Raw genomic sequence first — 57671 nt, forward strand, 5'->3', positions numbered from 1 at the left:
AAGCTACTTTGCTGTACGTTAGACCGACGTACGCGGACTTTTTACCGACAATCCAAGGTCATTCACCTAAAAACTATCGCAAACATCTGCCTCATCTACTAGTTTTGAATAAAGAATTAAGAACATTAAATAGAAGATATCATGTCATTAAAAGAAACATTTAGCATCAACGGAGAGCAGCTTTTGAAAAAGATCAAGGATCTTATTGCAGAAGGTAACGTGCGCAAAATCACGATTTCGGACAAAAACAACAAAGAAATTGTCAGTTTTCCGGTTACTATCGGTGTCGTTGGAATTGTTTTAGCTCCAATTTTTGCTGCTGTAGGAACGCTGGCAGCGATTTTAACCGAATGTAAGATTACGGTAGAACGTAATGAAACACCTGAAGAAACGCCGACAACTCCGACTGATTCGGAAATCCCGGCTCCATACAATCCGGAGGAACCAAAGCTGTAAGAAATTGACAGCAATCAGAGAAAAGCTCGCATCAGATAATGTGAGCTTTTCTTATTTTCGTATTTGCTAGATGGAAACGACGCTTTACATAAAAAATATGGTTTGCAACCGCTGTATTATGGCGGTAGAAGATCAGATGCGCCGATGGGAATTACCTGTCACGCACATCGTGTTGGGAGAAGTTTCCACGAATGCTCCGATCGATGATCGATTACGCGAAACGATAAAAGCGGATTTAGACAAACTTGGATTTGAGTTGATTGACGATAAGCGAAAACAAGTTGTTGAACGGGTCAAAACGGCCATTATTGAATTGATCTATCAGCAAGATTTTGATCAGCGTGAAAATCTTTCGACTTGGCTCCAAGAGAAAGTAAAACAGGATTATCATCAGCTATCGATATGGTTTTCGGAACTCGAATCAACCACCATTGAGAAGTATTTCATTGCCCAGAAGATAGAACGTGTTAAAGAGCTTTTGCACTACGAAGAATTGACGTTGACGGAAATTGCAGACCAATTGCATTATTCCAGCGTTGCTTACCTAAGCAATCAATTTAAAAAAGTGACCGGATATACGCCGTCGGCCTATAAATCGTCCGCGGATAAGCGACGCCAACCTTTGGATAAGGTGAAATCTTACAAGAAATAATCCGAATAGTGTAAGACGTTCATCGACAATACTGCCGACCTTTGATCTATCAAATCAAATCCGGCAAAAACGATGGCACAAGCAACTACTTCTTCCGATACAACCGTTCATTTAGAAAACTGGCAATCCAGTTCTAATGCGGAGCAAGCTTTTCGAAAAGCGTTGCAGGAAGCGCAATTGCCAACAACCTTTCAAATCTCGACGTCAAATTTGATAATTAATGGCGTGGACAAGGAAGAGCTGCGCAAAATCATTCAGCTGACGAAAGATTTAGGATACGCACCGCGCGTTAAAAAACGTGAAATTCCAGTGCTAGAAATGAGCTGTGCATCCTGCGCCGGCAGCGTGCAAAGCATGCTTTCTGTTCAAAATGGTGTATTGCATGCATCCGTTAATTTCGCCAACACCACCGCGCAAATTGAATACCTTCCTGATACGGTGCGAGAAGATGCATTGCGTTCGGCAGTTCAATCTATTGGTTTCGATCTAGCCATCGAACCGGAAGAATCCTCCGAAGAAAATAAGGCGATCCGACAGCAAGAACATTACCACAAGATAAAACGTAAAACTATTTTAGCACTCGCTCTAGCTGCTCCTGTATTTGTATTTGGTATGTTCTTCATGCATGCTCCGTATGCCAATTGGATTATGTTTGCCTTTACCACACCCATTGTATTTTGGGTCGGTAGCGATTTCTTTGTACACGCATGGAAGCAAGCGCAGCATCGTTCGGTCAACATGGACACATTGGTGGCATTAAGCACTGGAATTGCCTATTTGTTCAGCGTCTTTACCTTAATATTCCCACACGTTTGGACATCAAACGGCTTGGAAGCACATATATATTTCGAAGCATCAGCGGTTATCATTGCCTTTGTTTTGTTGGGAAAATTATTGGAGGAACGCGCGAAAAACCGCACCTCCGATGCAATCAACCAACTAATCGGCATGCAACCGAAAACGGTAATCCGCGTCGATCAAGAAGGTCAGCAAACGGAAATAGAAATTCACGATGTGTTGATTGGAGATTTGCTATTGGTGCGGCCCGGCGAAAAAATTGCGGTAGACGGTGCCGTCGTTCATGGTTCATCGTATGTTGACGAAAGCATGTTAAGCGGAGAATCCGTCCCCGTAAGCAAATCAAAAGACCACAAGGTATATGCTGGAACGGTAAATCAGAAAGGCAGTTTTCAATTTCGGGCAGAGAAGATTGGGAAAGAAACCATTCTTGCTCAAATAATTACTTTGGTGAAAGAAGCTCAAGGCAGTCGTGCTCCCGTTCAAAATTTGGTCGACAAGGTGGCCTCGATCTTCGTACCGATTGTACTGGCGATTGCGACAATCAGCATGATCATTTGGTGGTTCTTTGGAGGTGACAACTCATTGACGCAGGGCATTATGGCGTTCGTTACGGTGCTTGTGATCGCTTGTCCTTGCGCTTTAGGATTGGCGACACCAACGGCCATCATGGTGGGCGTTGGCCGCGGAGCACAAGCAGGAATTTTGATAAAAGATGCGGAAAGCATTGAGCGCACGAAGGATTTAGATGTTATTGTATTAGACAAAACGGGAACGCTAACTCAGGGAAATCCGCAAGTTACGGACAGCTGGTGGGCGAATGAAGACGCTACGTTGAACGACGAAAAGATGGAAACAAAACAAGCTGTTCTTTACGCGATGGAACGCTTGTCGGAACATCCACTGGCCTCTGCCGTTATGGAAGCTTGGCCACAGCAAAACACATTACATCTTACTAATTTCGAAAGTATTACTGGGAAAGGAATTGTAGCCACCTATCAGGAAAAAAGTTATGCTGTTGGAAACCAAAAATTAATGTTGGCACAAAATGCTGTCATTTCAGATGAAATGCAACAACGCGCAAATACCTTTACCGAGCAAGCCAAAACCGTCATTTGGTTTGCGGAGGACTACAATGTTTTGGCCATCATTGCAATTGCTGATCCGATCAAATCGACGACACCGGCCGCGATTGAACATTTACATAAAATGGGTATCAAAACGCTGATGTTGACGGGCGATAACGCGGCAACGGCTGCAGCTATTGCGAGACAAGCCGGCATTGATGATTTTGAATCTGAAATGTTGCCAGAAGACAAAACAAATTACATTAAACGATTGCAGGCAGAAGGCGAGGTGGTCGGTATGGTGGGCGACGGTATCAACGACAGCGCCGCGCTAGCGCAAGCAGATGTGAGCATGGCGATGGGTAAAGGAAGCGATATTGCGATGGATGTAGCCAAGATGACTATCATATCTTCTGATTTGATGAAGATTCCGGTGGCCATACGTTTATCGAAGGTAACTGTTCAAACAATTAAACAAAACTTGTTTTGGGCATTTATATACAATATTATTGGCATTCCGATTGCCGCAGGTATTCTGTATCCTTCGTTTGGCTTTCTTTTAAGCCCGATGATCGCGAGTGCAGCCATGGCGATGAGCAGCGTTTCGGTGGTGTCCAATAGCCTGCGATTAAAATGGAGAAAATTAGTTTAACAAAGCAAATTATATCATGGAAAATAACGTATTGAAATTCAAGACAAGCATTAATTGTGGTAACTGCATTAAAGCGGTAACGCCATTTTTGGATCAAGTAAATGGCATCCAATCTTGGGAAGTGGACACGAACAATCCCGATAAAATTTTATCGGTAACCAGCGAAGGCGCAACGCACGATGAAGTTATTGCAGCAGTAAAACAAGCTGGTTTTGATGTAGATCCCGTTTAAAAAGCGACTGCTATTTTACAACACGGCCGACGATTCTGCAGAATCGTCGGCCGTGTTTATGTTTAAAAAAATAGCGATTATTTTAGCAGTTGGATTAAATTGCTTACTCGAGTTTCAAATTCCAGTAGCTCTTTATTTTGAGATAGAATGAAACTATTGTCCGATAATTTTCCGACAACGGCTTCCATTTCTTCATCAGAATTATAAAGCATTTTACGGAATTCACTTTCGTAATCTTTCGCGCGAGTGCGCTCAATCTCATCGCGAATCCATCGTTTCGTATCTAATGCTTCATCCAACAATTCGCGGATAAAAGCATCATCCCACTCGGAAGTCGGTTTTCCGACCAATTCTTGTAAGGAAGCGATACTGTGAACAAATTTTTCATCTAAGTAAGCTCTGCTCAACTGATGATAGCGTTCATGCACATCAACCCAAGAATCTAAATTTGTCGCTTTCACATCTTCAATCAATTGCTGCAAATCTTCACCAGGAATCAGCTGACTACCAACGTTCACGAATTGCTTCCGAGAAAATATTTCTGTTTTCAAGCGATCACGTAACTGATCGATCGATTGCTCTTCGATGAATCCTAAAATTTGTGTCGTTGCGTAATAACGAATTAATCGCTTGAATAGCAGATAAACCTGCTTCGGCTTTTTCAAAACGACTTTTCTTCGAGAATTCTCCACATTCTGCAACAGAATATCATCCTGAAAATCAGATTCAACATTCCAAAATGCGATTTTAGCATCAGTTGCCAACAAATCGACGGCATGTTCAATTTCTTGGAATGTATTGAACATTTCGTTCACGGTATCCGGCGCAATCACATCATATTCGAAATACTGATTTTTCAGCTTTCGATTATCGCGTGCGGTAAACTTGCTGGTATTACGCATCAGCGCATACATATTATATAGAAACCAATATCCCGGAATAATTACCAAACGATCATTCTTGACATCATTGCTAATCAACGAAAAAGGGATGCGGATATCCAACTCGTGCAGGAAATCGCCTTTAACGATCAGGGAATAGGAGGCGAAACGAGAATTGTGTTTCAAACTAACGCACAAGCCCGGCCAAAAACCTCTTCCAGCCATTAATTCACCATCTGCTGCGCGGGAATTGTGATTAGAACCCACCGTCGCTCCCGCCGCCATGTTGCTTTGCCCCATAATCAACGAGGCACACAAAAACGAATTATTGTGGTGTTGCTCATGCGCAGGAAACAACAAGGAATTCAACACCTCACAACAAGAAATGGTAGAATTATCTCCTAAAAAGGAGTTGATCAAACGCGCACCATATTTCAACTGCGAGAAGGACGAAAGAATAAATCGTACCGCTTTGACACCATAAAAAATACGGCAACCATAACCGACAATTCCATTCACCAATTCGCAACCTTCACCAATCTGCGTATATGCGGAAGCGATGGAATTTACGGTGACATTTTTGATTTTATTGACACCCTTGATGTACGCGTCCGAACCGATTTGTACATTTTTTATGGTGTGACAATTTTTAATTACCGTTCGCTCCCCGATTACGCTGTAATAACCACGTTTCGACGAGAAATGCTGATCTGTAATTTCGTGCAAACGACGCTGAAGATCTGCATCATTGCGATAGCGCGTCCACAAATACACATCACCCGCCTGCATACCATTAAATGGCAACACAGAACGTCCGCCATTTTCGTTACATAGCTCCAGATAAATCCGACTTTCTGGATCATCCCCATCTTTCAGCACGCCATTTCCAAACTTCGCGTTGGAACTGGTTTCCATCTCGTTCACGTTGGACAAAATCACTTCGTTGCTGACAATATAATGTGCCATGTAGCGCACGTGATGAATGGCGCAGTAATCTCCGATATCCGAGCTGATAATTTGGGAATGATAAATACCGGAAGCCAAACGCAAATCGCGGTATTCCACATAAATTTCATCCATCTTCCCGATTCGCACCAATCCATGAAATTTGGAATGGCGAATCTGATCCGGGATAAATCCCGCTTTGCTGACATACACGTCCGACCAGTTGGTCGATTCATTTCCCAACGAAATCAACAGTTCAATTTCTTCCGCTGTCAGCGGTCGGAAATGATCTGATGTTACGGGATTCTGCTGAAAGCGTAAGTAATATTCATTTTCGCCTTCGGGCAAATATTCCGACGGCACGAAATCATATCCCAACGAGCGAAGTGGTCTTTTATTGATATATCCCATAAGCAGTTATTCGACGGTCACGGATTTGGCTAAGTTACGTGGTTGATCCACATCCAAACCGCGTTCTACGCCGATGTAATACGCTAAAAGTTGCAAAGGAATCGCTGCCAATAATGGTGCAATTACTTCATCACAACTTGGTACCACCATCAAATCGTCCGCTAAATCGCCAACACGTTGATCGCCTTCACTAACAATGGCAATGATCTTTCCTTTTCGAGCTTTAATTTCCTGAATGTTACTCACAATTTTTTCGTGATAACTATCTTTTGTCGCTACGAAAATAACCGGCAATGTTTCATCAACCAGCGCAATCGGGCCATGTTTCATTTCTGCAGCCGGATAGCCCTCTGCATGGATATATGAAATTTCCTTCAACTTCAACGCGCCCTCTAACGCCGTCGGAAAATTATATCCGCGACCTAAATAAAGTACATCGTTTGCATCCGCGTATTTCTTGGCAATTCGTTTAATTTCTTCCACTTGATTATCCAAAATCCACTGTACTTTCTCCGGAACCGCATCAAGCTGCTGAATGAAGTAAGTAAATTTTTGATCGTCGATCGTACCTTTGATCTTTGCAATTTTCAACGCGATCAATTGCAACACTGCCAATTGTGCTGTGTACGCTTTGGTACTCGCTACACCGATTTCTGGACCAGCATGTGTGTATGATCCTGCATCCGACAAACGAGCGATGGAAGAACCAACCACATTCACCAATCCATAGATCGTAGCGCCTTGTTGTTTTGCATTTTCCAATGCAACCAAGGTATCCGCTGTTTCTCCACTTTGTGAAACCGCAATAATGACGTCTTCATTGGAAATAATCGGATTGCGATAACGGAACTCCGACGCATATTCTACTTCTACATTGATGCGGCAAAGTTCTTCGATCACATATTCGGCCACCAAAGCAGCATGCCAACTTGTTCCACATGCCACGATGATAATCCGACGTGCAGATTGAATTTTATCAGCAATTGCATCAATTCCACTTAACGTAATTTGATTCTTTTGCGCATCCATACGTCCGCGCAGCGAATCAAAAATTGTTTGAGGTTGTTCGAAAATTTCCTTCAACATGAAATGATCGTAGCCGTTTTTTTCAATCGCAGCCAACTCCAAATCCAATTTCTGTACGAATGGTGTGATGACCTCGTTTCCAAGATTTTTCAAGATCAATTCGTCGGGTTTAACTATCGCTAATTCATAGTCGTTGATGTAAACCACTTCTTTTGTATGCGCCAACATAGGTGAAGCATCCGACCCAAGAAAATGTTCATTTTGACCAATTCCGATTACTAAAGGGCTACCTTTACGCGCTGCGATGATGGTATCTGGATGCGCTTGATCGATCAATAGAATAACGTAAGCTCCCGTTACGCGCTTCAACGCGATACGAATCGCTTCTTCCAGTGAACATTCATTTTTGATCTGGATATCTTCAATGAAATTTAGCAATACTTCCGAATCGGTATCACTTTTGAATTCATAGCCATCCTTCAACAATTCATTTTTTAGTTGCGCATAATTCTCGATAATTCCATTGTGAATCATCGCAATGCGACCCGATTTTGAAAGATGTGGATGCGCATTGCGATCCGAAGGCTCCCCGTGCGTTGCCCAACGCGTATGTCCAATACCGGTGTGCGAAGCAACATCGCTCACGCCGACATGCTCTTCTAGCTTCGCCACTTTTCCTTCTTTCTTAAAAACGGAAACACCTTTATTCTGAAGCAGAGCAACGCCAGCACTATCGTAACCGCGGTACTCTAATTTTTTTAAACCATCTATTAAGATTGGGTAAGCCTGCTTACCTCCAGTATAACCAACTATTCCACACATACGTTGTGATGTAAAATTTAATTTTTGTTTTCAAACAGTAGAAAAACCGTTCGAATATATCAATAATAATAGACTTTGAAAGTGGCAAGAAGTACATTTTTGCCTTACCAAAGAAATGCGAAAGTCCGCGTTAACGATAACGCGGACTTTCTAAAAATTTTAAAAATTCGACTAAAACGTATTAGTTTAATTCAAACTTATATCCTACGCCTTTTACCGTGGTTACATAGGTTTCTCCTATCTTTTCGCGTAGTTTACGGATGTGAACGTCGATTGTACGATTAGTAACAACCACGGAATCTTCCCAAATCGCTTTTAAGATCTGCTCTCTTGTAAATACTTTATTCGGCTTAGATGCTAACAGATAAAGTAATTCAAATTCCTTCTTCGCTAAAACAAATTTCTCTTCCCCACGAAACACCAAAAAAGAATCTCTGTCGATAACTAAATCCATAATTTCCAATTTGTCCGATTGTTCGTCGTGCGCATCGCTTGCATTTCTACGTAGGATGGCGTTAATACGACTCATCAGTGCTCGCGGTTTAATCGGTTTAGCGATGTAATCATCTGCCCCGACATGGAATCCTGCAATTTCGGAGTATTCTTCGCTACGCGCTGTTAAGAAGATCACAAATGTATTTTTGAATTCCGGCATGGAACGCATTAAGCGGCAAGCTTCGATGCCGTCCATTTCTGGCATCATAACATCCAATATGATTAAATCCGGATATACTTCTTTAGCTACACGAATTGCTTCCTTACCGTTGTTTGCATTGAATACTTGAAAACCTTCTTTGGTCAGGTTGTAGGAAATGATGTCAACTATATCTTGCTCATCATCTACGACTAATATTTTCGGCTTGGGGTTAATCATACTCGTTTTTTTATGCTAAAGTATGTACTTAATGGTAAGATAAAGTTACACAAATGTTATGATATTGTTAACCCGCGAAAGATATAATAATATCTTAGCAATATTAATTTAAGGTTTTCTTAAGAAAATCTTCAAGCGCTTGTCCGCGTAAGTTCTTCGCGATAATCTTTCCTTCCGGATTGATTATGTAAGATGTAGGGATAGCGCGAATGCGATAATCTATAATTAAATGCGAACTCCATGCTTTTAAATCCGAAATATTGGTCCAAGTCAAACCATCCGTTTCGATAGCGCGCATCCATGATCCCGGATTATCGTCTAAGGACACTCCTAGCACTTCAAACCCTTTATCCTTAAACGCTGCATACTGCTTTACAATATTTGGATTCTCTTCGCGACAAGGCATGCACCAAGAAGCCCAAAAATCGATCAGTGTATATTTCCCGTTGTAATCACTTAGTTTTACCAATTTATTGTTCGGCGTGTACGCTTCGAATTCCGGCGCAGGCTGACCAATCGCTAGCTTACGCAATTTGTCTACTTCCGCTTTAAACTCCGTAACGTAACGATTATCCGCAAACTGGTCTTTTATCTGATCGCCGTAACTAATTAGTTCTGCTTCGGCGGTTTCCGGTTCCAGCGTGCTCATCGCGTAAAATCCTGCCAAATTTGGATGCTTGCCCGCAAACGCTACCGCTTCCTGAATATAGTTTTTCATATACGGCTCAAACTGTTGCAACATTTCGCTTCGTAAGTTTTGGATTTCTTCCGAAGATTTATCTACTGTCGCTTTGCTAAACACTGATTGCAGCGAATCCTGCACAAATTCGATTTTGCGTTTCGCAGGCGCGAAACTTTTCAACGATTCTGAAAGTTCGGATCCATTTACCTCATATTGCTCAGGTTGCTGCAAATTCGTGGTAAACTTGACAGGCTGTCCTGGTTCTAAAATAATCGGATAACGATTTTTGCCGGCAGCTAGGGTTAGCAATCGAGGTTGGCTACTTCCGCGCTCAAAGCGGAAACGGTTGCCGTCCGCAATAAATACAGAATCCAATTTCCGTTCGCCTTCGTAGAAAGAGATCACCTTGATATTCCCCGGATTCTCAATGGTTCCGGAAATGGAGATTTGCTCTTTAGAATCACATGCTTGCAAAAAGATAAAACTAACAAGCAATGCCAACGGCACAAAAAAACTATAGTTTCTCATGTTATTTTACAAATTCACGAGCGCGTTCTAAAGCGCGCGTAATACCTTCCACATCTTTTCCTCCGGCAGTTGCAAAGAACGGCTGTCCACCGCCACCGCCTTTTACTTCTTTTGCTAATTCTCGAATGATCGCTCCGGCATTCCAACCTTTTGCTTTCGCAAGATTATCAGCGATCATCACCAACAAAAATGGCTTATCGTCGATCACCGTCGCCAAAACCAAGAAAAGATTATTGATTTCATCGCGAAGTGCGTAGGCCAATCCCTTCACCGCATCCGCATTAGGAATATCTACGCGAGCAGCTAAATATTGTGCTTCATCAATCGATTCAACTTGCGCTAGCAAGTCTTTTTTCAAAGCCAATGAACGCTCTGTGATGGCTTGCTGCACTTCTTTTTTCAAAGCGCCATTTTCATCGATCATCTTCGATAACGCACCAACGAAATCTTTCGGATTATGCAACAATTCTTTAAGGCTATTCACCATCTCGAATTGCGTATTAATCAATTCAGCAGAACGCGTTCCTGTAACCGCTTCAATACGTCGAACGCCCGCAGCAACGGCCGATTCGCTGGTTATTTTGAAGAATCCGATTTGCCCAGTAGCACGAACGTGCGTACCGCCGCAAAGCTCTTTTGAAAATACATCATCAAACGTAATGACGCGCACATGATCGCCGTATTTCTCTCCAAATAATGCCGTGACTCCAGAATCCAATGCCTTTTGATAAGGAACATCGCGTTCTTCTTTCAAAGGAATATTTTCACGGATTTTAGCATTTACGATATCTTCTACCTGACGAATTTCTTCTGCCGTCACTTTAGAAAAATGAGCAATATCGAAACGAAGTACATCCGGTGAAACCAAAGAGCCTTTTTGCTGTACGTGCGATCCTAAAACTTCGCGTAAGGCAGCATGTAGCAAATGCGTAGCAGAGTGATTTGCTTCCGAGTCCTTCCGTTTTTGCACATCTACTCTGGCAGAGAATATTCCCTCCAACGATGCAGGTAACTCATCCACAAAGTGAACAATTAGCGCATTTTCTTTTTTCGTGTTGACAATTTTGATTTCTTCTCCTGATTCCGAATGAATCAACAAGCCGCTATCCCCAACTTGACCACCACCTTCGGCGTAGAAAGGCGTAACATCCAAAATCAGTTGATATTGATCCTTGCCTTTTGCGGTCACTTTTCTGTATTTGGTAATTTGCGCTTCCGCGGACAGACGATCGTATCCAACAAATTCGGTTTGAACGTAATCTTGTAGAATTACCCAATCCGACATATCTAAGGTTGTCGCAGCGCGAGATCTTTCTTTCTGTTTGTTCAGCGCCGTTTGGAAACCATCCATATCTACGACCATTCCTTTTTCGCGTGCCAACAATTCTGTCAAATCGATTGGGAAACCGTATGTATCAAACAATTCGAATGCGAAATCGCCATCAATTTGTTTTCCATCAGCGGCGTAAGCTTCGAAACGTTGAATTCCTGTGGTAAGCGTTCTCAGAAACGACACTTCCTCTTCCAAAACCACCTTTTGCACAAATGCTTCCTGATCAATTAATACATCAAACACTCCTTTAAATTGTTGTGCCAACAACGGCACCAACTCGTTCAAGAATGGTTCTTTAAATCCTAAGAATGTATATGCATAACGTACCGCGCGACGTAAAATTCGACGAATAACGTATCCCGCTTTATTGTTCGACGGCAATTGTCCATCCGCAATCGTAAAACTGACTGCGCGCACGTGATCCGCCAAAACGCGCATGGCAATATCCGTTTGCTCGGATTGTCCGTATGGAATTCCAGAACGCTCCGACGTGAATTTGATTAATGGCTGGAAAACATCGGTATCATAATTCGAAACTTTACCTTGAATAGCGCGAACTAAACGTTCGAATCCCATTCCCGTATCTACGTGTTTCGCTGGCAAAGATTCCAATACACCAGATTTCAGACGGTTGTACTGCATGAAAACCAAGTTCCAAATTTCGATCACTTGCGGATCATCTTGATTGACCAAATCGCTGCCTGCTACCTCAGCACGTTCCGCATTTGGGCGCATATCATAATGGATTTCTGAACACGGACCACATGGACCGGTATCTCCCATTTCCCAAAAATTATCTTTCTTATTCCCAAGGAGAATGCGATCTTCAGCAATGAAGGCTTTCCAAAGATCATACGCTTCAGTATCCTTCGCTAAGCCATCGCGTTCGTCGCCCTCAAAAATAGTGACATATAGCCGATCCACATCCAGCTTATACACTTCAGTCAACAATTCCCAAGCCCAAGCTATCGCTTCTTTCTTAAAATAGTCGCCGAACGACCAATTTCCCAACATCTCGAAAAGCGTGTGGTGGTAGGTATCGATCCCCACCTCTTCCAAATCGTTATGCTTTCCTGAAACACGCAAACAGCGTTGGCTATCGGTCGCGCGCAAGTAGCTGGCCGCTTTTTCTCCCAAAAACAGTTCTTTAAATTGGTTCATACCCGCATTGGTAAACATCAACGTTGGATCGTTTTTTACCACAACTGGCGCAGATGGTACAATTTGGTGTCCTTTATCTTTGAAAAAGCCTAGGAATGCTTCGCGAATCTCTCTACTTGTCATTTGAAAATCAGCCTAAAATTTGAAGAGCAAATTTAGGGATTATAGATGATTAAACGAGGAAATGGCGCAGGAATTGATAGAACAAATGAAATTTATACCTATATTTAGCAGAACGAAGATACGAGAGCAACAATAACTATGCGAAATACCATTCTGGTTCCTACCGACTTTTCTCCGAACTCCCTTAGCGCCATACAATACGCATCCCATTTAGCTCAAAAAAGAAACTATGGGGTTCATTTATTGCATTACTATACGAGCACAACCGCAACATTTGCAAACGAAGGAAATAACGAAGACTTGCTGGAAGATAATAGCCTTCTGAAAGCGGATTTGATGATGCGCGATCTGAAGCAACAACTAAAAGGATCGTTTGATCAGGTTGTTTTCACTTCCAATTGCGTTCGCGGTTTGTTAAATGAGAAATTACCGAGCGAAGCAGCAGAACCACAATATGCACTTATTATTCTCGGGGCAACCGGAGCATCCGCTAAAAAATCCTACTATTACGGCAGTAACACGGTAGCGATTACTGCTAGTTCGCCGATTCCGGTGATTGCTGTTCCGGCGGGACATGAGACTTGCGCTTTCGACCGTGTTTCCTTACTAACAAAGTTTAAATCGGAAGAACTGGAAACGTTACGCACCTTTATTGACGTAGTTGGCAAACCAAATAAACTTTCTCTAACCCATGTTTACCGCGAGGAAAATGATGTGGACGAAACGAATGAATTATTGGAATCGTGGGCGTTCAATATTCGAGAAATGAATTTGCTTCAGGAAGTAAATATTGATTGTGCTCCTATCTCTAAAACGGACATAAACTTGGATACCGTTCCCGAAGTGGTTAATAGCTTAATTAAAGAACGTAATCCGGATTTGATATTAGTAACGAAAACTAGAAAGTCGTTTTTCGAAAGATTGTTCAGCACATCGGTTTCCAAGGCAATTGCCTTAGAACTAACAAAGCCTGCGTTTTTCGATCGCGTAGTGGAAGATTAAAGTAAGAAATTCTTTCTTCTTCTGATTAGAATCGGCTAAGAACCAATTCGATAGCCTGCTCAATAACTTGCTGTGGGTTTTCGCTGAATCGCGCATCAACACGACTAGCTAAAATAGCATTAATCGATATCGCGCGATGTCCAAACATATTGGAAAGCGCGTAAATTCCGGCCGTCTCCATCTCCAAACTAGTAATATGTCGACCTTCGATGTCTAATCGACTCGCCACATCGACAAATTGCGGAGCAGTATCTTGGGTTCGCACCTTCCGACCTTGCGGACCATAAAAACCTGGCGCCGTTACGGTAATGCCTTTCGGCAAATCGAATGCAAATTTATTTAAAAGCGAATCATCCGCTTTTCCAACATACGGCCGAATGTCAAATTCCGAAAACGCATCGGTTATGATATCTCGAATTTCCTCTTCTTCCGCAGTATACGACTTCTTATAAAATTGCATTAACGCATCAAACCCAACACCAAATTCGCTCGCCATCACCTGACCGATTTCTATATCCTGACGCATTGAACCGCTGGTTCCAATACGAATAATATCGACCGATTTTACATCGGATTTAAGCATTCGGGTTGCTAGATCAATATTAAACAAAGCATCAATCTCGTTGATAACGATATCAATATTATCCGTCCCGATTCCGGTAGAAACAACTGAAATACGCTGTCCATTCAAATAACCGGTATGCGTAATGAATTCGCGTTTTCCTTTCTTCGTTTCTATTTTATCAAAATATCGGGATACCAACGGGACACGCTCTTGATCGCCAACAAAAATAATTTGCTCGGCAATATCTTCCGGAAGAAGATTGAGATGGTAGACGCTACCATCTTGATTCAATATTAACTCAGAATCGTTGATCATATCGTTCTAATATAATGTAGCGTGGTACTATCCACTTTCTCCAGTCGACCAATAACAGCATTGACCTGCATTTTTCGAATAGCGACGCGAATAGTACAATCGTTATCAAATTGCTGATCTTGAATAGCAATATTTTCTTCTTTAATGATACGCATAATGTCGTTCATCTGCAAATAAGGAAACCGCACCTCATATACATCGTCACTCGTTTTTTCGACAATATCCGCTTGCGATAAGGCTTCCTGCGTGGCCGATTTATAGGCATTGATTAACCCGGGAACGCCCAGCAATGTTCCACCGAAATAGCGCACTACAACGACCAACGTATTGGTTACATCGAGCGAAAGCAAAACATTTAAAATTGGTCGACCTGCCGTGCCTGAAGGTTCTCCATCATCATTGATGCGAAAAACGGATCGATCCGCTGTCAAACGATATGCCCAGCAATGGTGCCGCGCCTTTGGATGTAGCGTTTTCAAGGATTGTATAATATCCTTAAGCTCACTTTCATCCGTAAATGGATACGCGTATGCGATAAATTTACTTCCCTTATCTCTAAAAATTCCTTCGTGCGATGCTTCGATCGTACGGTATGTATCATCAAACAAACTCACAGATATGCAATCATTAATACGGAAACTACTGCCAGCAAAATACCAACTACATTAAGCAAAGACAAACGTTCCCTAAATAACCAAACGCCAATTAGCGCTCCTAAACCAATCACGCCAATATTCATTCCGGTAAACACGACAGACGGACTATCAGAAAGTATGCGATGTGCTTTCATGTAAAACAATATGTTCCCAAAATTTAAAACACCTAATAACAACCCCGCTCCCATCGCTTTACTAGAAAACACTTTTCTTTTACTCACCAACTGCGTGACCAAAATAATAGCTGAAAGCGTCATTGCACCGAGAAACATAAAAAACATTGAGGTGGTGTAAGCGACCGTTTTCTCCAAGGCTACTAGCTTGTACAAAATATCGACTGTTCCGTAACCGACGAAAATCGTTAAGGGGAAAAGCCACCTTTTCCATCCATCGGTAACAGAGCCAACTTCTTTCTGCCAACCAATCAAGCAGGCAATTGCAGCGAATCCGACAGCGATTCCCAACGACCTCATCACGGAGAACTGCTCGCGAAACAACCAAACCGCCGCTAAAAGTGAGATGACCAACGATAAGCGTTGCGCAACTTCTGTTTGCACTAACCCCGCGTATCGCAGTGAATTCGACAACAGAAGAAACAAGGTCGGCAACAAGACAGCCATCGGGAGATAAATCACCCACGGCAATTCGGAGAAGTGGATATTAGCGAGATCGGGCGTAAAAATAAAATACGTCAAGCAGATCGCTACCGGATAATTCCAAACGATCATCTGCCAAGTATCTAATCCTATTTTTCGTGCGTACTTCAACAAAACCGCAACCGAAACAGAACATAAAACGCTAATTAGTACAAAATGCATGAGGACACAAAACTAACAAAGATTATGACAGCCTCTAAAATCTCGGAACGATAAGCAAAGAAATAAAAACAGATTTACAACTTATTTTTCACAATAAAAAAAGCCAAAAAAAACATCAATTTTAAACCAAAAAATCAACATAAATTAATGGGCTTAAAATCATAAACAAAAAAAACACAATAAGCTATTTATCAATTTATTAACAAATATACAATGAAAAATATATGAAATAATAGGGTTATTAAAAGGTAAAATATCACATAAAAACTAATACAAATCAGGTTAAAAAACACTTAAAAAAACCGCAAAAAATAAACGTATTTTTACTAAAAAATTAAAAAAATATTTTGTGATAATAAATTTTAGTTCTACTTTTGGAAACAGAACGAGACAGATGAACAGATTTTTTACACATACGTATTTTAGCTTCTTTTATTATCACGAATAAAGGCGGGATACTGTTGTGTACATACTATAACGAAAAGTAAACAGAGGTCCCGAACAAAAATCGGGGCCTTTTTTTATGCTATTACAAATAATGGAAAGCGAAAAATTAAAAATTGCTATACAGGGAGTTAAAGGCTCATTTCACGAGGAAGCTGCATACAAATATTTCGGTCAGGATATCGAAACATTAGAATGCGAATCTTTCAAAAGAACCTGCGAATTGCTGAAACTAGGGAAAGCAGACTACGTGGTGATGGCCATTGAAAATTCCATTGCCGGAAGCATTTTACCGAATTACAACTTACTAAGAGATTATCGCTTCCATATTTTAGGCGAAGTGCATCTGCATATTCAACAACACCTTCTCGCACTTCCGGGCACGAAGTTGTCGGATATTAAGTTTGTAGAATCTCACCCAATCGCGATCAGACAATGTGACGAATTCCTTAGCGAGCACCCGGAATGGATTGTTAAAGAAGGTATGGATACGGCATCTTCCGCGCAAGCTATTGTTTCGGAAAAGTTGACAAACACCGCAGCGATTGCAGGTGAAGCGGCCGCCAAAATTTATGGATTAGATATTATTGAGCGCCGCATTGAAACGAACAAAAAGAATGCAACGCGATTCCTTATTCTGTCCAATGATGTGGTGGAGCAAAAGAATGCTAACAAAGCATCGCTTTCCTTCCAAACTGGAAATGCGGTTGGCTCACTAGCAATTATTTTACAATGCTTTGCGGAGCAAAACGTAAATCTTAGTAAAATTCAATCTATGCCGGTTGTCGGCAAACGCAATGAGTACGATTTCTACGTGGATGTAGAATGGAAGAAACAATCGGATTATGACGCTGCTATCCGCAAAGTGCTTAAGCATTCCGTGAATTTCAATATCATGGGCGAATACGTGAAGAACGAGAAAGTATAATAAAAACAGATTAGAAAAAAATAAAATATAAATAAACGATGAAACATTCATTAGACATCTTACCGCTTAGTTCATGGATTGATACAGGCGACAAACCTTTGGTAATTGCTGGACCTTGTAGTGCTGAAACAGAAGAGCAAGTCGTTTCCACAGCTCATCTATTGGCAAACACCGGAAAAGTGCACGTGTTGCGCGCAGGTATTTGGAAGCCACGTACTCGTCCCGGAGAATTCGAGGGAATTGGAAGCATTGGTTTAGAGTGGTTGAAACGCGCTAAAGCAGAAACGGGATTGCCTACGGCGACGGAAGTTGCTACGGCAAAACACGTAGAAGAGGCATTAGCAGCAGGTGTTGACGTGCTTTGGATTGGCGCGCGCTCCACAGCAAATCCATTCACCGTGCAAGAAATTGCAGATGCATTACAAGGTGTGGATGTTCCGGTAATCGTTAAAAATCCAGTTAACCCTGATCTTTCGTTGTGGATCGGTGCATTGGAGCGCGTAAACCGTGCCGGCATCAAAAAGTTAGCTGCTATTCACCGCGGATTTTCTTCTTTCGAGAAAACGGCATTCCGTAACGAACCAATGTGGGACATCGCGATTCAATTAAAAACGATCGCTCCAGAATTACCGATCATCAATGATCCAAGTCACATCTGCGGAAACCGCGAATTGATTCCTTACATCACGCAAAAAGCGTTGGATATGGATATGCAAGGATTGATCATCGAATCGCACATTGATCCATCAATAGCTTGGACAGATGCAAAACAACAGTTAACTCCAGGTGCTTTATCGGATATGTTGGGCAACATCGCCGTTCGTCAGGCAGAGTCGAACAATCCGGCATTCGAGGATAAGCTTTCTGAGCTTCGCGAAAACATCGATAAACTAGATAATGATATCATCAAAATGATCGGTGATCGCATGAAAATTGCTGAGCAAATCGGCGAATACAAACGCGATAATAACGTGACTATTTTGCAAGTGAATCGTTGGGATGAAATCGTTCAAAAACGTGTTCAATTGGCAAAAGCATTAAATATCGGTGAAGATTTCGCCGTAAAATACTTAGAATTATTGCACAACGAATCTATTCGTAAGCAAAACGAAGTAATGAATAGCAAAACTATTGCAGAAGCATAATGAGCGATAAAACATCCATTGTTCTATCGCATCCGACGAAGCAAGTAGGTGGCACGGTAAAGCTTACGGGTTCTAAATCCGAAAGCAACCGTGCACTTATCATACAAGCTTTGAGCAAAGGTTCTGTTCAGGTAGCCAACCTTTCGGAAGCGGCGGACACAGTAACGATGAACAAAGCTGTTCAACTTGCTGATTCGGGCGAAAATTCGGCGCAGCCAACTACGATTGATATTGGCCCGGCAGGCACAGCTATGCGTTTTCTGACTTCTTATTTGAATTTGGCGAAAGGCACGTTCGAGTTAACTGGAAGCGCGCGTATGCAAGAACGGCCGATCAAACTGTTGGTGGATGCTTTGCAAAAGTTAGGCGCGAATATCAAGTACCTTGGAAAGGACGGCTATCCGCCGTTGCAGATTGAAGGGCCGATGTCGCAAATAGCAGATTCAGTTGCTATTCCCGGCGACATCAGCAGTCAATACATTTCATCATTATTGCTTGCTGCACCAGCGTTGGAAAAGGGATTGAGCTTACATATTGAAGGCGAATTGACGTCCAAACCTTATGTTAGCATGACCTTGGATATGCTTCGCGAATCAGGCATTAGTTATGAGTGGAACGAGCAAACCATTCGAATTCCTTCGCAAAATTTCGGAGACACTACGTTATATGTAGAACCGGATTGGAGCGCTGCTTCCTATTGGTATTCCATCGTTGCGCTATCGCAGGAAGGTTCTTTGTTTCTGCCCGGATTGAAGAAAAGCAGTTTGCAAGGCGATATTGCTATTGCCAATATTATGACGCGCTTTGGCGTGCACACCACTTTTCAGGAGGACGGTGTCTTGTTGCAAAAAGAATTGGTAACCAACGAACCCATTTTCTTGGATCTGAAAGAATGTCCGGATTTGGCACAAACGATTGTAGTCGTTGCTGCTGCGTTGAAAATCGATGTAACCTTTACAGGTTTGGAAACCTTAAAGATCAAAGAAACGGATCGAATCGCTGCTCTTCAGGCAGAAATTGGCAAATTTGGATGCGATTTAGTAGAAGATAACGAAATCTATCACTTAAAAACGTCGGAAGCTTTTGTTCCGGAAAAACTGGAGATTGCCACCTACGAAGATCATCGTATGGCGATGGCATTCGCACCTTTGGCGCTAGTATTTCCGCAAGTTACCATACTAGAACCGAGCGTAGTAGAAAAATCTTACCCCGATTTCTGGCTAAACCTAGAACAACAGCATTTTAATATCAAATAGTATCGAGCAGGAAATTTTGATTCCCAATTTTTCGTATTCGGCCAAGAAATCACGATAATACCATAAATTATTCGGCATCAAAAGCACTGTTTTTGATGCTGAATTAATATATTTACAACCTAAACTTAACTATGGCAGGAAATTCTTTTGGCGATCTGTTTCGGATTACCACCTACGGTGAATCTCACGGAAAAGCAATTGGCGTCATTATCGATGGTTGCCCATCTCAAATTGACATCGATGAAGCATTCATTCAGTCGGAATTGGACAAACGGAAACCTGGACAATCCAAAATTACTACACAACGTAAAGAAAGCGACATAGCGCACATTCTTTCGGGTGTATTTGAGGGACAGTCTACAGGAACACCGATCGCTATACAAATTCCAAACGAAGATCAACGCTCAAAGGACTATTCGCACATCAAAGATAAGTTCCGCCCGTCCCACGCCGATTACACCTACCAAGTCAAATACGGAATTCGTGATTATCGCGGTGGAGGAAGATCCTCTGCACGGGAAACTGCCGCGCGCGTTGCGGCTGGAGCCATTGCAAAATTGTTTTTGCAAAAACATGGCATCAGCATCTTTGCACATGTATCCGGCGTTGGAAAATTAGAGGCTCCTAATCTCGATTTGTCAGACATGAACGATTTGGTTCGCGTACGCGAAAGCAATATCGTGCGTTGTGCTGACCCTGCTACGGCAGAAGAAATGATCGAGTTTATCGATCAGGTTCGTAAGAATGGCGACACCGTTGGTGGGCGTATTTCAACTGTGATCACAGGAGTTCCGGTTGGTTTAGGAGAGCCTGTGTTTGATAAGTTGCATGCCGACTTAGGCAAAGCCATGATGAGCATTAATGCAGTGCATGGCTTCGAATACGGATCCGGTTTCGCCGGATCGGAAATGCTAGGTTCAGAACATAATGACATTTTCGTTGCCGAAGAAGGAAAACCTACCCAAACGATCACCAATTTTTCCGGTGGGATTCAAGGCGGTATTTCGAATGGCATGGATATCACATTTCGTACCGCGTTTAAGCCCGTAGCTACAATCATGCGTGATCAGGCAACGATCGATGAAAGTGGTAGCGAAACAACTATTTCCGGCAAAGGAAGACATGATCCTTGTGTTGTGCCTCGCGCCGTCATCATTGTTGAAGCAATGGCTGCCTTGGTTATTGCCGATCATTTACTTAAATACCAATCGAATGCGCGATAATCGCTACGTTTTGGCTTGTGATATTGGTGGAACACATATTACAGCCGCTATTGTCGATACAGACAACTGGATTATTTTGGAAGATACCATTACGCGAAAACATGTTAATTCGGCTGCTGATGCTAAATCGATTTTTCAGGATTGGACATCGTGTATGCGCGATTGTTTAAGCACAATAAATGAGCCCGTACACAGTATTGGAATCGCTATGCCTGGTCCATTCGATTATGAAGAAGGGCGTGCATTAATGATCGGTCAAACCAAATACGATAGCCTGTATAATATGCTCGTCACGGAGCCGATTAAAGAAGCTTTGGGTGTTCCAGTCGAAAAAATCACGTACATCAACGATGCCGCTGCATTTCTACAAGGTGAAATCTTCGCGCAGGGTTTAGAACACAAAGATCGCATTTTGGGCATCACATTGGGCACCGGATTGGGAAGTGCTGTTTGGTTGAACGGTCAAAAAGCCTTCGATGCTGCGTTATGGGAAGCTCCCTACAAAGACACAATCTTTGAGGAATTCTTAGTCACTAGATGGTTTACAAAACGGTTTCATGAGCTTAGCGGCTTTTTAGAACGTGGTCTGAAGGAAATTTTGCAAAAACATAGCGAACATCCTGCAACCACTACCCTATTGAATGAGTACGCGGATCATTTATTGCAATTTCTAGAATATTTCAGCGAAAAGCACGAAGCCATCAATTTCATTATCGGTGGAAACATTACTAAGGCTTGGGACAAAATTTCTTCTAAACGCAAAACCGCACTAGCCGTATACAATATTGAGTTAGGGAAATATCAAGAACACGCCGCAATTATTGGAGCAGCATCATTATTCAATGCTCCCCTTCCCAAATCAGGCATAAAAACAGGCGAATAGAAAAGATCAAGTTTTCCTATAGTGAACTTAGACATAAAAAAGCAAGCGAATTCATTTCGCTTGCTTTTTTTATGTCATTTCTAGCGATTACCTCACGCAATTGCTTAAATAGGTTTTATTTCTGGCCGACTAATAAATCGACGGATATTTTTGTGGATTTGATTCGTTCATCATCGCATACACAGTTTCCACGACATCGTCCAACGAAGGCTTTGTAAAATAATCACCATCCGATCCATAAGGTGGACGATGTGCTTTTGCTGTTAAAGTTTTTGGTTGGCTGTCAAGCGAATAATACCCGCCCTGCGCTTCCAATATTTGGCTTGACAGATAAGCGGACGCGCCTCCCGGAAAATCTTCATCCACCACCAATAACTTATTGGTTTTCTTCAGCGATTTTGCACAGATTTTATTGCGATCGAATGGCATCAAATATTGCGCATCAACGATTTCTAGGGAAATGCCCAACTTCTCCAGTTCCATTGCTGCTTCTTGTACAATTCGCAAAGTCGATCCGTAGGATACAACAGTTATGTCCGATCCTTCGCGCACGATTTCGGCCACGCCAAGTGGCACCGTAAACTCGCTCACGTTTTCAGGCATTTTTTCCTTCAACCGATAACCATTCAAACATTCGACTACCAAAGCAGGTTCATCGGACTTCAATAGCATGTTGTACATGCCCGCCGCTTGTGTCATATTACGCGGAACGCAGACATGAATACCTCTCAATGCGCCCAACAACACGGACATTGGAGATCCAGAATGCCAAACGCCTTCCAAACGATGACCGCGCGTACGAATAATCAGTGGCGCTTTTTGTCTACCTTTTGTTCGATAACTTAAGCTCGCTAAATCGTCGCTCAACACGGGAAGCGCGTAGATTAAATAATCCAAATATTGTATTTCAGCAATCGGACGCAAACCACGCATCGCCAAGCCCATTCCTTTACCAATGATGGTTGATTCGCGAATTCCGGTATCAAAAATACGTTCCACACCAAACTGCTCCTGCAGGCCGGCAAATCCTTGATTGACATCGCCAATTTGTCCGACATCCTCACCAAAAGCTACCAAACGGGAATCTTTAGCGAAATTCTCCCGAAAACAAGCATTTAGAATTTCCCTTCCGTCGACCACACCCGAATCAGCAGCATATTCCGGCTGAACCGTATCCACCAACAATGGACTTTGCGTGGTATTCGAAAATAGGAAATCGTTATATCGATCTTGATTGATCGTTTGTTGCGCATTGTACCAATTTAAAAGAGCAGATTTACCGGCGACATTTTCACCGCGCAATTCGCGCAAAGCACGCCTGACATTCGCATAGATTTCATGCAACGAATATTCTGAGAGCGACTGCAAGGTTTTCAGAGGCATTTCAATTCTTTCATCATTGATAGCTCCTAATAACGAAACTGCTTGCTCGAAATCCTTTTGCAATACCTGCTGATAATCCGACCATGCGCGGCGCTGTTCGGCACGTACATGCTGCTTCGCCTCGTTTTCTAAAGCCGACAACGTTTCCTCGCTAGCAATACCAGAAGACAGCATCCATTCGCGCATTTGCTTATTGCAGTCGAACTCGTCTTCCCAAGTTAATCGCTCCGAATTCTTGTAGCGCTCATGCGATCCCGACGTTGAATGTCCTTGCGGTTGCGTCAGTTCATAAACATGAATGATGCATGGTTTATGTTGCTCGCGAGCTAAGTCGGCCGCTTTTTTATACACTTCACATAGTCCGGCGTAATCCCATCCGCGCACGCGAAATATCTCCAACCCTACTCCATGCTCATCGGTTTGAAAACCTTGTAGCACTTGCGAAATATTCGATTTCGTTGTTTGCACTTCATTGGGAACAGATATACCATATCCATCGTCCCAAATGGATACAACAACGGGAATTTGCTTTACCCCAATAGCATTAATACTTTCCCAAAACACACCTTCCGAAGTAGAAGCATTGCCGATGTTGCAAAACACCACTTCATTACCATTTTTAGAAAAATACTGCAAATAGCTTAAAGATTCGTTATCGCGGTAATGTTTTGACGCCAGTCCCAAACCAACCGCGCGAGCCATTTGACCGCCAGTCGTAGAAATATCCGAAGCGGAATTTTTCTGTTGCGTTTGATTCAGCCACTCACCTTTCTCGTTTAGCAACTGCGTGGAGAAATGGCAATTCATTTGTCGACCACCGGAAGCCGGCTCAATGTCCAAATCCGGCGTCGCGTACAATTGAGAAAAAAATTGATAAACATTTGTAAAACCAAGCGCTAACGCCATCGTTTGATCGCGGTAATAACCGGATCTCCAATCACCATCGGCGAACACTTTGGAAAGCGCAATTTGAGCAAGCTCTTTGCCATCACCAAAAATCCCAAACTTTGCCTTCCCGGTAAGCACTTCTTTTCGACCTAAAAGACTGACCTGCCGACTTTCCACTGCCAATCGGTAGTCCGCAATTATAAGATCACGAAACTCATCAAAACTGAGTTTCGAAGATTCCAAATCTACTGGGTGGGAAGCGTTTGTATAAGACATTATTAAATATGGTTTCAAACAAAAATACTAAAATTTTATATCGCAACCGATAAGTAGACCTAATTAAAACCGTCGAATTGTGGATAAGGAAATAAAATACCACAAAGAATTATTACTTTTAGCGTCTTTTACACACTATGAGTACGATTCATTATTTCGACGCGAACAACAGTTCGATGGGTTCTTTGGGTAACTTAGAAAAAACCATCAATTTACAGCACTTATTGGAAACTAGCTTACCGGAGCGTACGCCGCAATGGATAGCCGATTTTCTGGAGAATATCGACGAATGCAACTTGCAATTGGCCGAACCGGAAGTTGCTGCAGCAAATGATGGATATGCCTATATGAACGTGAAAACGGTGGATCCAGAAACAAATTTCAAAGCTTTCGTGATTCGCCAAAGTTTGAAAACGATTCTAGCTAATGGATTTGGATTGGTGGTGAACGCCCATAAAGAACAACCAGACTGGGTATTTTCTCACGGCGATTTGTTAAATCTATATCTGAACGACGAGTTTTATACCGACGAAAGCATTTTCTCAGAACACGGTAAGGATTTCGTTTTGCCAAAGGATGAGAAAGTGCTTATTGGACAACCTTCAGAACAAATTCTTCCCAAGGAAACGCGTCAACATATTCGTGAGTTCTTGAGCTATTCAGGTATTCGCGATGCGAAAGTGATGTTAATGGTCCGCAATCCAGAAAACGAAGATTTAGTTTCACAAGATTTAGTGTTTAATATCACACCGAAAATGTTTGCTACCCAAGAAGCCTATATTCAGGTAATGAATACGTTAGCTTGGTTTCTTCCACGTCACTATTCTATTGTAGGGATTGACGAAAGTAGCGTAGATTCTGGTTTCGATTCTATTTAATTAATTCATATAATAATAGTGCACTATGTTTAAATTCAACGTTCGCGTTTACGGTATTTTATTGAACCATAAAAACGAAGTTTTGATCAGTGATGAAGAATTGGGAGATTGTGCATTTACAAAATTCCCAGGTGGTGGTTTAGAATATGGTGAAGGTTTGATCGATGCTTTGAAGCGCGAATATAAAGAAGAATGTGACCTAGACATTGAGGTAATCGATCATTTATACACAACGGATTTCTACGAAAAATCGTCCTTTAACGATAGCCAAATTATTTCCGTTTATTACACCATAAAACCGAAGGGCGATTTGCTCCTGGATGGCAATCATCCGATGTTTACTTCTATTCCTATGCCCGCAGCAGACAACCCGGAAAAAGACATCATATTCAAACTTATTCCATTTGATAAAGTTGAGAAAAAAATGTTCACTTTTCGTACCGATCAAGTGGCTTGGGAAGAATTTAAAGGGTTAAAAAGGCTATAATTAATCTGATTTATTTCGCGGAAATCAGGCTCGTTATAAATTTATATAGCTGATATACAGTTTATTAAATACAAAATGACGTATCGCAACGTTTTTTTTCGCAATGTATTGTATAATCGTGGAATACTTTTTATCTTTAACCATCGTTGGATGCGTAAGTGCAAGCGATAAACCAAGTGGTTTACCTAAGCCCCGTCCAGCCTTTAGATTCGAAAAACACCTAGTTCCATAGGGTTTTTATTAATAGTTAGTGTGATTATAAGGCGATACTCCCCGTATCGCCTTTTTTTGTGTAAAAAAGAAACTACTCATCTTCTAATACGCTATTTTTAATAGCATAAGCGGCAATCTTCGCCAAATCGCTTGGAAATGATTCTGTACTTTGTAACGTTTCGGAAACGTAAGCGAGCAGTGTTCCAATCGCCATGAGGTCTCCTTTAATTTTTATGTAGCTATACAGCAATTTACGCAACAAAGCTTGGTCATCTGGCTTTAATGCAACGGTTACTTGGTTATTAGATAGATAGTGTTCGATAATTTTCTTAGATTCCTCCTGCATGCCCAAAAATAAATACAAAAATCACAAATTCGTATCAAAAAGAAATTAAATTTTCCCTTACGGTGATGTTTTTTTTGTAAAACAAAAAGAGCGCTTTCGCGCTCTTTCGTTCATATAAATTAGAATTGATTAAAACCTTTTAAACCGCCTGTGCCGGAGCTTTTGAATAGCTATCATTGTGCACATTTGCCACTGCCCGACCGGAAGGATCATTTACGTTTTGGAATGATGCATCCCACGCCAAAGCTTCCGGTGTACTACAAGCCACCGATTTTACCGAAGGCACGGTTGATGCTGCTGCATCGGACGGAAAATGCGACTCGAAAATAGAACGATAATAGAATTCTTCTTTATTCTTAGGCGTATTCACTGGGAAGCGAGATGCTGCGGAAGCAAATGCTTCGTCGCTCACACGCTCTTCCGCTTGTGCTTTCAATGTATCAATCCAGCTGTATCCTACTCCATCCGAGAACTGTTCTTTTTGACGCCAAGCGATGCTTTCTGGCAAGTAATCTTCGAATGCTTTACGTACGACCCATTTCTCCATACGACCATCTTTGATCATTTTATCCTCCGGATTAATAGTCATCGCTACATCGATAAACTCCTTATCTAAGAATGGAACACGACCTTCCACACCCCAGGCAGCTAAAGATTTATTTGCACGTAAACAATCGTATAAATAAAGTTTTTTCAACTTGCGAACGGTTTCTTCATGGAATTCCTGCGCGTTTGGCGCTTTATGGAAATATAGATATCCTCCGAATAGTTCGTCCGAGCCTTCACCTGAAAGTACCATTTTAATTCCCATGGATTTGATCACGCGTGCCAACAAGTACATTGGAGTTGATGCGCGTACCGTCGTTACATCATACGTTTCCAAGTGATAAATCACATCGCGCACAGCGTCCAACCCTTCTTGAATAGTAAAGTTGATTTCGTGGTGAATGGTTCCGATGTGATCAGCTGCTTTCTTTGCAGCAATCAAATCCGGCGCACCTTTTAATCCAACCGCAAAAGAATGTAGTCTTGGGTACCACGCTTCCTCCGCATCGCCGGATTCTACACGTTTCGAAGCATATTTTTTTGTGATGGCCGCGATCACGGAAGAATCCAAGCCGCCCGACAAAAGCACGCCATAAGGAACGTCGGACATTAATTGTCTATGCACGGCATCTTCTAAAGCTTGTTTTAGTTTGTCGATATCGGTATCATTTTCTGCAACCGTTCCATAAGATTCCCAATCATTGCTATACCAACGTTTTGGTTCTGCTCCTTCAGCACTATAGATGTAATGTCCCGGAGGAAATTGCTCGATGCGCGTACAGAACCCTTCCAAAGCTTTCAATTCAGACGCAACAAATAGTTGTTGATCTTCATCATAACCGTAATATAGAGGAATAATTCCCATGTGATCACGAGCAATAAGATAGCTATCGTTGCGTGCATCATACAAAGCAAAACCAAAAATACCATTCAAATCGTTCAAAAATGAAGCACCATGTTGCAGATATAATGCTAGAATGACCTCCGAATCGGATTGCGTTGCAAATGGATAATTAGGCAGAGTTTCCCGCAATTCGCGGTGATTATATATTTCGCCATTAACGGCTAAAACAACTTGTCCATCTTCACTGTATAGAGGCTGGCTACCTGATTGTGGATCGACAATCGCCAAACGCTCATGCGCTAAAAGTGCATTAGGAGCGCTGAAGATACCAGACCAATCCGGTCCTCTGTGTCTAATTCTTTTAGACATTTCTAACACCTGAGGTCTTAATACATCCTCTGGCTTTTTGATATCAAATGCTCCAATAATACCACACATAATGTTAAAATTTAATCGAAAACTAGGTTCGTTTGTATTTACATAACAAAGAAACAGATTTAAAAATTAAATTCATAACGTTTTGGCATTTTTATTAATTTTTTAACAAAATAAACACAAAATAATTAATCACATTACACAAAAACTAGCATAACATTATTAGTAACATCAAATTACGCCATGTAGAGATCCGCCTTTTGCACCCAATTGATCTACGCGTTTTTCTACGTTTGGATCTTTGATAAGCGCCGGCGCGTGGTGAGGTTTTGTACGTGCATCAATAATCAACGGTCCGCGACACCCCCAATGTTTGAAACTGGTGAAAGAATCCACGCCGTAAATATCATGAGAAGGGTTGCTACGCGTAAATGCAACCCACACTAGATTTGCGATTGTTTCTGCTGTGAAACCGGCATCATCGGCAATCACAATTAAACGAACGCCATCAAGATTTCTTTGGTCTAACTGAGCTGCCCAACTGTCCACACGTTGCGGCTCTATTTCGTAGTTTTCGAACACGCTGCCGTCTACAACCACAACTCCCGGCATAGCCAGTTTCGCATTAGAAAACGGTCGCGGTGCGTCAAAGTGTGCAGGCAATTCTCTACACAGGTGATATTTTGGTGCGCCAACTGCAGCAAACACCACTTTTGAACCGGTGTTCAGTCCATCTCCCGAATAATCCAGCGTATCGATCGTTGTATTGGTTTGAAAATGTACATCCCTTGTCCAATCGATGCGAGCCAGAATATGTGATAAGAAATCTACCACGTTGTGAATATCCAAATCCGGATTATCCTCGTGCGAAGAGATAAATAAATATTTTGCCAAACTAAGTTGGTTTTTGCCCAAAATTTGATTGGCGATAGTCAACAATTCCTGCGGGCGTTCCACCTTTTGGTATGGCGTATATCTTTCGCTACCTATTGCAAATAACAACGGATGCACACCCGCGGTGTCTACAGCGTGTACCGCGTGAAGCCCGTTAATTTCCATAGGAATTGCCGACCCGGTAATTTCGTGGATTAGCGCACCAAAACTTGTATCTTCTTGCGGCGGCCTTCCCACCACCGTAAACGACCAAATTGGATTTTTACGGTGATAGACGCGATGCACTTTCATCAATGGAAATGGGTGCGTCAACGAATAGTAGCCGATGTGGTCGCCAAAAGGACCCTCCGGTTTGTTATCATTTGGATAGACTGTTCCAGTAATGACAAAATCTGCGTCAGACGATATGCAAAAACCTTCATCGTCATAAAAATAACGGAATCTTCGATTTCCTAATGCACCAGCGAAGATCATTTCCGACAAACCTTCCGGCAAAGGCATGACAGCGGAAAGCGGATGCGACGGGGGTCCGCCCACGAAAATAGATACCTTTAATGGTCGCCCGAGTGCATTAGCTTTCGCTTGGTGCACGCCGATTCCGCGATGCAATTGATAATGCAAGCCAATTTCTTCATCAGGAATGTAATCGTTTCCAGAAAGCTGAATGCGGTACATCCCCAAGTTTGCATTCATAATCCCCGGCTTTGCGGCATCCTCGGTATACACTTGTGGCATTGTGACAAAAGCTCCGCCGTCCATCGGCCAATTGACAATTTGTGGTAGCTTGGAAATCGATGTTTTACCATATAATATAGGTGCATTTGCTTTCCGTTTCCAAGGCAGAGCGCCCAAGGCAGTCATCGCAGAACTCGCGTAATAAAATGGTTTTTTCAGCACAGATGTCGGATCCATTTTCACATCGACCAACTTTTTCACATGATCCAACGAATCACGAAACATAAATTTCGATCGATCCAGCGTGCCAAAAAGGTTAGATACCGCAGGAAATTCAGAACCTTTGATGTTTTCGAAATATAAAGCTGGGCCAGCTGCATCGTAAACGCGCATGTGGATTGCAGCCATCTCCAAATACGGATCAACTTCTTCCTTTATACGGATTAAATGACCATGTTGTTCCAAATCGCTAACGCATGCTGCTAAGCTATTATATCCCATAAGTAATCGTGGTTTCTTTCCTACAAAAATAGCAGGATAATTCGCCGTTACACAGCGATTGATTCAAAATATTATCGTGAAGAGATCTTTATTGGTCTTCCAGTATCGCTTCCTCAATCGGCGTAAAAGAGAAGGAAACGCGTTTTGCCCAAGTAGAATTATCCAGCGGATATTCGTATTTAAACATGCGCTTAATTTCTAAGTGATCTTCCTTTTGAAGTTCGCGGCGTTGTTTGAAAAACAATTTATAAATAAAATGTGGCACAGCAACGCCAACATTTTCTACCTCATTGAGATTCTTATACATCCTAAACAAATCGCGAACGCTCATCTGTTGAATACCGCCAAGTTCAATCACCTGATCTTTAAAATCTTCTTTCCAATTTACCGTACGTAACCAACGCAATACATCGAGCGACGAAATTGGTCGAAATTGGACATTTGCTAATGCATTATCGTACCAAATATATTTCTCGGACATCAGCTGTCGGAAATACCGATCCGCTAAACTGTTCTTACCCAATGTAATATTGGTAAGCACCAATGTGTAGATAACACCCAGATCAGAAAACAATTTCCGTACATAACTTAGGTATTCCCGATCCACGAGCGTGGCCAGATACACAATGCGATTGCAGGCATTTGCTTGTAAAAGTGCGATAAAATTCCTTAATCGAGTTAATTCAACTTGTAAACTTACTTGATCGTCTAAATTTGTTGGGGGAGCGAAACAAATGCCCATATCTAAATTATCTAATCGACAAGTAGCATACGCTTTCCCTTTCCGGAGCAAATCAATATTCAATAGTTCCGCAGTTATCGGCTCGAAGCCGGTTGTTTTAAAAAGCTCCGCGTCCCTTATCAGTCCAAAAACTTCGCAATTTTCAGACGCTAAATTGCTGGCAGCTCTCCTACCCAAATAACTATTAAGCCCGCTGATAAGCATCCCCATTTTTTATGCTGCTATTATGAATTAATCTCCTTTTTTATACAACTTCAGATTTAGAACACGACGCTTTCACGTTTTGTTTTGTCATAGTCTTCTTCACGGATTTATACGCATTGTTTATTGTCTTCAACATGTCAAATAAAGCAACTGGCCGCAAAATTACCACATGATGCCCTATATTTGCAAAGGTTCGATTCAAGTATTTTTATGGAGAAGAAGAAGGTTATTCTTGTTTGGTTCAGGAATGATTTAAGGTTGCACGACAATGAAATTTTGCTCGAAGCAGTGCAAAAAGCCGATGTCGTCATTCCGGTTTATTGCTTCGACCCACGCTACTTTACGCTCAATAAATTCGGAAATAAAAATACCGGAATCCTTCGCGCGCAATTTTTATTGGAAACAGTAGCCGCATTCAAGGCGGATTTGCAAGGTATTCAAGGCGATCTGTTGACTTATTTAGGTTATCCCGAGGAAATCATTCCCCGATTAGCAACGAAGTACGAAATCGATGAGGTTTATCATCACCGCGAGGTAGCGCAGCGCGAAACTCAAATTTCTGAAAAAGTTGAATCCGCGCTTTGGCAAACTAGTCGAGTTAACCTTAAACATTTCATCGGACATACGATGTACCACAAGGAAGACTTACCTTTTCCTATCCGAGATATTCCCAACTCTTTTGCCACATTTAAGAAAAAAATCGAACGTGAAAGTCAAGTTCGCGCAGTATCGCCCACGGTCGAGAAGATGGTAGTGCCTGCGCATCTTGAATCAACTGATTTACCAACATTGGTTGAATTGGGTTTTAGCGAATCGGAAATAGCCGAAGTTTCTGAAAAGAGCCTTATCGGAGGCGAGCAACATGGTTTAGAAAATTTGGAAACCGTTTTGGCGGATGATTATAAAAGCTTCCACGACTTCACATTGCTTTCTCCTTACATGGCAACGGGAGCGCTTTCTCCTATTTTGATTTACCACAAATTGCATGCAGCGATGACGCCGAAAAACAAAAAACGTCTGGAGCGCAGAACAGCACGTTTATTTTGGCGGGATTACTATCGTTTTATGTTGAAGAAATATCCAAATGTCTATTTCAAAGCATTTGGACACTTAGCTGTAGTTCCTGAATGGCTTGAAATAAAACCCAACAATTCAACCAATAACATCGATTGGAAATCTGGAAATACAGGAGAAGAATTTATCGACCAAGCGGTGCATATCTTAAAGAAAACGGGAAATCTTCCTTCGGAAGCTCGAACCGTTTTAGCGCTTTACATTATACAGGAAACTTCTGCTGACTGGCTTGAGACGGCATCATTCTTTGAAGAACATTTGTTGGATTACAACCCAGCTACCACATACGGAAACTTATCGCACATCGCTGGCGTCGGCACTAGCCCAAAAGATAATTTGAGTACCATCCATTGGCGCGATTTGATGAATAAAAATTATCCGAAAGGATTAGAATACGAATTCGCGACTCATTCTTAATTGCTTCGCAAATTTATGCTTTAATACTTATCTAAATAATCTGCTTGACGCATCAATAAAGCTCGATATTTATTGAAAACGGCTGATTTTGAAACGAATCCCTGATAACGCCCGTCTTCATCCAGAACCGGTAAAATCCAAACGTCCTCTCGATTCATTTTGCGCATCACCGATTCCATATTGGCATTCAACGAGATGGTATCCATTGGCTTTTCAGCAAGCTCTGCCATCGTTTTCTTTAAACCGTCAGGCTGTTCGCCTAGCAAAATTTCGAGTAAGCGTTCACTGTATATTATACCAAGCAATTTGGACTCTGAATCTACTACAGGAAAAATGTTGCGTTTGGTATGTATGATGTCGTGGCTTCGGTCTTTTGCGTATTCATCTGGTCGCAAAATCGTGAAGTTATTTTCCAAAACATAGCGTAGCTTCATCATACTCAACACCGTACGATCTTTATCTTCGTGACTGATTAAATCGCCTTGCTCTGCTAATCCTTTCGTGTAAATGGAATGCTTCAATACCGCGCGATTGATGAAATAGGCAATTGCCGTTACGATCATCAGCGGAACCATCAATGCGTAGCCGCCTGTGATTTCAGCGATCAGGAAAATGGCAGTCAATGGCGCGTGCATCATTCCAGCTAATGCTCCAGCCATTCCGGCTACGGTAAAATTCGCCACGTTTAAATCTACCATTCCTGTAAGGTTCAATCCATAAGAAAAGATAAAACCGAGCAATCCACCAACAACCAAACTTGGACCAAATACCCCACCATTTCCACCACCGTTTAAAGTGATGAGTGCAGCAAACGTTTTCGCAAACATGGTGCATACCGCGAATATGACGACCATTATTCCGGTTTGAGCATAATCAGCGAAAATACTATTCTCCAACATAGCGGTATGGTTGCCATCTAGAATATTCTGAATCGCCAGATAACCTTCTCCGTATAATGCCGGAAATATAAAGATTAACACCCCCAAACTGACACCGCTTACCCATACCTTTCTATATGGGTTTCCGATTTTCTGATAAAAATTACGCAACCAACCTGCCAACTTGGCGAAATAAATAGAGAAAATTCCGGCCAGAATACCCAAAAGAATATAGAAGAACAACGCACTGAATACCCAGTCATCAGTTACCAAGTGAAACAATGGTTCGCTGTATAGTGAACGCGAGATTACTGCCGCTGTAGCGGTGGAAATTAATAAAGGAATAAATACAGGGATAGAAAATTCGGGCAGTAGAATCTCTATTGCGAAAATCATTCCGGCAACTGGACTATTGAACGCTCCAGCAATACCAGCTGCTGCGCCGCATGCCAGCATCAAGGTTACTTCCCGAAAGCTCAACCCAAAAAAACGTCCAATATTGGATCCGATCGCCGCTCCGCTATAGGCGATCGGCGCTTCCAGACCCGAAGAACCACCAAAACCTACTGTTACCGCACTTGTTACGATTTGTGAATAAATGTTATGCGGCTCGATTTTACTGGAATTTCTCGAAATGGCATACATAATTGGCGTCATCCCATGCCCCAACTCCTTTTTACGAATAAATCGACGCACATAAATCACACTTAACAAAATACCGACCAATGGAAACAGTAAGTAGATGTAATACTTATATTGAGAACGCACCTCATTCTGTAAAAATGCTGCAATGCCGTGCGTCATTCCTTTCAACAATGCTGCTGCCAAACCACCAACTATCCCCACCAGCAAAGCCACCAAAATCATAAAGTTTCTGTTGGAAATTTTTTGCATTCGCCAACTATTCAATCTGTCGACGAAGGCGTAAAGTTTGGTAAGCATATTCATGTGAAATAGACGAAAAGAAGATTAATAGTAATATTTCGATACAAACTTAGGGATTGTGTTTGTATTTAGACGAACAAATGACAAACTGCTTCTGCCGATTTCGGGATACATAAATACAAATTGGTAGATTTCGGATTTTATTTACATGACATCTTTTGCAATTTTGTACATAACAAATAATAACAAAATGGAGCAGATGGATCTTAATTATCAACGAATAGCGACAGCTATTCGCTATGTAAGTGACAATTTCAAGCGGCAGCCAAGCTTGGAAGAAATTGCGGATCAAGTGCATTTGAGTCCAACACATTTTCAACGTTTGTTTACCGATTGGGCTGGAGTTACGCCGAAGCAATTTCTACAATTTGTAAGCACGCAACACGCGAAAACCATATTGAATCGCGATAGGAGTACATTGTTTGAAACCGCTATGGAAACAGGATTATCGAGCACCAGCCGTTTGCATGACTTATTCATCAAAATGGAGGGCATGACGCCAGCAGAATATAAAAACGGGGGGCGCCATTTGTCGATTACCTATCGCATTGCAATTAGCCCGTTTGGCAACATTCTTATTGCTACCACAAAAAAGGGTATCTGCCATATGGCTTTCTTAGAAGAGGATGCTGAAAAAGCGATCAGTCATTTGAAATCTCAATTTCCGGAAGCCCGTTTTATCGAAGGTGAAAATGAGCTTCAGAACAATGCGTTGCGCATATTTCAGCAGGACTGGCGTGAAGCACCGGAGATTAAGCTACATTTAAAAGGAACCGCATTCCAACTGCACGTTTGGCAATGCTTATTGAAAATACCTTTCGGATCGCTCAGTAGCTATGGAACTATTGCTCAGCAAATAGGTAATCCTAGCGCATCGCGGGCAGTTGGCACAGCGATTGGCAAAAATCCCATCGCCTTTTTGATTCCTTGTCATAGGGTTATACAATCGGCAGGAGAACTAGGCGGATATATGTGGGGAAAAACAAGAAAAAAAGCAATTATTGGATGGGAAGCAGCGAAAGAATTATAGAAATCTTGCCTTTTGATGGCAGTGCCGAATATTATGGATTGGTGTGGAACAAGAATGAATCCGACATTTTATACGAGCAGCTCATGCAAAACATCGAATGGCGACATGATGAAGTGGTGCTCTTCGGGAAACGCATTGTAACGAAAAGAAAGGTGGCTTGGTATGGCGATGAAACCTATCCATACACCTATTCAAATGCAACGAAATATGCCCTGCCTTGGACTAATGAGTTGCAGCAAATTAAAGTGCGCGTAGAAGAAGCGACCGGAGAACGTTTTAATTCTTGTTTGTTAAATCTTTATCACGATGGCTCGGAGGGAATGGCATGGCACAGCGACAGCGAAAAGGAACTAAAAAAACATGGCGCGATTGCATCGGTAAGCTTTGGCGCGGAGCGGAAGTTTGCTTTGAAGCACAAGAAAAATGGGGAAAAAGTAGAGATATTTTTGGAACACGGCAGCTTGCTCGTTATGCAGGGCAAAACGCAAACGAATTGGCTTCACCGCATTCCACCAACAAAAAAAATTCATCAGCCCCGCATCAACCTCACATTCCGCAGCCTCGTTCCAAAGTAAGCCCGTTTGGGGAGAAATTCTCCCAAACGATGGAATTATTGTATTTTTATAGTTCCGAATTGATTTTACGCTTAATATGATTAATCTGCTCAGCAAAACATCCTTTATTCCGTTTATTCGCTTTTCATTCACTTGCATTTGGCTTGTCATTTCTACTGCTGTTACTTCTAACGCAAATACCTTCATTACGCAACAACGCGATAGTCTGATTTCACGAGCAGATACCCTTTCTGCTATTAATAATCAAGCAAGTGAATTGACGCGCTTATTAGAACAGCAAAAGACGGATTCGCTAAAAAGGTTGGAGGTAGAAAACCGACTGATTAATATGGAATGGAATGATAGAAGGCAAAATCAGCAATTGGTAGAAGAATTGCGAATGCTAAAAAGCCGAGATTCCATATTGCTAGCAAGAAGAAAACAAAAGGTTGATTCATTAAAACTGTTAAACGACGGTATTCCGGTCGTTCCGTTTAGGGATACGATTTTTCGGATCTATACCAGCTTAGGTAGTTACACAGCGCGCGACCGTTCTATGGCCATAGAAGATCGCATTCGCAATCTAGCCAGCAATTACGACTTTCATGTAGATTCATTGCGTGCTTTTGAAAATGAGAACAATTGGATTATTGCCTGGAATGATGAGATGGTAATTAGTTTTAATGATCAGGACGCGCTGTGGTTGAATACCGACATCGCTTCGTTGGCTAAGCAAAAGTTGGCCGACATTAAGCAATCGATTACAAAACACCGTGACGAAACGAGTTTAAAAAATCTCTTAAACGCATTGTTGCGTGCGGCATTGATTTTAGGCGTTGTCGCCGCACTCATGTTTGGTATTAACAAAATTGCAGCTTGGCTTCGCCGTAAGCTAATCGCTAATCAGGGAAGACGGCTTCGCGGGATTCAAATACGCGGTTATCAGCTGCTATCCCCAAATAAGCAGGTCAAATTACTTTGGTCGTTAGTGACAATTGGGAAATGGGTTTTCATTCTATTGGCCATTTACCTCACTTTACCGATGCTATTTAATTTGTTTCCAAGCACGCGAGGTTACGCTCCGGTTTTGTTGAGCTATTTTTTAAATCCACTTCGTGAGATTGGCGAATCCATAGTTGCGTATTTCCCAAATCTAATTACCATCATCGTTATCTGTTTGGTATTCCGATATGGGTTGAAGGTGTTGAAATTTTTTGCTAACGAATTGCACAATGGATCCCTACAAATCAATGGATTCTTCCCAGATTGGGCGCTTCCTACTTATCACATCCTGCGCGTATTGCTTTTAGCATTTTTAATGATTGTGATTTTTCCGTACTTGCCAGGATCGGATTCGTCTATTTTTAAAGGCGTTTCCGTATTCATCGGGGTTCTGTTTACCTTTAGCTCTGCTGGCGCGCTGGGAAATGTAGTCGCCGGATTAGTGCTTACTTATATGCGGTCATTTTCTATCGGAGATCGAATTAAGATTGGCGATGTCAGTGGCGATATTATTGAAAAATCATTATTAGTTACGCGCGTTCGCACCACTAAAAATGAAGTAATTTCCATACCGAATTCGCAAGTAATGAATAGCCATACCATTAATTACAGTGCAGATTCTCAGGAAAAAGGTTTAATTATCCATACCAACTTGACCATGTCGTATGAGATTCCTTGGCAGAACGTACAGGAATTAGCGCAAAAAGCCGCCAACAATGTTGTTTATCTTGAAAAAGATCCTCCTGCATTTGTTTTAAACACCAGTTTGGATGATTTTTATGTAACCTACCAAGTAAATGCATACACGAAACACCCTAATAAACAAGCGATCATTTATTCTGAATTGCACAAAAATTTGGTGGATGTATTTCACGAGGCTGGCATTGAGTTGTTATCTCCACATTATCGAGCTGTTCGCGATGGCAACGATTTGGATATGCCGAAAAGTCCTACAGAAAAACCAAGTGGGAAAAATTAACTCGAAAATCCATCAATGGAACTACACGAAATATTGCATCGCATCTACCAATTACCACTTGATTCTATCGCTAAAATAGAGCCATACGTTAAGCTTTTTCGGCATGAAAAAGGGCATTTATTAATGCAAGCAAATCGATTGGAAAAACATGTTTATCTCATCAAAAAAGGCGTCGTTCGCGCATACTCAGATTCAGAGAAAGGCGAAATTACCTTTTGGTTTGGAGAGGAAGGTGATGCCGTTTTGTCGATGATCAGCTATGTGATGAATGCACCCAGCTACGACAATATTTCATTGATTGAATCCTGTGAACTGTATGCTATTGCTATTTCGGATTTACAAAAACTGTATGAAAAAGATATTCATTTAGCGAATTGGGGAAGAAAATTGGCTGAAATAGAATTGATAAAAGTGGAACAGCGAATCATTTCGAGGGAATTATTATCTGCCACAGCGCGCTACAACCTATTGATGAAACAGCAACCGAGCTTACTGCGACGTGTGCCATTGAAATTCATAGCATCCTATTTAGGAATAACGCAAGTAAGTTTAAGTCGCATCAGAGGGCAAAGTGCTCGTTCCAACATGGAAAAATAGAACAATTTATCCGCATAAATACGACTTGCTACAAAACTATCTTTATCTTTAGCTGTTCTTAATAAACATTAAAATATAGAAATAATGAGAATTTATAAAGCTACTTTTTTGATTTCGGCGTTGATTTTGGGTCAATCGGCCTTTGCACAATTCAAGCAAGCTGCACTTCCATATTCTTACAATGCGTTGGAACGTGCTGTGGATGCCAAAACGATGGAAATTCATCATAGCAAACATGGAGCAACGTACACAAGCAAACTAAATGAAGCGATTGCCGGTACGCCATTAGAGAAAGAGAGCATCGAAAAAATCTTAGGAAAGGTTGGATCGAAAAGTTCAGCTGTAAGAAATAATGCAGGTGGCCACTATAACCATGAGTTGTTTTGGACCATTTTGACACCAAAAGAAAATACACAAGCGAGTCCGGCTTTGGCAAAAGCAATTGACGCAGAGTTTGGTTCTTTGGATGCATTAAAAGAAAAGTTAAACAAAGCTGGTGCTGATCGCTTCGGTTCAGGTTGGGCTTGGTTAGCAGTAGATAAAAAAGGAAAATTATTTGTTACATCAACACCAAACCAAGATAATCCATTAATGGACGTTGCTGAGAAAAAAGGTACGCCAATCTTGGGTATCGACGTTTGGGAACACGCCTACTATTTAAAATATCAAAATAAAAGACCAGATTACTTGGCAGCATTTTGGACCATTGTGAATTGGCCAGAAGTGAGTCGTAGATACGAAGAAGCTTTAGCTACTAAAAAGTAATTTACTTATTTAGAAAAACACCGAGCTGCTTATCCATTTGATATGGTAGGCAGCTTTTCTTTTACAACCTGGTTCCGTATCCCTATGCTCGACGAAATGCATTTACTGTTTTAACTAAATAACTTACGATTTACAATAAGTTTTTCCGATATTTGCATGTATTTTTGTCGCCCATAGTGAGTGGGCACTTGCTTATGATGATCAATTCTCATTGTACTAGATAATTAGCTCTAAGCGAACAAGAATAAAATTGAGAAATAGGAAATATAGACTGAAGAGATACATTAAGCATGTATAATAGACAATACGCTTCAATCACAGCGATAGGTGGTTATCTTCCGCAACAAGTTAGGTCAAATTACGATCTGGAACAAGTGTGCGCGACCTCCGACGAATGGATTGTTAAACGTACCGGGATCAAAGAAAGACGGATTTTAGATAAGGATTTAGCTACTTCCGACATGGCGGTTGAAGCAATCCGAAATATGGTTCAGGAATACAAAAAGAACATCTCCGACATCGACGCGATATTAGTAGCAACATCTACTCCAGATATGCTTATGCCCGCTACAGCAAATCTCATTGCCGATAAATTAGGCTTGACGAATGTATGGGCATTTGATGTCAATGCTGCCTGTTCCGGTTTTCTTTACGCACTTGACTTGGGAGCTTCATTGGTTGAAACTAGAAGATACAGCAACGTTTTAGTAGTTGGCGCCGACAACATTAGTTCCTTTGTAAACATTGAAGACCGTTCGACGAATATTTTGTTTGGCGATGGCGCTGGGGTGGTATGGTTGGAGCCATCCAACGAAGACGGCATTATTGATGCATTCTTGCAAAGCAACGGAACCGGCAAAGAATATTTGAATATCGAGGCTGGAGGATCACTCTACCCATTCAATACGGAAATTGCAGACAACGGCCGTAAATATATTCGCCAGGATGGCAAAGTAGTTTTCAAACAAGCGATACAATCTATGAGCGATGCGTGTAGAAACGTATTGAGCCGCAACAACTTGACTATTGATGACGTCAGCTGGTTAGTTCCTCACCAAGCCAACAAACGAATTATCGATGCGGTGGGTAAGGAAATTAATATTCAAGAAGGAAAAACCTTGTCTAACATCGAGTATTTAGGAAATACGATTGCGGCAACTATTCCGCTTTGTATTTGGGAAAACGTAAAAAAATTAAACAAAGGTGACTTAGTCATGTTGACTGCCTTTGGAGCGGGGTTCTCTTGGGGAGCCAGCTTATTAAGATGGATGATTGAGTAATTCTATTTAATCTTACGTAATATAAGTAAACGGTGCACCTGATATCAGTTGCACCGTTTTTTTACGTATTTGCCTTTTGTCTCAAACGCTTAGAATGGATAGATGGTGCCTACCAACTGTTTATCTCCAGCAGACAACACCGTGTTGTCCGGAGTGTCGTTGCTACGATTTACCAATCTTCCCAAAATAGGATAATGCATAATTGACGTTTCATCATACGCATTAAACGTTGTTTGAGCCGTTGTGTAAGTGTTCAACAAGTTAACATCAACCTGTTGTCTGCTCCAATAGTTAGGCGCTCCCGCATAATATTGATAGGTAAATTCGCGATCCCAATCCAATTCAACTTCGGGATGTTGATGTTCGTGTATCAAACCTAAAGCATGCCCAAATTCATGCAACGTAGTTCTGCTAAATTCTGCCTCGCTAGTATTATCATCGAACCAGCCAAAGTTCATGGTTTCTTGATTAGCAGGAACTCCAAGTGCATTTCTTCCCATGTGGGAATAAGCGCCAGCCCCTTGAATGAATGCTACGCGAATCATTCCGTTGCTTTGAACAAATTCGAACTTGATGTTGGCAAATTCTTCCCATTGTTTCGCATAAGCAATCACACGACTGCGGACATATTCCGATCCACCCATAAAACTCACAGTAACAGTTTGTCCATTCTGCCATAGCGTTCTATTTTCGGCCGCCGCTCTCTCATCTGTTTTTGGATTTAAGTTAACAACACGGCATGCCTGCACGCGGGGATCGCCGATGTACTTGCTAAAGTCATGATTAAATGTACTGACTTCTTCACTTGGTATTTCAAATTCTGTACTCGTAGGATCCTTTTGACAAGAACCATTTAAAAGGAGTCCCATCGACAATACAAGCGACCATTTCAATTGATTTTTCATAGCAATAAAAGATAGTTTAATGTGATTAATAAAACCGCTTTGGAACGAGCATTCTCAAAGTGGCGTTAGCGTGATAATATTGCTAATTTATAAAAAATTAATTAATCATCAAATTTGATAAAGAATCAATAATACCGCATACAAATTGATGCAATAAAGTTAAAATATATTCATTTCTGCCAACATTATCATCATTCAAACAGACTCTTGTAAGGATCCAAAATTTGGTGTTTAACCGTGTAATTCTTACCTTCGTGCATTCATAATTTTAGGTTAATAATTGGTTAGTTTAAAGGCTTTCTACCTCCCCGGTTGAAAGCCTTTTTTGCGTATTTAATATTTGGATAGGAAACTTTTTAAGCGCGATTGTAATATTTTTCGAAAATCTTCGTTTTAATGGTGAAGTCTGATTTATTGGCATATTTGTTGAGATAATCAGTTTGTAAATTTGACACTATCACACCAACTATAGAAGAAGGTGGTTGCATCGCGGCCACCTCTCTTTGTTTAATAGAGAAATTATCCTATTCTTTATTACGATTCAAGTGAATTACCTATCGAAGATCGCGATATTTGTTGCGCAAACAATTCGATTTTATTATGCAAATTTCTAGTTTCATTTCATCGATATTACTGTTCCTGATTGGGTTACCATTTGCTACAGCGCAAAGCTATACATACCAACAGATCACTACCGATTCATTAAAAAGTGGCGATTTGTTATTTGTGGGCACCTCACACGTAAACCTTTCCGGCGCTATTGATCGCGTAACGCAAACCTCAGTAAAAACGTCTTTTGATCATATTGCATTGATTGAACGAACAGTAGATTCTGTTTTTGTGCTACACGCTAATAGCATAACAGGCTCCATTCGAGAATCCATAGAACATTTTCTGAAGCACGAGGTGGAAAAGGATAGAAAACTGGTTATTTATCGTTTGAAACACAAATATCAACACAGTATTCCGAACGCGATTACTGTAGCGAAAACATGGCTTGGAAAACCTTACAATACCTCGTATATATTAAACGATTCCACGCTGTATTGTTCAGATTTCGTCGAACGAGCATTTCGCAACGATCACATCTTTCAGTTAGAACCAATGACATTTGTTAATCCAAAAACAGGTCAGATTGACGATTTTTGGAAAAAGCATTATCAGCAATTGGAAATTGAAGTACCGGAAGGATTGCCGGGATGCAATCCAAACGGAATGGCGGCTAGCGACAAGCTAAAACTCGTCGGAGAGCTTTCGAAAGAACATTAACTTTCACAGTTACTACCCCAAATCTTCTAAATATCAGATATATTTGGCTGCAAAAAGTTAAAGCCATATCCAATCGCCTTTTCGGCAGAAACTGGAGCATTTTTTAGCAATTCTTGTGATAATTCTCCCAAACCTACTTTCAGCATCGAAGCTGGAATTGGCAATGTTATTGAAATGTTAGATTGCTTTTTCAGCAATGCTTTTATCAACGTTAATTGTGAAACGGGATGGGGAGCAACCGCATTGATCGGTCCATGAATACCATCTGTAACTGCGGCAAAGGTGTACAACCGCAACAAATCGTGCAAAGTAATCCAACTGAAAACTTGCTTTCCGTTCCCGAAGCGCGGGGCAACGCGGAAAGCAAATGCTTTTTTCATCTCCTTCCACATACCACCCTCCGGACTTAATACCAAACCTGTTCGTATAAAAACCGTTCGTATGCCATGCTCGATAAGTGGATGAGCAGCTGCTTCCCAAGCTTCGCAAACCTGAGCAAGAAAATCATTTCCGGCGGGATCTTGTTCTTCAAATGGACGAGCACCATTAGCTTCTCCATACCAACCTATTGCAGATGCAGATATAAATCGTTGCACTGGGACATCATTAGAAATTACCCAATCCACCAATAATGCACTACTTTTCGTACGACTCTCTAATAGCACTTTTTTGCGTTTACTCGTCCAGCGTTTCTCTGCAATGTTCGCGCCCGCCAAATGAATGATCGTATCGATATTTTTGGGAATTTCGCTAGCTATTTCTCCATTCTCGGGATTCCATTCCCAATAATGAATACGTGGTTGAGATTTCGTTGCTTTTTTATCGCGCACCAAAATGTGAATCGACAAATCGGAAAAAGCTTCTAAAAGATGATTAACCAACTTGGAACCAATGAAACCCGTACCTCCGGAAAGTAATAAATTCTTCATAGCAGACATTTAAACGTTGAAAGCCTTTTTAGATCAACACGAAACTAGATGAATTGTTGCGTCCCACAATATTCTAGCAAAAGATAGTAGAAAAACAGAAAAGCGCACTTCATTAGAAATGCGCTTTTCAAATTGATTTATGCAAACTTATTGCTTAATCGAAGCGATCTAAGTGCATCACTTTTGTCCATGCTTTACCAAAATCTTCAATAAATTTCCCTTTAGCATCTCCACTACCGTAAACTTCGGCGATAGCGCGTAGTTCTGCATTCGATCCAAATACCAAATCAGCTCTGCTAGCTGTCCATTTTCCCTCACCCGAGGTACGACAAGTCCCTTCGTAACGCTGTTTATCTGTCGAAGTGGCTTTCCAAGCCGTACGCATATCAAGCAAGTTCACAAAGAAATCGTTGCTCAAAACTCCTATCGAATCCGTAAATACGCCATCTGAAGATCCATCGTAGTTTGCACCGAGTACACGAAGACCACCAACCAAAACCGTCAATTCCGGACTGGAAAGGGTCAACAACTGCGCTCGATCGATTAAAAATTCTTCCGATGAAACGGTATATTGTTTTGGATGATAATTTCTGAATCCATCCGCCAAAGGTTCTAGATATTGGAAAGATTCAACATCCGTTTGCTCCTGCAAGGCGTCCATTCTTCCGGGACGGAATGGTAACTGCAAATCGAAACCGCCATCTTTAGCCGCTTTCTCTACCGCAGCATCACCCGCCAATACGATCAAATCTGCAATAGAAACCTTCTTTCCATTGTTCTGCTTTTGTTGGAAATCTGCTTGTATCTTTTCTAAGGCAGCAAGAACTTTTTGCAACTGCGCAGGATTGTTCACTTCCCAATCTTTTTGCGGAGCCAAACGAATACGTGCGCCGTTTGCACCACCGCGTTTGTCGGACCCACGGAACGTAGACGCCGAAGCCCAAGCTGTTGATACTAATTCCGAAATACTCAATCCCGAATTCAGCACCTGTTCTTTCAATTCGACAACATCCGATGCGTCAATTAACGGATGGTCAACTGCTGGAATAGGATCTTGCCAAATCAAAACTTCCGAAGGAACTTCTGGACCTAAATACAATTCGCGTGGCCCCATGTCGCGGTGCGTTAACTTAAACCAAGCTCGCGCAAATGCATCTGCGAAAGCATCTGGATTTTCATAAAAATGACGCGAAATCTTTTCATATTCTGGATCAAACTTTAAAGACAAGTCCGTAGTCAGCATCGTTGGCAGATGCTTTTTACCTTCGATAAACGCATCAGGAATAGTATTTTCTGCATTTTTGGCCACCCACTGATGAGCGCCCGCTGGACTTTTTGTTAGTTCCCAATCGTAGGCGAATAGATTCTCAAAGAAATTATTGCTCCATTGTGTCGGTGTTGTTGTCCACGTTACTTCCAAACCACTGGTAATCGTATCACCGGCCTTACCGCTGCCATAACTATTTTCCCAACCGAAACCTTGTGCTTCTAAACCTGCAGCAGCGGGCTCTTTATCCAAATGATCAGAAGGAGCAGCACCATGTGTTTTTCCAAACGTGTGACCGCCCGCAATTAATGCCACTGTTTCCTCATCGTTCATTGCCATGCGTCCGAACGTATCGCGAATATCTTTTGCTGCTTTGATTGGATCAGGATTACCGTCAGGACCTTCCGGATTTACGTATATCAATCCCATTTGCACCGCAGCCAAAGGCTTTTCTAAATCTCGAGAATGCGTATCTCCGTCGGCATCGTCGTCCGACACGACAACACCGTGCTGCTTGTCCGCACCATCGGAACCATGTGAATAACGCAAATCACCACCTAACCATGTCTTTTCCTCTCCCCAATATACATCCTCTTCTGGTTCCCAAACATCTGCGCGACCGCCTGCAAAACCGAAAGTTTTCAATCCCATCGATTCTAAAGCTACATTTCCAGTTAAAATCATCAAGTCTGCCCAAGAAATCTTCTGTCCGTACTTCTGCTTAATCGGCCAAAGTAATCGGCGCGCCTTATCCAAACTCACGTTGTCTGGCCAGCTGTTTAGCGGCGCAAAACGCTGCTGTCCTGCACCTGCACCACCTCGACCATCGCCTACGCGATACGTTCCTGCGCTGTGCCAAGCCATACGAATAAATAAAGGACCGTAATGTCCGAAATCCGCTGGCCACCAATCTTGCGAATCCGTCATCAGTGCATGTAAATCTCGTTTTACAGCTGCTAAATCCAAACTTTTAAATGCTTCGGCATAGTCAAAGTCGCTTCCCATCGGATCCGACAACGAAGAATGTTGTCTCAAGATATTCAGCTTGAGTTGATTTGGCCACCAATCGCTATTGCGGGTGCCCCTACCGCCTACTTCGTGTTTTGCTTTGCCTTGGTGAAATGGGCATTTCCCTACGTCGTTAGAATCTCTTTCCATGTGTTATTGTAATTAAGATATATGATCGTCTATTTTCTGATTTAATGGATAATTGTAAAATTACTGTATTTGATGCCTTCGAAAAAATCAATTCATTCTATGATGATATAACTAAAAACTATGTGCAGGCTTACATTTTTTCGGCAAAAGTCATTGGTTACAGCATCACTTCTTTTTACACAAAACCGCTCGCATGCATAACATACAACGATGCGGCTTTGTTTTGGAATAAGCGTTCAAAATTACGCTGTTTGTGTTGGCGCAGAATATCGTTACCTTTAAGCAGAAAAATTGCTCACTGAAACCACATGGCAGATCGAAAAGACCAGCACATCGCAATGCTGATAGACGCCGATAACGTGTCTTATAAAAAAATAGAAGATATTCTTAAAGAAGTGAATCGATATGGTACGCCGACGATTAAGCGAATATATGGCGATTGGACCAATCCTTTTGTTGAAAATTGGAAATCTAGTTTACTGACCCACGCGATTACGCCTATTCAACAATACAGCTATACACAAGGAAAAAACTCTTCTGATTCCGCATTAATCATTGATGCCATGGATATTTTACACTCCGATCGAGTTGATGGATTTTGTATTGTTTCCAGCGATAGCGATTTCACTCGTTTGGCGACTCGTTTACGTGAATCAGGTAAATTGGTTATAGGAATTGGCGAACGTAAAACGCCAAAACCTTTTATTGCTTCTTGCGATAAATTTATCTATGTGGAAATTCTGGAACAAAAGTCGAAATCCAATAAGAAGAACTCCGAGACAAATCCTCCACCACAAAATGGCGTAAACAACACGAACAAACCAACGCCGAAGCCAGCCGTTAAGGAAATAAGTTCATTGGATGAAGATATTCTGCTATTACTTAAAGATACGGTAGATGATACTGCCGACGAAAGTGGATGGGCATTCTTGGGCGAAATCGGCAATTTGTTAATCAAGCGCATGCCTGATTTTGATGCACGAAACTATGGATTTGAAAAAATTTCACATCTATTCAAATCCCGGAAAAAAGATTTTGAGGTCGACGAGCGTACAAATGAAAAATCTAGAAACAAACTTTATTATGTACGAAACATCCTGACCAACGAATCGCAACAGCCTGAACAAAAAACTACCGACGTAGAACGGCCGAAGGATACTAAACCAACGAAAGAGGCCAAATCAGAAAAGGTAACTAAAGAAATTACTGAAACGAAAGAAGTTTCGGAGGTAAAAGCTATTGAACACAGCGCAAATGAACAGTTACAATTTACCGTACCAAGTCCGGGAAATAAAATCACTGCGGATGATGTACGTAAAAATCAAATCAGGATTACGAAAGATTTGAAACCATTCTTTCCAACGCGTTCTCAAAAAATAACGATTAAAATTGAAGATGAATTTGAATGTTCGTTTTCCCATCACGGCCACCGTTCGCATACTGTAAACTTGGGTAAGGCTGCAGCCATGCAACTTGGCTTAGCGGAAGGTGTACAATTGCAGATAACCAAAGTAGATGAAAACACCTTTACCTTTGTTAAAAAGGCATAAGCGCACATCGATTGTTAAAAAAAGTTAAGCCAACTAATCGTTGATACTAATTAGAAATTAACGCCGTTTTATAGGTAGTAGTAATTTTTTCATAATAGGTTAATAATTGGTTAGTTAGTATGAAGGCCTGAAGTTCCCCGCTTCAGGCCTTCTTTTTTGGCTGGATTTAACGGGATTTGCACACACTTATATCAGCTAAAAAAACTAATAATCTGCGGAGTCGATCACGCGTAATAAACATTGATTACCTTCATATTTATTACACGTTAATTGCTCTTATAACATAAAAAGATGCGCAGCGTTTTTGATTTTAGTTAAGCTTACACTTGAAATAGTGCAGATGATTTTAAATCTCAAGCTATCCCCAACGCCTTACTTCATGTAGGGTAAATGTAACTAAGGTGGCTGTGATAGTCACCTTTAACTTTGTAATTCTACTAGGATTTGATTGACAATCTGTTCTTTATTCTGCGAATTAATGACATCAAATGTACTGTCTAATTCAAAATTATCAAACCGAATACCTGCTACACTTTGGTGTTGGAAGGGTCTGTTTTCTTCTGGATTACTAACATCTCCCCATGTTAATCCATTCGCATCGTGACATATATAACATTGACTATCGTTTAACCAAAAGGTCACGCCATGTACATCAGGTTTATTAAGGTGGGTTGTATTCGTGATCGCTTTAGCAAAGCCTTCAGGATACAAGAATACTTCTTTACCAGTCATATTCTCCAACTTCCCCTTTAAATACATCCAAAAGTCGTCAATTGCATGCCATTTTACGTGCTTGAAGTTGTTCACTAAATATTTACTAGCCTGTAAATCATTTGCAACGTAATCTTTGAGTTCCAATTTTTCATTCTTTGATAGATCATTATAGGTCATTTTGTTAACGAGATTTAGATATTGTTTAATGTTGTAAATTAGTGGGTAATTATCCGATGGAATTATGTTAATACAGTTCTGCAACCAATTTCTAATTTCCGCACTGTAGTTTATTGCTCTGACATTTTTTGCACACCCTACTGTTTCAGGGTTGAGCGGTTTGTTGTTAGACAAATAAAAAACTGAAACATCTTTACAATGATGATTCGGATCGTATTTACCTTTTGCGTCCTTACCAGTTAAAATTGTATTGTAATAACGTTCCAACTGCCCCCTGTATCCACAAGGCTTGTCGGGATGAATTGAATCACTCGCATTAATTTTGTTCTCAATTATTATAGCTTGTTTGTTTGTGTTTTTGATAAGAATATCTATTTCTCTATATTCGATAATGTTAGCCTCATTAGGAATTATAACACATGGTAATGAACTATCAAATAATTGAGTAGGTACATTTAATATTTTCAAGAACTGATTTAAAAATTGATCTCTCATTCCATGACTCGATTTGGGAGATAAAAGATAACTTATAAACCTTGAATGCAATTTCACTTCTTCATCTATTTTATGTAGAAGAGCAAAGAGGTTTGTATTTAACCGATCCTCTTTGCGGTCGTAGTGGTTCTTTAATTCCGATAAGTCAGATAATAATTTTGGTATGTTCATCTAGCAAACATAAAAAAAGGAGATAAATAATATCTCCTCATTTGTACCACTATTTTGTTTTTTTTTGCTCTCGTTTTCGGCTTTTTAGGCTCAATTATCTCCTCTGAAATTCCAACCTCTTCTAACTGCAATTTAAGCCGTTAATAAATCGGTATCAACCCATTCTGTAATTCTATTTAACATCCCTCAAAATTTCCTTTATAATCCCTCGGCAATGTAACTTTCGTACATTTAACGTGTAATACATCTTTAAGATCTTATGCTTTGTTAGTCATTCCCGCTTCAGGCCTTTTTTTTTGGCTGAAATCGATAAATTTTTAAAAGTTCCCAATTATGGCATTAGTTTTGTTTTTATGAAAACGTTTGGTTAATAATTGGTTTGTCGAAGATCCTGAAATTCCCGTTTCAGGATTTTCTTTTTTATTTGATATATTTGACATAGAGCTACCTAAAGAAATCTATGATGAATCCAATAAACCAAATGGAAGCTACCATTTTAATTGCAGATGACCATCCGGACATTCTTGATTTTATTGCCGAAGATCTAGAGGATAATTACAGTGTGGTGAAAGTATCTGACGGTAAAGAGGCTTTCGAATATATTCGTTTGCACCCGGTTGACTTGATTGTTAGTGATGTGATGATGCCCGTGATGGATGGATATCAATTTTGCACAGCTGTCAAAGATAATGCGCTTTATAGCCATATTCCCTTTATTATGTTAACGGCAAAGAATAGTTTGCAATCGAAAATTGAAGGGTTGGAATTTGGTGCCGATGCATACATCGAAAAACCATTTTCGCCAAATTTCTTGCAAGCGCAAATTGCCAGCTTGTTACGCAATCGAAAATCAATTCGCGAATATTACAATCAGCCGCAATCCACATCGGAGGAAGAGGAGTCCGCATCACACCCGAAAGGTGATCAGCAGTTTTTGGATCGTTTAAATACGTTGATTACTGAAAATATGTCGGAGCAATCACTGTGCGTAGACATGTTGGCGGAGCGGATGTGCATGAGCAGACCAACGCTGTATCGTAAAATCAAAGCATTATCTGATTTGTCGCCAAATGAATTGATCAATATAACGCGTTTGAAAAAGGCTACTCAGTTATTAAGTGATAGAGAATATAAAGTATATGAAATTGCTAATAAATTGGGATTTAGTACACCTTCCCATTTTACGCGCAACTTTCAAAAGCAGTTCGGTATTAGTCCGAAAGAATTTGTGTACAATTTAAAAAAGACAGCGAAGATTTGTTAAAAAAAATCGCGCTGATAACTGGTACCAGCGCGATCAACTCTCTTGTCGTCTACCGTATTGTAAATAAATAAGACTGCTTAATCAACAATAATGTTGAAACCATTTAAGCGGCCGCTTTCTTTTAAACGAAATGTTTCTTTGATTACGCCCGTAGTAGGGTTGTACTGATTTACACCGAAAAAGTTTTCCGTGGTATTATTAGATAAGAAATATATTTCGCCATTGTGATAGAAAGGATTTGAAGTACCATAGAAGCTATCTGCTGGTATGTTTAAGCGAGTCGCTTTCTTTGTAGCCACATCGATTTCATTCCAATACCAAACATCTGCTCTATAGCGAACGCCATGCTGACCACCACCGTAGTAGGATACCGCACGAGAAGGGATCGTTGTATAAATCTTATTATTGTGCACAAACAAACGGTTAAATTCTGCAGTAAATTGATAATCTTTGATATCTACCGAAAAGCTTTGATCGAAGGTTGTTTCACCTTTCTTGATGCGTAGAATTTTGGAGGAGTAATCGATTGGTTGTAGCTTCATATCGCCAACAGTAGCGAAGTACAAATCACCAGTAACCTCATCTAAACTCCAAAGCACGTGGTCTATAAACACGCCCAAATGTGTCGTCCCAGCGAATTTTGTTACACCGACGATTTCCTTTTTCGTTAAATCATAAACCGCGATTGCAGCTACTTTTTCTTTCGGAGTTACCTGCCAGTTTCCTGTTTGTAATGTACCCAACAAGAGATCCACATAAAGCTTATCATCGCGTTTAGCAATAATCAATTGACCTGCCGATTCATTAGGCAAACCTTCTGAAAGAGCACTAAAATCAATTTCACCTGTACGTTCCATCGTCGTTGGATTGAAGGTTTGTACTTTCAAACCGCCACGCACATCATCCCAATAATATCCTTCTGTCGGACTTGCAATATGGTAATTAGTAATGTATTTAGTGGATTGCGACGGCAAGAATTTCCCTTCCACCACGCGACCTGCGTCATTTAAATCCATTTTTAGAATTCCCTGCGCATTTGACGTGCTATTCACTTTGTAAAGCGTTTTTCCAACGATTCGTCCTCCCAAAGAACTACTTACTTGTAAGAAAGGTTTATCTGCTAAATTTATCTCGCGTGACTTATCATTTTTTAAAGCGTATATGCCACCAGCCCAACCTGATCCAGTGTTGTAGATTACCCAAGTTTCGTTAGCAGGTAAATTGCTATCGTTCGGGTTTTCTACATTATTGCTATCATCTTTGCTACAAGAGCCCATAATTGCTAACGCGGCAAAGCCCAAAACGATAGCTTGAAATCGATTACGTGTTTTCATTTTTTCTATTGAAATATGTGGTTAAAAAAGTTGATAAATCAGTTTAATGTGGAACGATCTTCCTAGCCTCTGTACACTAAAATTATCATACAGGCGGGTGTTGCCTATGTTTCGAGATTCAGCAGCAAGCGTCCATTGTTTACTTGCGAGATGATAATATACTCCCGCATTATGCCCCCATTGTCCTAATCGACCATCGTTTGGAATGACCATGGATGACTGGAAATCTGGCGTCTTTTCCCACACGCCCGGTTCTTGGCTGCGCGGAATGCTTAGCAAATAGAAACGGTGCGTGTACTGCGCGTTCCAATTCAATGAAATACGATCCCCGGAACGAACGACATCCTCAAAAGAAATATTCGCCCATAAATTACCGAAGAAGAAAGGCTGATTTGGTACACGTGCACCTTCATCCATTCGAAACATAGCTTCTACATTTACGCGACGGATATCTTGATAGGTAACGTTACCACCAATATCTGCAAATCGAAAAGGCTTGTAAATAATTTCGGTTTCAAATCCTGCTATTTTCGACTGATTGTAGTTGATGTAGCGATTGAATGGAATATCCAACTGAAGAAAAATAATATCGCGAACTCTTCTGTAAAACAATCCGGCCGATGCAGTAAAACTTTGTTTTCCTTGTTGATAATTATATTCCGTGCCGAGATTGAGATTGTGACTGCGCTCAGGCTTCAGCTCCATATTTTCTTTGATCGTTTGCGCGTCTCCAAAAATTTCAATTTCGTCGGGTAAGCGCGTAGCATATTCGTACGAAGTTTTGAGACGGAAAGCACCTACGTCCCAACGTAACCCTGCCAAATGTCCAAACCGATCGTCGCTACTTTCTGCTCGCCAACCTAGATTAAAATTGTCGGTAGCATATCCCTGCGTGGTAAATCGATAATATTTCAATCCGAGGACGCTTTCTAGCTTTCCATCCAACCAGGAAGATGTCAGGCCCAATCCCATATTGCTTTTCTTATAATTTGCGGGGACAGAAAGCACATCAATATTTTCTAGCGCGGAAATTGCGCCTAGGGGATCACTTCCTATTCTTCGTTGCCAAAACGACATCTGGCTAAAATCCACTTGATGTCTGTCGGACAGCGCGTACGATACCTGCAAACGATTTGAGAGCATGTGATAATCCAGATGTTGGTTGTTACCTAAATTTATCTCTCCAGGTGTTGGCGTGGTTCCCACAATGGATTGATCCCAAGCGTAGCGGACGCGAGCAGTATCGACAAATTGGGTATTGAAATAACTGTAGGTTCCGAAAGCATGAATGCTCAGCTTGTCGGCGAAAAGTCGCTTTTTGTAGTGTAACATCCCGCCATAATGTGCGTTATTGGAAGTAGGTTCACCAAAAACCTTATCCATGCGTGCATCGTGTTGCAATTCCTTATAAAAATTGGATTGTAATATCGTAAGCCTAAGATCGTCCGCCCAAGCTTTATTTTTCACACCTACAAATCCCTCCACATATTGGCTCCTTATCGCGTCATGAAAACGAGGTAGGTCTTTATAAGTAGCAACTCCAGTTTCCAAATTAATAACGGGAACGTGCACATCGTAACTATTATCTGAATAATTAAAAGATCCTAAACCTCCAACATACCACTCCTGCTTTTTATCTTGCCATAATAAATTTGCGGTAGCTCGGTGGGTGTTAAAGGAAGCCAATTCATAGGTCGCACCGAATGTACTTTCGGTTTCGTTGCGAGTAATCATATTCACACCGCCACCTAAGGCATCTCCAGCGATCGAAATTGGCATAACACCGTTGTAAATATCAACGCGCTCGAGCATATTTACCGGGATCATTCCTAAGCTAAATGCACGCCCGTATAATTCGATCGGAATACCATCTCGAAACAACCGTACCGCTTTACCCTGCAGCCCCCCTAAGTTGATGTTCACTGGAGCACCAATATTTCCATCGCTTCTTAATCGCATACCCATACTGCGATTCATGACTTCACCAATATCTCCTCCTTTACTATATTCTTTTCGAATATCTATTGACCGTACAGCGAAAGGAGATTGATTTATGAGCGCGCGATCCGTAACTTTTTGGACATTAACTTCTTTAATATCGACTTGTTCTCGCACACGCACTGTGTCTGACAAAGGCATTTTTCGTTGTGCAACTAGACCAATAGGCAATACCGTCAACAACGATAAACAGCAAAAAACAGAGAGTTTGGAAAAAGCCACTTTTATTTATACTAATTATAAATTAATTTTGTGTGGACAAAAGTACGGCATTGGGGTTTCGTGTATTTATGAATTCCGACGTATTTTTTATGAATTCCGATTTTTTATGTCAAGTATCCTATCTGGTAGCGATTTCGAAAACTTTAAACTGACTGACGGCAGTATATCCACCAGCAGAATTCATCATGATTCTGAGCTATCTCGGTATGCCATTCCGCAAGGTCAACTGCAGTTCGTGCAGCAAGCAATAGGCTCGGATATGTTAATGGTACAATCAGAATACAATATTTCAGAAGATGTGCAAATTGCCGGGAAAGGCGATTCTTGTTTACTGGAAATACAGTGCAATCTTTCGTCGCAAGACATCTTTTACCGAACTAAATATTCCGGAGATCAGCGAAGTAAAATGCAGTCGGCCAACATTTCTTTTCTCGCAGCGGATGATAATCAAGCGGACATATTCTTTCAAGAGGGAGCAATCTACGAAACATTCGATATACATATCTCAACGCACTGTCTAACTAAATACGCGGGAGAATCTCGCAAGATGGACGCATTTATCAACGAGATTACCGCTGGGCGCAGTGCCATGCTTTCTCCAACGGGAATTTCTACGCAAGGAGCTATTTACCAATGCATACAGTCGATGCGTGGCTGCTCGTTTGACGGACTTACGCGGAAAATTTATTTGGAATCGAAAGTTTATGAACTGATAGCCCTATTGCACGATGGAGCAGAGCAAACAGCTTCAAATTTTGTTCTTAATACGAGAGATGTAGAAGCTATACATCTTGCTGCAGCTTTAATCAAACAGAATCTTGCTCAACCACCTACCATCCTAAAATTGGCGAGAGATGTCGGCATCAATCAAACGAAGTTGAAGATGGGATTCAAAACCTTATACCAACAAACCATTTTCGGCTATCTACAAACATTTCGAATGAACGAGGCAAGGCGGTATTTATTGGACTCGCAACTGCCGATAGAACAAATAGCTCAATTAGTGGGGTATCAGAATGTATCCAATTTCAGTGCAGCCTTTAAACGTACACAAGGCATGTCGCCTTTAAAAGTTAGGCATCAATTATAAAATCCCACGTCTATATATTTCCGAAGTAAGTAATCTTTTGGCATCAATATAGCATTCTATTCATCAAAAAAAGGCAGTTTATGAATAGCAGATTGAAAAGTTTTTCGCATGCCTTTCGGGGATTATGCGATGCTGTACGCAATGAAACGAACATAAAAATTCATGTTATCGCAGCTATTTTAGTAATTACTTTCGGACTCTTTTTACAGCTATCAAGTATAGAATGGTTAATAGTTCTATTTTGTATCGGACTGGTAATCAGTATGGAGATAATAAATACAGCGATTGAACAACTCGCTGATGCAATCTCTACTGATTTTCACCCAAAAATTAAGTCAGCTAAGGATATGGCCGCCGGAGCAGTATTAATTAGTGCAATTATGGCGTTCATTATCGGATTACTGATTTTTGTACCTAAGCTATTTCAGCTTTGCCAAACGCAAGCCTGACGATCAGCATATAAGTTTACAACGGAATTTTTAACGTATAAGGTGGATTAAAAACAAACCCCATCGGCCAATGACGGATAGGGTTTGTCTCAATTCTGTCGATCTAAATATGAAGATCACCTTGGCGACCTACGTCCGTTTTAGCTCCAACTGCCCGTGCAGCAGCTTTGAAAAAGGTAATCAACTTATTTGACTTAGTGTCCCAATAGTGTGCTTCGCTCGGCACTACTTTTAACACCCGAATGTTTGGATCTTCCTTCCCTTTATCGAACCAACCTTCAATCATCTTGTTCCAGTATTTATCGATTCGCGCTTGATCCCGAGAAATTTCTGCGTGACCATTGACACTCAAAAAACTGTGACTACTGATATCGGAATACAATAAACTGACCTGATCATTTGCCTTCAGATGAGTGTGCGTATCGCTTTCGGAAGAAAATAAATACCAAACATTTCCTTCATCGTCTACTTCCTGTCTGCTCATAGGCACTGCGTGAATAAAATCACTCGTAGCAGGATAAGTTCCTAACATGCCAATATCAATTTTATCGATAAGCTCTTTCAGCTTATCTATGGCTTCTTGATTATGAAGATTTTCTGTACTCATAGCTTACCTTATTTGTTTAGGAGAATAACAGTTCAGAAATCCATTTGTTAGTTGAAAAATCGATTTTTACCACAAAAAGATAAATCTAATCCTTCAATTGATTGTTAATAGTTTTGGAACAACATCTAAACGACATGACACATCAAGAGGCTATAAACAAAGGCATTGCGTATTTCAAGAACCATGTTTCAGGCAATGGAATTGAAGAAGAAAAAGGATTTCACATGGTGGAAGAAAACGAAGAATTTTCTATTTTTTTAGATAACAATACGGCCGATCCTGAAGACCCGGCATTATTAAACCTAAAGGGTGATGATAGTCATAAAAAATTCTTGGATCGCTATAAAACCATGGAAAAAAATGCTTCGTATTGCGAGATAATTGAAAATAGCGCATATCGTGTTTGTGCTATTCCGAATGAGTAACTATCCATTACTTAGTAGAAATTTTCGGAAAAAAATGGGTGAACAAAATGCTTTGTTCGCCCAATAACATGTAATAAACCGAAGCTTTTTATTTTATTCCTTTGGTAGTTCGGCCTCTTTAATTTTCTTCAAAACGTAATTTTGGGCAAGATCGCCTTCAATTTCTTTTCCATCCTGATCAAGCTGCTTTAACTCACCCTTTCCGAGTTTAAATTTTATATCTACGTTGGTGCCTTTCAAATGCGCCACATCATCGCCGTGCCACATGATTCGCCCGTTGTCATCGGTTTTGGTATTTCGATCTTGATATTCTTGGGTAATTCTAAAAGTATCATTGTTGTTTAGAACAACGGTTGTCTTAATACCCGGACAATCCGCACATGGCGTTGTTCCCTCATAGGTGCCAGACCAATCACCGGATGTGGATTGCTGAACCCCACTTTCATCGCTGGTTGTTGCATTCGCTGACGAATCCGTATCAGTCCCATTATTGGATGAGGACTGTCCACAACTTGCTAAAATAACAATACCTAATAAATAACTAAAAACCTGTTTCATAATGCTTTTTACGTCATCTTTTGCAAATTCCTTGCCATAACAAGGAAGTGCGATCTATGCATGGGTTACCATGGGAAAACCTACGGAAAAGGTACTTCCTTCACCTAATGCGCTGCTGACACGTACCATTCCATTATTTTGCTGAATAAGTTCGTGGCATAGTAGCAATCCTAAACCCGCGCCAACTTCCTTTCCCGTCCCGAGGGAGCGTTGTTGAATCGTATGAAACAAATGATCTGCCTGTTCCTTACCCATGCCGATACCATGGTCCCTAACATGCAAGAAACCGTAGGCATTCTCTTCGGAAACCCAAACCTCAATACTTCCGCCGGAGTGACTAAATTTTACCGCATTGCTCAACATATTACGCGCGACGATCATGAGGTGATCTCGATCTACTTTGATTTGAAAATTTGGCTCGATTTCCATAATCAACTG

Annotated in this window: 48 protein-coding genes (1 of these 48 running past the window's edge); 25 read left to right on the plus strand and 23 right to left on the minus strand. The window is 41.2% G+C overall.

All coding sequences use genetic code 11. The annotated features are described in order from the left end of the window. Window positions 1–141 precede the first annotated feature (141 nt). The 4 genes from ACFSQ3_RS12650 to ACFSQ3_RS12665 all read left to right on the plus strand — a co-directional run bounded on the left by ACFSQ3_RS12650 (window position 142) and on the right by ACFSQ3_RS12665 (window position 3857). Complete coding sequence (locus ACFSQ3_RS12650; protein WP_380869914.1) at window positions 142–456, plus strand: DUF4342 domain-containing protein; 315 nt, start codon at window positions 142–144, stop codon at window positions 454–456. Between the two features lie 118 nt (window positions 457–574). Beyond that, entirely contained in the window at window positions 575–1108 is a 534-nt protein-coding gene (locus tag ACFSQ3_RS12655) for a helix-turn-helix domain-containing protein (RefSeq protein ID WP_380869915.1), read from the plus strand. A 72-nt stretch (window positions 1109–1180) separates the two neighbouring features. Beyond that, complete coding sequence (locus ACFSQ3_RS12660; protein ID WP_380869916.1) at window positions 1181–3625, plus strand: heavy metal translocating P-type ATPase; 2445 nt, start codon at window positions 1181–1183, stop codon at window positions 3623–3625. Window positions 3626–3641: 16 nt separating this feature from the next. Next, window positions 3642–3857, plus strand: a complete 216-nt coding sequence (locus ACFSQ3_RS12665) for a heavy-metal-associated domain-containing protein (RefSeq protein WP_380869917.1) — start codon at window positions 3642–3644, stop codon at window positions 3855–3857. Window positions 3858–3934: 77 nt separating this feature from the next. Here the strand turns inward: ACFSQ3_RS12665 and ACFSQ3_RS12670 are convergent, their stop codons facing one another. The 5 genes from ACFSQ3_RS12670 to alaS all read right to left on the minus strand — a co-directional run bounded on the left by ACFSQ3_RS12670 (window position 3935) and on the right by alaS (window position 12643). Next, entirely contained in the window at window positions 3935–6094 is a 2160-nt protein-coding gene (locus ACFSQ3_RS12670) for a DUF4954 family protein (protein WP_380869918.1), read from the minus strand. Window positions 6095–6100: 6 nt separating this feature from the next. Then, on the minus strand, window positions 6101–7942 hold the full coding sequence (glmS, locus tag ACFSQ3_RS12675) for a glutamine--fructose-6-phosphate transaminase (isomerizing) (protein WP_380869919.1): 1842 nt from the start codon (window positions 7940–7942) through the stop codon (window positions 6101–6103). 181 nt (window positions 7943–8123) lie between these two features. Next, a complete protein-coding gene (locus ACFSQ3_RS12680; RefSeq protein ID WP_380869920.1) occupies window positions 8124–8816 on the minus strand; it encodes a response regulator transcription factor in 693 nt (230 codons plus the stop codon). A 103-nt stretch (window positions 8817–8919) separates the two neighbouring features. Then, on the minus strand, window positions 8920–10026 hold the full coding sequence (locus tag ACFSQ3_RS12685) for a TlpA family protein disulfide reductase (protein WP_380869921.1): 1107 nt from the start codon (window positions 10024–10026) through the stop codon (window positions 8920–8922). 1 nt (window position 10027) lies between these two features. Next, window positions 10028–12643, minus strand: a complete 2616-nt coding sequence (gene alaS / locus ACFSQ3_RS12690) for an alanine--tRNA ligase (protein ID WP_380869922.1) — start codon at window positions 12641–12643, stop codon at window positions 10028–10030. Between the two features lie 138 nt (window positions 12644–12781). On the opposite strand from alaS, the gene ACFSQ3_RS12695 reads away from it, so the two are divergent. Beyond that, a complete protein-coding gene (locus ACFSQ3_RS12695) occupies window positions 12782–13645 on the plus strand; it encodes a universal stress protein (RefSeq protein ID WP_380869923.1) in 864 nt (287 codons plus the stop codon). Window positions 13646–13670: 25 nt separating this feature from the next. Here the strand turns inward: ACFSQ3_RS12695 and ACFSQ3_RS12700 are convergent, their stop codons facing one another. Genes ACFSQ3_RS12700 through ACFSQ3_RS12710 form a run of 3 tightly spaced genes read right to left on the minus strand, consistent with a single transcriptional unit; the run spans window position 13671 to window position 15999 of the window. Then, window positions 13671–14525 (minus strand): nucleoside phosphorylase, encoded by an 855-nt coding sequence (locus ACFSQ3_RS12700; protein WP_380869924.1) that lies wholly within the window; start codon window positions 14523–14525, stop codon window positions 13671–13673. Beyond that, complete coding sequence (locus ACFSQ3_RS12705; RefSeq protein WP_380869925.1) at window positions 14522–15139, minus strand: IMPACT family protein; 618 nt, start codon at window positions 15137–15139, stop codon at window positions 14522–14524. Before ACFSQ3_RS12705 ends, ACFSQ3_RS12700 begins: the two co-directional genes overlap by 4 nt. Beyond that, window positions 15136–15999 (minus strand): EamA family transporter, encoded by an 864-nt coding sequence (locus ACFSQ3_RS12710; RefSeq protein ID WP_380869926.1) that lies wholly within the window; start codon window positions 15997–15999, stop codon window positions 15136–15138. Before ACFSQ3_RS12710 ends, ACFSQ3_RS12705 begins: the two co-directional genes overlap by 4 nt. Window positions 16000–16537: 538 nt before the next feature. Between ACFSQ3_RS12710 and ACFSQ3_RS12715 the strand changes: the two genes are divergently transcribed. The 5 genes from ACFSQ3_RS12715 to ACFSQ3_RS12735 all read left to right on the plus strand — a co-directional run bounded on the left by ACFSQ3_RS12715 (window position 16538) and on the right by ACFSQ3_RS12735 (window position 21878). Then, a complete protein-coding gene (locus ACFSQ3_RS12715) occupies window positions 16538–17371 on the plus strand; it encodes a prephenate dehydratase (protein WP_380869927.1) in 834 nt (277 codons plus the stop codon). Between the two features lie 38 nt (window positions 17372–17409). After that, entirely contained in the window at window positions 17410–18516 is a 1107-nt protein-coding gene (locus ACFSQ3_RS12720) for a chorismate mutase (RefSeq protein WP_380869928.1), read from the plus strand. Then, complete coding sequence (gene aroA / locus ACFSQ3_RS12725; RefSeq protein WP_380869929.1) at window positions 18516–19772, plus strand: 3-phosphoshikimate 1-carboxyvinyltransferase; 1257 nt, start codon at window positions 18516–18518, stop codon at window positions 19770–19772. Before ACFSQ3_RS12720 ends, aroA begins: the two co-directional genes overlap by 1 nt. Before the next feature lie 131 nt (window positions 19773–19903). Next, window positions 19904–20995: a chorismate synthase gene (gene aroC / locus ACFSQ3_RS12730; protein ID WP_380869930.1), complete on the plus strand. Its 1092-nt coding sequence runs from the start codon at window positions 19904–19906 to the stop codon at window positions 20993–20995. Beyond that, the gene (locus ACFSQ3_RS12735) at window positions 20985–21878 is read left to right on the plus strand and encodes an ROK family protein (protein ID WP_380869931.1); all 894 of its coding nucleotides are present in this window, start codon (window positions 20985–20987) and stop codon (window positions 21876–21878) included. The genes aroC and ACFSQ3_RS12735 overlap by 11 nt, the downstream gene beginning before the upstream one ends. A 129-nt stretch (window positions 21879–22007) precedes the next feature. On the opposite strand, the gene ACFSQ3_RS12740 is transcribed toward ACFSQ3_RS12735, so the two are convergent. Next, the gene (locus tag ACFSQ3_RS12740) at window positions 22008–24425 is read right to left on the minus strand and encodes an alpha-ketoacid dehydrogenase subunit alpha/beta (RefSeq protein ID WP_380869932.1); all 2418 of its coding nucleotides are present in this window, start codon (window positions 24423–24425) and stop codon (window positions 22008–22010) included. Window positions 24426–24562: 137 nt separating this feature from the next. Between ACFSQ3_RS12740 and ACFSQ3_RS12745 the strand changes: the two genes are divergently transcribed. Then, on the plus strand, window positions 24563–25303 hold the full coding sequence (locus ACFSQ3_RS12745) for a hypothetical protein (protein ID WP_380869933.1): 741 nt from the start codon (window positions 24563–24565) through the stop codon (window positions 25301–25303). 25 nt (window positions 25304–25328) lie between these two features. Beyond that, entirely contained in the window at window positions 25329–25790 is a 462-nt protein-coding gene (locus tag ACFSQ3_RS12750) for an NUDIX domain-containing protein (protein ID WP_380869934.1), read from the plus strand. Window positions 25791–26094: 304 nt separating this feature from the next. On the opposite strand, the gene ACFSQ3_RS12755 is transcribed toward ACFSQ3_RS12750, so the two are convergent. The 4 genes from ACFSQ3_RS12755 to ACFSQ3_RS12770 all read right to left on the minus strand — a co-directional run bounded on the left by ACFSQ3_RS12755 (window position 26095) and on the right by ACFSQ3_RS12770 (window position 31136). Beyond that, entirely contained in the window at window positions 26095–26349 is a 255-nt protein-coding gene (locus tag ACFSQ3_RS12755; protein WP_380869935.1) for a hypothetical protein, read from the minus strand. 139 nt (window positions 26350–26488) lie between these two features. Further along, a complete protein-coding gene (gene asnB / locus ACFSQ3_RS12760; RefSeq protein ID WP_380869936.1) occupies window positions 26489–28177 on the minus strand; it encodes an asparagine synthase B in 1689 nt (562 codons plus the stop codon). A gap of 168 nt (window positions 28178–28345) precedes the next feature. After that, on the minus strand, window positions 28346–30184 hold the full coding sequence (locus ACFSQ3_RS12765; protein ID WP_380869937.1) for a UbiD family decarboxylase: 1839 nt from the start codon (window positions 30182–30184) through the stop codon (window positions 28346–28348). Window positions 30185–30272: 88 nt separating this feature from the next. Further along, entirely contained in the window at window positions 30273–31136 is an 864-nt protein-coding gene (locus ACFSQ3_RS12770) for a hypothetical protein (protein ID WP_380869938.1), read from the minus strand. 204 nt (window positions 31137–31340) lie between these two features. Between ACFSQ3_RS12770 and ACFSQ3_RS12775 the strand changes: the two genes are divergently transcribed. Continuing rightward, the gene (locus ACFSQ3_RS12775) at window positions 31341–32621 is read left to right on the plus strand and encodes a deoxyribodipyrimidine photo-lyase (protein WP_380869939.1); all 1281 of its coding nucleotides are present in this window, start codon (window positions 31341–31343) and stop codon (window positions 32619–32621) included. Between the two features lie 20 nt (window positions 32622–32641). On the opposite strand, the gene ACFSQ3_RS12780 is transcribed toward ACFSQ3_RS12775, so the two are convergent. Further along, entirely contained in the window at window positions 32642–34393 is a 1752-nt protein-coding gene (locus ACFSQ3_RS12780; protein WP_380869940.1) for a chloride channel protein, read from the minus strand. 199 nt (window positions 34394–34592) lie between these two features. On the opposite strand from ACFSQ3_RS12780, the gene ACFSQ3_RS12785 reads away from it, so the two are divergent. The 6 genes from ACFSQ3_RS12785 to ACFSQ3_RS12810 all read left to right on the plus strand — a co-directional run bounded on the left by ACFSQ3_RS12785 (window position 34593) and on the right by ACFSQ3_RS12810 (window position 40651). Further along, window positions 34593–35474, plus strand: a complete 882-nt coding sequence (locus ACFSQ3_RS12785) for a bifunctional helix-turn-helix domain-containing protein/methylated-DNA--[protein]-cysteine S-methyltransferase (protein WP_380869941.1) — start codon at window positions 34593–34595, stop codon at window positions 35472–35474. Continuing rightward, complete coding sequence (locus tag ACFSQ3_RS12790) at window positions 35450–36049, plus strand: alpha-ketoglutarate-dependent dioxygenase AlkB family protein (protein ID WP_380869942.1); 600 nt, start codon at window positions 35450–35452, stop codon at window positions 36047–36049. Before ACFSQ3_RS12785 ends, ACFSQ3_RS12790 begins: the two co-directional genes overlap by 25 nt. A 76-nt stretch (window positions 36050–36125) precedes the next feature. Beyond that, the gene (locus tag ACFSQ3_RS12795; protein WP_380869943.1) at window positions 36126–38009 is read left to right on the plus strand and encodes a mechanosensitive ion channel family protein; all 1884 of its coding nucleotides are present in this window, start codon (window positions 36126–36128) and stop codon (window positions 38007–38009) included. A 15-nt stretch (window positions 38010–38024) separates the two neighbouring features. Then, window positions 38025–38606, plus strand: a complete 582-nt coding sequence (locus tag ACFSQ3_RS12800; protein ID WP_380869944.1) for a Crp/Fnr family transcriptional regulator — start codon at window positions 38025–38027, stop codon at window positions 38604–38606. Window positions 38607–38690: 84 nt separating this feature from the next. Further along, entirely contained in the window at window positions 38691–39371 is a 681-nt protein-coding gene (locus ACFSQ3_RS12805) for a superoxide dismutase (RefSeq protein WP_380869945.1), read from the plus strand. Window positions 39372–39661: 290 nt separating this feature from the next. After that, window positions 39662–40651: a beta-ketoacyl-ACP synthase III gene (locus ACFSQ3_RS12810; protein WP_380869946.1), complete on the plus strand. Its 990-nt coding sequence runs from the start codon at window positions 39662–39664 to the stop codon at window positions 40649–40651. An 89-nt stretch (window positions 40652–40740) separates the two neighbouring features. Here the strand turns inward: ACFSQ3_RS12810 and ACFSQ3_RS12815 are convergent, their stop codons facing one another. Beyond that, window positions 40741–41556: a M12 family metallopeptidase gene (locus ACFSQ3_RS12815; protein WP_380869947.1), complete on the minus strand. Its 816-nt coding sequence runs from the start codon at window positions 41554–41556 to the stop codon at window positions 40741–40743. Between the two features lie 600 nt (window positions 41557–42156). On the opposite strand from ACFSQ3_RS12815, the gene ACFSQ3_RS12820 reads away from it, so the two are divergent. Beyond that, window positions 42157–42825 carry a YiiX/YebB-like N1pC/P60 family cysteine hydrolase gene (locus tag ACFSQ3_RS12820; protein WP_380869948.1) on the plus strand — a complete coding sequence of 223 codons (669 nt, stop codon included), beginning with the start codon at window positions 42157–42159 and terminating at the stop codon, window positions 42823–42825. Window positions 42826–42851: 26 nt separating this feature from the next. Here ACFSQ3_RS12820 and ACFSQ3_RS12825 read toward each other — a convergent pair whose 3' ends face one another. Both ACFSQ3_RS12825 and katG read right to left on the minus strand, forming a co-directional pair. Next, the gene (locus ACFSQ3_RS12825) at window positions 42852–43754 is read right to left on the minus strand and encodes a TIGR01777 family oxidoreductase (RefSeq protein ID WP_380869949.1); all 903 of its coding nucleotides are present in this window, start codon (window positions 43752–43754) and stop codon (window positions 42852–42854) included. 154 nt (window positions 43755–43908) lie between these two features. After that, a complete protein-coding gene (gene katG, locus ACFSQ3_RS12830; protein WP_380869950.1) occupies window positions 43909–46179 on the minus strand; it encodes a catalase/peroxidase HPI in 2271 nt (756 codons plus the stop codon). Window positions 46180–46487: 308 nt separating this feature from the next. Between katG and ACFSQ3_RS12835 the strand changes: the two genes are divergently transcribed. After that, on the plus strand, window positions 46488–47729 hold the full coding sequence (locus ACFSQ3_RS12835; RefSeq protein WP_380869951.1) for an NYN domain-containing protein: 1242 nt from the start codon (window positions 46488–46490) through the stop codon (window positions 47727–47729). Window positions 47730–48149: 420 nt separating this feature from the next. Here the strand turns inward: ACFSQ3_RS12835 and ACFSQ3_RS12840 are convergent, their stop codons facing one another. After that, a complete protein-coding gene (locus tag ACFSQ3_RS12840; protein WP_380869952.1) occupies window positions 48150–49286 on the minus strand; it encodes a PDDEXK-like family protein in 1137 nt (378 codons plus the stop codon). Between the two features lie 460 nt (window positions 49287–49746). Here ACFSQ3_RS12840 and ACFSQ3_RS12845 point away from each other — a divergent pair, with 460 nt between their 5' ends. Then, window positions 49747–50550, plus strand: coding sequence for a response regulator transcription factor (locus tag ACFSQ3_RS12845; protein ID WP_380869953.1), 804 nt, complete (start codon window positions 49747–49749; stop codon window positions 50548–50550). 77 nt (window positions 50551–50627) lie between these two features. Here the strand turns inward: ACFSQ3_RS12845 and ACFSQ3_RS12850 are convergent, their stop codons facing one another. Beyond that, window positions 50628–51884, minus strand: coding sequence for a hypothetical protein (locus tag ACFSQ3_RS12850; RefSeq protein WP_380869954.1), 1257 nt, complete (start codon window positions 51882–51884; stop codon window positions 50628–50630). Window positions 51885–51905: 21 nt separating this feature from the next. Continuing rightward, window positions 51906–54023, minus strand: a complete 2118-nt coding sequence (locus tag ACFSQ3_RS12855; RefSeq protein ID WP_380869955.1) for a TonB-dependent receptor plug domain-containing protein — start codon at window positions 54021–54023, stop codon at window positions 51906–51908. Between the two features lie 187 nt (window positions 54024–54210). Between ACFSQ3_RS12855 and ACFSQ3_RS12860 the strand changes: the two genes are divergently transcribed. Together ACFSQ3_RS12860 and ACFSQ3_RS12865 are read left to right on the plus strand one after the other, a co-directional pair. Beyond that, window positions 54211–55194, plus strand: coding sequence for a helix-turn-helix domain-containing protein (locus tag ACFSQ3_RS12860; protein ID WP_380869956.1), 984 nt, complete (start codon window positions 54211–54213; stop codon window positions 55192–55194). An 80-nt stretch (window positions 55195–55274) separates the two neighbouring features. After that, complete coding sequence (locus ACFSQ3_RS12865) at window positions 55275–55643, plus strand: diacylglycerol kinase family protein (RefSeq protein ID WP_380869957.1); 369 nt, start codon at window positions 55275–55277, stop codon at window positions 55641–55643. Window positions 55644–55746: 103 nt separating this feature from the next. Here ACFSQ3_RS12865 and ACFSQ3_RS12870 read toward each other — a convergent pair whose 3' ends face one another. Then, complete coding sequence (locus ACFSQ3_RS12870; RefSeq protein WP_380869958.1) at window positions 55747–56250, minus strand: pyridoxamine 5'-phosphate oxidase family protein; 504 nt, start codon at window positions 56248–56250, stop codon at window positions 55747–55749. Between the two features lie 134 nt (window positions 56251–56384). Here ACFSQ3_RS12870 and ACFSQ3_RS12875 point away from each other — a divergent pair, with 134 nt between their 5' ends. Continuing rightward, the gene (locus tag ACFSQ3_RS12875) at window positions 56385–56675 is read left to right on the plus strand and encodes a hypothetical protein (RefSeq protein ID WP_380869959.1); all 291 of its coding nucleotides are present in this window, start codon (window positions 56385–56387) and stop codon (window positions 56673–56675) included. 93 nt (window positions 56676–56768) lie between these two features. Here the strand turns inward: ACFSQ3_RS12875 and ACFSQ3_RS12880 are convergent, their stop codons facing one another. Then, a complete protein-coding gene (locus ACFSQ3_RS12880; protein ID WP_380869960.1) occupies window positions 56769–57233 on the minus strand; it encodes a copper resistance protein NlpE in 465 nt (154 codons plus the stop codon). Between the two features lie 54 nt (window positions 57234–57287). After that, window positions 57288–57671, minus strand: the final stretch of a protein-coding gene (locus ACFSQ3_RS12885; protein WP_380869961.1) for a sensor histidine kinase. Its footprint extends 651 nt past the window's final position; the window shows 384 of its 1035 coding nt (coding positions 652–1035); its start codon lies beyond the right edge, outside the window — the gene reads right to left on this strand; its stop codon occupies window positions 57288–57290.

It is taken from the genome of Sphingobacterium corticis (genome assembly GCF_042684745.1).
GTDB lineage: Bacteria > Bacteroidota > Bacteroidia > Sphingobacteriales > Sphingobacteriaceae > Sphingobacterium > Sphingobacterium corticis.

Coding starts and splice junctions, on each gene's coding strand:
- ACFSQ3_RS12750 (WP_380869934.1), top strand. CDS start 25,329: ATGTTTAAATTCAACGTTCGCGTTTACGGTATTTTATTGAACCATAAA.
- ACFSQ3_RS12825 (WP_380869949.1), bottom strand. CDS start 43,754: ATGAAGAATTTATTACTTTCCGGAGGTACGGGTTTCATTGGTTCCAAG.
- ACFSQ3_RS12795 (WP_380869943.1), top strand. CDS start 36,126: ATGATTAATCTGCTCAGCAAAACATCCTTTATTCCGTTTATTCGCTTT.
- aroC (WP_380869930.1), top strand. CDS start 19,904: ATGGCAGGAAATTCTTTTGGCGATCTGTTTCGGATTACCACCTACGGT.
- ACFSQ3_RS12865 (WP_380869957.1), top strand. CDS start 55,275: ATGAATAGCAGATTGAAAAGTTTTTCGCATGCCTTTCGGGGATTATGC.
- ACFSQ3_RS12740 (WP_380869932.1), bottom strand. CDS start 24,425: ATGTCTTATACAAACGCTTCCCACCCAGTAGATTTGGAATCTTCGAAA.
- katG (WP_380869950.1), bottom strand. CDS start 46,179: ATGGAAAGAGATTCTAACGACGTAGGGAAATGCCCATTTCACCAAGGC.
- ACFSQ3_RS12790 (WP_380869942.1), top strand. CDS start 35,450: ATGGGAAGCAGCGAAAGAATTATAGAAATCTTGCCTTTTGATGGCAGT.
- ACFSQ3_RS12845 (WP_380869953.1), top strand. CDS start 49,747: ATGATGAATCCAATAAACCAAATGGAAGCTACCATTTTAATTGCAGAT.
- ACFSQ3_RS12720 (WP_380869928.1), top strand. CDS start 17,410: ATGAAACATTCATTAGACATCTTACCGCTTAGTTCATGGATTGATACA.
- ACFSQ3_RS12775 (WP_380869939.1), top strand. CDS start 31,341: ATGGAGAAGAAGAAGGTTATTCTTGTTTGGTTCAGGAATGATTTAAGG.
- ACFSQ3_RS12880 (WP_380869960.1), bottom strand. CDS start 57,233: ATGAAACAGGTTTTTAGTTATTTATTAGGTATTGTTATTTTAGCAAGT.
- ACFSQ3_RS12680 (WP_380869920.1), bottom strand. CDS start 8,816: ATGATTAACCCCAAGCCGAAAATATTAGTCGTAGATGATGAGCAAGAT.
- ACFSQ3_RS12815 (WP_380869947.1), bottom strand. CDS start 41,556: ATGAAAAATCAATTGAAATGGTCGCTTGTATTGTCGATGGGACTCCTT.
- ACFSQ3_RS12780 (WP_380869940.1), bottom strand. CDS start 34,393: ATGCAAAAAATTTCCAACAGAAACTTTATGATTTTGGTGGCTTTGCTG.
- ACFSQ3_RS12765 (WP_380869937.1), bottom strand. CDS start 30,184: ATGGGATATAATAGCTTAGCAGCATGCGTTAGCGATTTGGAACAACAT.
- ACFSQ3_RS12745 (WP_380869933.1), top strand. CDS start 24,563: ATGAGTACGATTCATTATTTCGACGCGAACAACAGTTCGATGGGTTCT.
- ACFSQ3_RS12665 (WP_380869917.1), top strand. CDS start 3,642: ATGGAAAATAACGTATTGAAATTCAAGACAAGCATTAATTGTGGTAAC.
- ACFSQ3_RS12860 (WP_380869956.1), top strand. CDS start 54,211: ATGTCAAGTATCCTATCTGGTAGCGATTTCGAAAACTTTAAACTGACT.
- ACFSQ3_RS12810 (WP_380869946.1), top strand. CDS start 39,662: ATGTATAATAGACAATACGCTTCAATCACAGCGATAGGTGGTTATCTT.
- ACFSQ3_RS12735 (WP_380869931.1), top strand. CDS start 20,985: ATGCGCGATAATCGCTACGTTTTGGCTTGTGATATTGGTGGAACACAT.
- ACFSQ3_RS12755 (WP_380869935.1), bottom strand. CDS start 26,349: ATGCAGGAGGAATCTAAGAAAATTATCGAACACTATCTATCTAATAAC.
- ACFSQ3_RS12870 (WP_380869958.1), bottom strand. CDS start 56,250: ATGAGTACAGAAAATCTTCATAATCAAGAAGCCATAGATAAGCTGAAA.
- ACFSQ3_RS12800 (WP_380869944.1), top strand. CDS start 38,025: ATGGAACTACACGAAATATTGCATCGCATCTACCAATTACCACTTGAT.
- ACFSQ3_RS12695 (WP_380869923.1), top strand. CDS start 12,782: ATGCGAAATACCATTCTGGTTCCTACCGACTTTTCTCCGAACTCCCTT.
- glmS (WP_380869919.1), bottom strand. CDS start 7,942: ATGTGTGGAATAGTTGGTTATACTGGAGGTAAGCAGGCTTACCCAATC.
- ACFSQ3_RS12840 (WP_380869952.1), bottom strand. CDS start 49,286: ATGAACATACCAAAATTATTATCTGACTTATCGGAATTAAAGAACCAC.
- aroA (WP_380869929.1), top strand. CDS start 18,516: ATGAGCGATAAAACATCCATTGTTCTATCGCATCCGACGAAGCAAGTA.
- ACFSQ3_RS12785 (WP_380869941.1), top strand. CDS start 34,593: ATGACATCTTTTGCAATTTTGTACATAACAAATAATAACAAAATGGAG.
- ACFSQ3_RS12650 (WP_380869914.1), top strand. CDS start 142: ATGTCATTAAAAGAAACATTTAGCATCAACGGAGAGCAGCTTTTGAAA.
- ACFSQ3_RS12660 (WP_380869916.1), top strand. CDS start 1,181: ATGGCACAAGCAACTACTTCTTCCGATACAACCGTTCATTTAGAAAAC.
- ACFSQ3_RS12655 (WP_380869915.1), top strand. CDS start 575: ATGGCGGTAGAAGATCAGATGCGCCGATGGGAATTACCTGTCACGCAC.
- ACFSQ3_RS12715 (WP_380869927.1), top strand. CDS start 16,538: ATGGAAAGCGAAAAATTAAAAATTGCTATACAGGGAGTTAAAGGCTCA.
- ACFSQ3_RS12685 (WP_380869921.1), bottom strand. CDS start 10,026: ATGAGAAACTATAGTTTTTTTGTGCCGTTGGCATTGCTTGTTAGTTTT.
- ACFSQ3_RS12850 (WP_380869954.1), bottom strand. CDS start 51,884: ATGAAAACACGTAATCGATTTCAAGCTATCGTTTTGGGCTTTGCCGCG.
- ACFSQ3_RS12875 (WP_380869959.1), top strand. CDS start 56,385: ATGACACATCAAGAGGCTATAAACAAAGGCATTGCGTATTTCAAGAAC.
- ACFSQ3_RS12700 (WP_380869924.1), bottom strand. CDS start 14,525: ATGATCAACGATTCTGAGTTAATATTGAATCAAGATGGTAGCGTCTAC.
- ACFSQ3_RS12770 (WP_380869938.1), bottom strand. CDS start 31,136: ATGGGGATGCTTATCAGCGGGCTTAATAGTTATTTGGGTAGGAGAGCT.
- ACFSQ3_RS12855 (WP_380869955.1), bottom strand. CDS start 54,023: ATGCCTTTGTCAGACACAGTGCGTGTGCGAGAACAAGTCGATATTAAA.
- ACFSQ3_RS12670 (WP_380869918.1), bottom strand. CDS start 6,094: ATGGGATATATCAATAAAAGACCACTTCGCTCGTTGGGATATGATTTC.
- ACFSQ3_RS12820 (WP_380869948.1), top strand. CDS start 42,157: ATGCAAATTTCTAGTTTCATTTCATCGATATTACTGTTCCTGATTGGG.
- ACFSQ3_RS12805 (WP_380869945.1), top strand. CDS start 38,691: ATGAGAATTTATAAAGCTACTTTTTTGATTTCGGCGTTGATTTTGGGT.
- ACFSQ3_RS12835 (WP_380869951.1), top strand. CDS start 46,488: ATGGCAGATCGAAAAGACCAGCACATCGCAATGCTGATAGACGCCGAT.
- ACFSQ3_RS12710 (WP_380869926.1), bottom strand. CDS start 15,999: ATGCATTTTGTACTAATTAGCGTTTTATGTTCTGTTTCGGTTGCGGTT.
- alaS (WP_380869922.1), bottom strand. CDS start 12,643: ATGACAAGTAGAGAGATTCGCGAAGCATTCCTAGGCTTTTTCAAAGAT.
- asnB (WP_380869936.1), bottom strand. CDS start 28,177: ATGTGTGGTATTATTGGAGCATTTGATATCAAAAAGCCAGAGGATGTA.